General features: G+C 63.6%; 47 protein-coding genes. 22 read left to right on the top strand and 25 right to left on the bottom strand.

Annotated features, from left to right (window positions below; all coding sequences use genetic code 11):
- Positions 1-98: 98 nt before the first annotated feature.
- On the bottom strand, positions 99-245 hold the full coding sequence (locus GSQ90_RS08115) for a hypothetical protein (protein ID WP_158814326.1): 147 nt from the start codon (positions 243-245) through the stop codon (positions 99-101).
- A gap of 286 nt (positions 246-531) precedes the next feature.
- Between GSQ90_RS08115 and GSQ90_RS08110 the strand changes: the two genes are divergently transcribed.
- The 4 genes from GSQ90_RS08110 to GSQ90_RS08095 all read left to right on the top strand — a co-directional run bounded on the left by GSQ90_RS08110 (position 532) and on the right by GSQ90_RS08095 (position 3,865).
- Positions 532-1,425, top strand: a complete 894-nt coding sequence (locus GSQ90_RS08110; protein WP_158814325.1) for a DUF2189 domain-containing protein — start codon at positions 532-534, stop codon at positions 1,423-1,425.
- A 438-nt stretch (positions 1,426-1,863) separates the two neighbouring features.
- Positions 1,864-2,211, top strand: coding sequence for a PilZ domain-containing protein (locus GSQ90_RS08105; protein ID WP_158814324.1), 348 nt, complete (start codon positions 1,864-1,866; stop codon positions 2,209-2,211).
- Positions 2,212-2,530: 319 nt separating this feature from the next.
- Positions 2,531-2,713, top strand: a complete 183-nt coding sequence (locus GSQ90_RS08100) for a hypothetical protein (RefSeq protein ID WP_158814323.1) — start codon at positions 2,531-2,533, stop codon at positions 2,711-2,713.
- Between the two features lie 99 nt (positions 2,714-2,812).
- Positions 2,813-3,865: an adenylate/guanylate cyclase domain-containing protein gene (locus tag GSQ90_RS08095; protein WP_158814322.1), complete on the top strand. Its 1,053-nt coding sequence runs from the start codon at positions 2,813-2,815 to the stop codon at positions 3,863-3,865.
- Between the two features lie 55 nt (positions 3,866-3,920).
- Here GSQ90_RS08095 and GSQ90_RS08090 read toward each other — a convergent pair whose 3' ends face one another.
- On the bottom strand, positions 3,921-4,448 hold the full coding sequence (locus GSQ90_RS08090) for a GNAT family N-acetyltransferase (protein WP_158814321.1): 528 nt from the start codon (positions 4,446-4,448) through the stop codon (positions 3,921-3,923).
- A 5-nt stretch (positions 4,449-4,453) separates the two neighbouring features.
- Positions 4,454-5,020, bottom strand: coding sequence for an XRE family transcriptional regulator (locus GSQ90_RS08085; protein WP_158814320.1), 567 nt, complete (start codon positions 5,018-5,020; stop codon positions 4,454-4,456).
- A gap of 359 nt (positions 5,021-5,379) precedes the next feature.
- Here GSQ90_RS08085 and GSQ90_RS08080 point away from each other — a divergent pair, with 359 nt between their 5' ends.
- Both GSQ90_RS08080 and GSQ90_RS08075 read left to right on the top strand, forming a co-directional pair.
- On the top strand, positions 5,380-5,673 hold the full coding sequence (locus tag GSQ90_RS08080) for a hypothetical protein (protein WP_158814319.1): 294 nt from the start codon (positions 5,380-5,382) through the stop codon (positions 5,671-5,673).
- A gap of 265 nt (positions 5,674-5,938) precedes the next feature.
- Positions 5,939-6,961 carry a sensor histidine kinase gene (locus GSQ90_RS08075; protein ID WP_246731474.1) on the top strand — a complete coding sequence of 341 codons (1,023 nt, stop codon included), beginning with the start codon at positions 5,939-5,941 and terminating at the stop codon, positions 6,959-6,961.
- Between the two features lie 22 nt (positions 6,962-6,983).
- Here GSQ90_RS08075 and GSQ90_RS08070 read toward each other — a convergent pair whose 3' ends face one another.
- The 12 genes from GSQ90_RS08070 to GSQ90_RS08015 form a co-directional block, all read right to left on the bottom strand.
- Entirely contained in the window at positions 6,984-7,265 is a 282-nt protein-coding gene (locus GSQ90_RS08070) for a hypothetical protein (RefSeq protein ID WP_158814318.1), read from the bottom strand.
- A gap of 77 nt (positions 7,266-7,342) precedes the next feature.
- Entirely contained in the window at positions 7,343-7,654 is a 312-nt protein-coding gene (locus tag GSQ90_RS32100; protein WP_210254854.1) for a hypothetical protein, read from the bottom strand.
- 137 nt (positions 7,655-7,791) lie between these two features.
- Complete coding sequence (locus GSQ90_RS08060; protein ID WP_210254853.1) at positions 7,792-8,235, bottom strand: carboxymuconolactone decarboxylase family protein; 444 nt, start codon at positions 8,233-8,235, stop codon at positions 7,792-7,794.
- A 140-nt stretch (positions 8,236-8,375) separates the two neighbouring features.
- On the bottom strand, positions 8,376-8,684 hold the full coding sequence (locus GSQ90_RS08055) for a hypothetical protein (protein WP_158814316.1): 309 nt from the start codon (positions 8,682-8,684) through the stop codon (positions 8,376-8,378).
- 126 nt (positions 8,685-8,810) lie between these two features.
- Positions 8,811-9,956, bottom strand: a complete 1,146-nt coding sequence (locus GSQ90_RS08050) for an acyl-CoA dehydrogenase family protein (protein WP_158814315.1) — start codon at positions 9,954-9,956, stop codon at positions 8,811-8,813.
- 59 nt (positions 9,957-10,015) lie between these two features.
- Positions 10,016-11,122: a CaiB/BaiF CoA-transferase family protein gene (locus GSQ90_RS08045; protein WP_158814314.1), complete on the bottom strand. Its 1,107-nt coding sequence runs from the start codon at positions 11,120-11,122 to the stop codon at positions 10,016-10,018.
- 45 nt (positions 11,123-11,167) lie between these two features.
- A complete protein-coding gene (locus GSQ90_RS08040; RefSeq protein ID WP_158814313.1) occupies positions 11,168-12,697 on the bottom strand; it encodes a class I adenylate-forming enzyme family protein in 1,530 nt (509 codons plus the stop codon).
- A 79-nt stretch (positions 12,698-12,776) separates the two neighbouring features.
- Positions 12,777-13,568, bottom strand: coding sequence for an enoyl-CoA hydratase/isomerase family protein (locus GSQ90_RS08035; protein WP_158814312.1), 792 nt, complete (start codon positions 13,566-13,568; stop codon positions 12,777-12,779).
- 10 nt (positions 13,569-13,578) lie between these two features.
- Positions 13,579-14,406 (bottom strand): SDR family NAD(P)-dependent oxidoreductase, encoded by an 828-nt coding sequence (locus GSQ90_RS08030; RefSeq protein ID WP_158814311.1) that lies wholly within the window; start codon positions 14,404-14,406, stop codon positions 13,579-13,581.
- Between the two features lie 17 nt (positions 14,407-14,423).
- On the bottom strand, positions 14,424-14,840 hold the full coding sequence (locus tag GSQ90_RS08025; protein WP_158814310.1) for a MaoC family dehydratase: 417 nt from the start codon (positions 14,838-14,840) through the stop codon (positions 14,424-14,426).
- A gap of 216 nt (positions 14,841-15,056) precedes the next feature.
- A complete protein-coding gene (locus tag GSQ90_RS08020) occupies positions 15,057-15,503 on the bottom strand; it encodes a MaoC family dehydratase N-terminal domain-containing protein (protein ID WP_158814309.1) in 447 nt (148 codons plus the stop codon).
- An 8-nt stretch (positions 15,504-15,511) separates the two neighbouring features.
- Positions 15,512-16,696: a lipid-transfer protein gene (locus GSQ90_RS08015; protein WP_158814308.1), complete on the bottom strand. Its 1,185-nt coding sequence runs from the start codon at positions 16,694-16,696 to the stop codon at positions 15,512-15,514.
- A 91-nt stretch (positions 16,697-16,787) separates the two neighbouring features.
- On the opposite strand from GSQ90_RS08015, the gene GSQ90_RS08010 reads away from it, so the two are divergent.
- Together GSQ90_RS08010 and GSQ90_RS08005 are read left to right on the top strand one after the other, a co-directional pair.
- Positions 16,788-17,456 (top strand): TetR/AcrR family transcriptional regulator, encoded by a 669-nt coding sequence (locus GSQ90_RS08010; protein WP_246731473.1) that lies wholly within the window; start codon positions 16,788-16,790, stop codon positions 17,454-17,456.
- Between the two features lie 39 nt (positions 17,457-17,495).
- Positions 17,496-19,052, top strand: coding sequence for a long-chain fatty acid--CoA ligase (locus tag GSQ90_RS08005; protein ID WP_158814306.1), 1,557 nt, complete (start codon positions 17,496-17,498; stop codon positions 19,050-19,052).
- Between the two features lie 239 nt (positions 19,053-19,291).
- On the opposite strand, the gene GSQ90_RS08000 is transcribed toward GSQ90_RS08005, so the two are convergent.
- Both GSQ90_RS08000 and GSQ90_RS07995 read right to left on the bottom strand, forming a co-directional pair.
- The gene (locus tag GSQ90_RS08000; protein ID WP_158814305.1) at positions 19,292-20,569 is read right to left on the bottom strand and encodes an adenylate/guanylate cyclase domain-containing protein; all 1,278 of its coding nucleotides are present in this window, start codon (positions 20,567-20,569) and stop codon (positions 19,292-19,294) included.
- A 160-nt stretch (positions 20,570-20,729) separates the two neighbouring features.
- Positions 20,730-21,086 carry a hypothetical protein gene (locus GSQ90_RS07995; protein ID WP_158814304.1) on the bottom strand — a complete coding sequence of 119 codons (357 nt, stop codon included), beginning with the start codon at positions 21,084-21,086 and terminating at the stop codon, positions 20,730-20,732.
- Between the two features lie 806 nt (positions 21,087-21,892).
- Between GSQ90_RS07995 and GSQ90_RS07990 the strand changes: the two genes are divergently transcribed.
- Entirely contained in the window at positions 21,893-22,180 is a 288-nt protein-coding gene (locus GSQ90_RS07990) for a GIY-YIG nuclease family protein (RefSeq protein WP_158814303.1), read from the top strand.
- Positions 22,181-22,375: 195 nt separating this feature from the next.
- Here the strand turns inward: GSQ90_RS07990 and GSQ90_RS07985 are convergent, their stop codons facing one another.
- A complete protein-coding gene (locus GSQ90_RS07985) occupies positions 22,376-23,704 on the bottom strand; it encodes an adenylate/guanylate cyclase domain-containing protein (protein WP_158814302.1) in 1,329 nt (442 codons plus the stop codon).
- Positions 23,705-23,922: 218 nt separating this feature from the next.
- Here GSQ90_RS07985 and GSQ90_RS07980 point away from each other — a divergent pair, with 218 nt between their 5' ends.
- From GSQ90_RS07980 to GSQ90_RS07945, 8 genes are all read left to right on the top strand, one after another.
- On the top strand, positions 23,923-25,092 hold the full coding sequence (locus tag GSQ90_RS07980; protein ID WP_158814301.1) for an HWE histidine kinase domain-containing protein: 1,170 nt from the start codon (positions 23,923-23,925) through the stop codon (positions 25,090-25,092).
- 140 nt (positions 25,093-25,232) lie between these two features.
- A complete protein-coding gene (locus GSQ90_RS07975) occupies positions 25,233-25,844 on the top strand; it encodes a LysE family translocator (protein WP_158814300.1) in 612 nt (203 codons plus the stop codon).
- Between the two features lie 35 nt (positions 25,845-25,879).
- A complete protein-coding gene (locus GSQ90_RS07970) occupies positions 25,880-26,794 on the top strand; it encodes a sugar kinase (RefSeq protein ID WP_158814299.1) in 915 nt (304 codons plus the stop codon).
- A 99-nt stretch (positions 26,795-26,893) separates the two neighbouring features.
- Positions 26,894-27,727 (top strand): 3'(2'),5'-bisphosphate nucleotidase CysQ, encoded by an 834-nt coding sequence (locus tag GSQ90_RS07965; RefSeq protein WP_246731472.1) that lies wholly within the window; start codon positions 26,894-26,896, stop codon positions 27,725-27,727.
- Between the two features lie 88 nt (positions 27,728-27,815).
- Positions 27,816-28,100 (top strand): DUF4170 domain-containing protein, encoded by a 285-nt coding sequence (locus GSQ90_RS07960; protein WP_158814298.1) that lies wholly within the window; start codon positions 27,816-27,818, stop codon positions 28,098-28,100.
- 98 nt (positions 28,101-28,198) lie between these two features.
- Positions 28,199-29,488 carry a 3-deoxy-D-manno-octulosonic acid transferase gene (locus GSQ90_RS07955; RefSeq protein ID WP_158814297.1) on the top strand — a complete coding sequence of 430 codons (1,290 nt, stop codon included), beginning with the start codon at positions 28,199-28,201 and terminating at the stop codon, positions 29,486-29,488.
- A complete protein-coding gene (gene lpxK, locus GSQ90_RS07950) occupies positions 29,485-30,486 on the top strand; it encodes a tetraacyldisaccharide 4'-kinase (RefSeq protein WP_158814296.1) in 1,002 nt (333 codons plus the stop codon). The genes GSQ90_RS07955 and lpxK overlap by 4 nt, the downstream gene beginning before the upstream one ends.
- A gap of 92 nt (positions 30,487-30,578) precedes the next feature.
- Positions 30,579-30,920, top strand: a complete 342-nt coding sequence (locus tag GSQ90_RS07945) for a hypothetical protein (protein ID WP_158814295.1) — start codon at positions 30,579-30,581, stop codon at positions 30,918-30,920.
- Here GSQ90_RS07945 and GSQ90_RS07940 read toward each other — a convergent pair.
- The 4 genes from GSQ90_RS07940 to GSQ90_RS07925 form a co-directional block, all read right to left on the bottom strand.
- The gene (locus tag GSQ90_RS07940) at positions 30,917-31,645 is read right to left on the bottom strand and encodes an NUDIX hydrolase (protein ID WP_158814294.1); all 729 of its coding nucleotides are present in this window, start codon (positions 31,643-31,645) and stop codon (positions 30,917-30,919) included. The two genes, GSQ90_RS07945 and GSQ90_RS07940, sit on opposite strands and share 4 nt — an antisense overlap.
- Entirely contained in the window at positions 31,642-32,541 is a 900-nt protein-coding gene (locus GSQ90_RS07935; RefSeq protein WP_158814293.1) for a PhzF family phenazine biosynthesis protein, read from the bottom strand. Before GSQ90_RS07935 ends, GSQ90_RS07940 begins: the two co-directional genes overlap by 4 nt.
- Positions 32,542-32,550: 9 nt before the next feature.
- Positions 32,551-33,417: a pyridoxal kinase PdxY gene (gene pdxY, locus GSQ90_RS07930; RefSeq protein ID WP_158814292.1), complete on the bottom strand. Its 867-nt coding sequence runs from the start codon at positions 33,415-33,417 to the stop codon at positions 32,551-32,553.
- Between the two features lie 74 nt (positions 33,418-33,491).
- Positions 33,492-34,163 (bottom strand): GntR family transcriptional regulator, encoded by a 672-nt coding sequence (locus tag GSQ90_RS07925; RefSeq protein WP_246731471.1) that lies wholly within the window; start codon positions 34,161-34,163, stop codon positions 33,492-33,494.
- A 146-nt stretch (positions 34,164-34,309) separates the two neighbouring features.
- Between GSQ90_RS07925 and GSQ90_RS07920 the strand changes: the two genes are divergently transcribed.
- Both GSQ90_RS07920 and ade read left to right on the top strand, forming a co-directional pair.
- A complete protein-coding gene (locus GSQ90_RS07920) occupies positions 34,310-35,662 on the top strand; it encodes a nucleobase:cation symporter-2 family protein (protein WP_158814290.1) in 1,353 nt (450 codons plus the stop codon).
- A 254-nt stretch (positions 35,663-35,916) separates the two neighbouring features.
- Positions 35,917-37,626, top strand: coding sequence for an adenine deaminase (gene ade / locus GSQ90_RS07915; protein WP_158814289.1), 1,710 nt, complete (start codon positions 35,917-35,919; stop codon positions 37,624-37,626).
- Here ade and GSQ90_RS07910 read toward each other — a convergent pair.
- Entirely contained in the window at positions 37,623-38,012 is a 390-nt protein-coding gene (locus GSQ90_RS07910; RefSeq protein ID WP_158814288.1) for a DUF423 domain-containing protein, read from the bottom strand. The two genes, ade and GSQ90_RS07910, sit on opposite strands and share 4 nt — an antisense overlap.
- A 227-nt stretch (positions 38,013-38,239) precedes the next feature.
- Here GSQ90_RS07910 and GSQ90_RS07905 point away from each other — a divergent pair, with 227 nt between their 5' ends.
- A complete protein-coding gene (locus tag GSQ90_RS07905; RefSeq protein ID WP_158814287.1) occupies positions 38,240-38,605 on the top strand; it encodes a hypothetical protein in 366 nt (121 codons plus the stop codon).
- Between the two features lie 43 nt (positions 38,606-38,648).
- Complete coding sequence (locus GSQ90_RS07900; protein ID WP_158814286.1) at positions 38,649-39,305, top strand: DedA family protein; 657 nt, start codon at positions 38,649-38,651, stop codon at positions 39,303-39,305.
- A gap of 108 nt (positions 39,306-39,413) precedes the next feature.
- Here the strand turns inward: GSQ90_RS07900 and GSQ90_RS07895 are convergent, their stop codons facing one another.
- Entirely contained in the window at positions 39,414-40,481 is a 1,068-nt protein-coding gene (locus GSQ90_RS07895) for a S1C family serine protease (RefSeq protein ID WP_158814327.1), read from the bottom strand.
- Between the two features lie 68 nt (positions 40,482-40,549).
- Complete coding sequence (gene araD / locus GSQ90_RS07890) at positions 40,550-42,280, bottom strand: L-arabinonate dehydratase (RefSeq protein WP_158814285.1); 1,731 nt, start codon at positions 42,278-42,280, stop codon at positions 40,550-40,552.
- 490 nt (positions 42,281-42,770) lie between these two features.
- Between araD and GSQ90_RS07885 the strand changes: the two genes are divergently transcribed.
- A complete protein-coding gene (locus GSQ90_RS07885; protein ID WP_158814284.1) occupies positions 42,771-43,154 on the top strand; it encodes a hypothetical protein in 384 nt (127 codons plus the stop codon).
- The last annotated feature ends 161 nt before the right edge of the window (positions 43,155-43,315 follow it).

The raw sequence follows: 43,315 nt of genomic DNA, 5'->3' as shown, positions 1-43,315 counted from the left end.
CCCGCAACAAAAGGCGCTTGAATCACACATCGACCCTAATGGGAATCACTCGTGTGAATGCCGTAGCGCGAAGCGGGAGAAGGGATACGCGCGCCCGATCAGGAAAGGCTGTTGACGGTGAGGATGAGCGCCACCGTCACCATGTCCTTGCCCGTTTGAAGGGCGCCCGCGGGAATGGCGGCGCCGCACACGGCCAATGACGCAAAGAGAACGAAGAGCACAGCGCGAAAAGATGTCTTGAACACGCTAACCTCCCAGGTCAGGCGCCGCCCCCCTCGGGCCAGCGCAGATCGCATCGGGAGCTTACGGTCTGCACTGGGGTCGGCCGCTAGCGTTCGCAGGCACGCCCACGCGATGGCCTCTCGTCATCAGTCGCCGCAATGCGGCCCCAAATGACAATCCCCCGCAACAGGCGTAGACTCTCCTTCAGAGAAAGCAGAGCGAGATCGAGATTTCGCGTTTCTGAACTGCTCTTCCGGACCAGACGCTTGATCTCGCGATTTGCTTCTGTTCGCTTCGGGAGGAATGGTCATGACGAATCTGCACGTCTATGCCGGCCACGACGCGGTCGCGGCCGCGCCTGTTATTCGCAAGATTGGACCAGGGGATCTCTGGCAAGCCCTCGTGCAGGGCGCCGATGATTTTCGCGCGATGCCCTCGCATCTCGCCTTTCTCTGCCTGATCTATCCGCTCTGCGGCCTCGTCCTCGCCTACGCCACTTCGCAGCAGAATGCGCTGCAATTGCTGTTTCCGCTGGCCTCGGGCTTTGCGCTGATCGGCCCTTTCGCGGCGATCGGCCTCTATGAAATGAGCCGGCGGCGAGAGCTGGGGCAGGATACATCCTGGAAATACGCCTTCAACGTGCTCCGTTCGCCCTCGATCCCGGCGATCGCCGCGCTCGGCTTGCTGCTGGTGGCGATCTTCGTCGCCTGGCTGATGGCGGCCCAGGGGCTCTATACCGCGCTATTCGGCCCTGTGGCGCCTGCCTCCTATCTCGATTTCCTCAAAGAGGTCGTCTCGACCGAGCGCGGCTGGATGCTGATCGGCTTTGGCGGCTTCATCGGCTTCTGCTTCGCAATTGTCGCGCTCGCCATCAGCGTCGTGTCGTTCCCGCTGCTGCTCGACCGAGACGTCGGAGCGGTCGCGGCTGTCGCCGCCTCCCTCGCGGCGGTGCGGGAAAATCCCGTGACGATGGCGCTGTGGGGCCTCATTGTGGCGGCCGCTCTGTTCGTGGGCGCGCTGCCTTTGTTCGTCGGCCTCGCGATTGTCATGCCGATCCTCGGCCATGCGACCTGGCATCTCTACCGCAAGACGATCGTGCGCGACCCCGCGCAGGAACACCCGACCGAACTGCCGCCGGACGATACGGAGAAGGCGGCGAAGGCGCGGGTCGAGCCGCATTCGTTCTTGTTTCCGGAGCGGTGAACTTATCTGCACGCGTTCGCGCTCTTCCGGGCCGCTTTTGCATGACAAGAAGCGGGTCGCGAATATTGGCGGACGGAATGGCGGCGCCGCTGAACGAATAATTCCAGCGATGTCCTGGCGGATTTTCCCGGTTGCCGTAGGGGCAACCCAATATATCGGCGGCGCGCCGCCTGGAAGAAAGTATGGAAATTCTTTGCAAATAGTGTCGTTACTCGAAATTCACCAACGCTAACAATATCCAAGAAGCTAAGCTCTGGTCGTGCTATATATCGTTTGGTTACTTGCGTCAGCGCCGTTACGTCAGATTCCATTCGAGTTATTAATCGATCGGGAGCGATGTATTGGCATGAATCTCTAAACGACGACTTGGATCGTGACGCCAGAAATCCCAATAGAAACGAACCTCACGGGGCGGCATCCCAGACGAGGGAGTCATCGATGGGACGATTGATCGAAGTCAAAGGCGACGATTCCACGAACATCCGGCGCAGCAATTTGTCGCCCTATCGTCGGCCAGAAGTGCGCCGCGCCGAGCCTCGGCAGCGCCTGCATTTGCGCAGCGGCGAAGTCGCCGATCAACTGCATCGCTTTATCTGCGATTGTGTGATCCGCGATCGTTCGATAAGAGGCGCGCGGCTGGTATTGCCGAGGAATGTTTCGGTGCCTGATCAGATCTGGTTCTATGACGCCGAATTCAAAGCGTCCGCACGAGCCGAGGTGAAATGGCGCGCCGATCAGGAGATCGGAATCTACATTTTCGAACAGCCGGCAATTCGCCGAAGTTGATTTCATAGGGTGCGCGAGGACGCATCGCTGTACACTGAGTCCTCTGTTCCGGCTTGAACGATTGTGATGCGGTGAAATATGCGATGGCGAGCGTGCGGCATACGACCATTGACGACAAGAAAGTAGACGTTTGCCTGGTCAAAACCCAGGGCGGCAAAGTGCTCGAGGAGGTTTCTCGGGTGTGATGACAGCGAGGTCGCGCTGCAACAGATTTCCTGCTATCGATCCAAAGCGGCTAAGGCACAGGAACCATTGAATGACTTTCTCTCATCCTCTCGCTCGAGCAGCGAAGGCTTGGGCTGGACCTCAATATGAGAAAATGCAGCGGACGCTCATTATTGTCACAACCCTCGCGCTGGACCCTAAAAGCAAGCAATACAAGAAAAAGATGGTCGACCGTCTTGCCTCCGCGGCGGCGGAATATGTGGCTGCTAATCCCGAAGAGGCAAGCGGGTTCGTTCTGATCAACAGGCTGAGGGATTGGAGCGCCCATACGCCCTAGAAGCGCGCTGGGCGCCATCCGCGATCTGCGATAATCTACCGCCCCCTTTCCAAACCGTCGATACCGGCGGAACCGCCGCCGAAAGCTCGCGCCGCCGCCATGGCCATCGACGACCGGACACGCATCCTCGTCCCGCTGATTCTCAGGCTCGCCCTGGTCGGCGCCGTCGTGGGCGCGGCATATGGTTATTTGACCACGACGGCGGCTGGAGCTGCCGGCTCTTATGGCGTCGAGCGCGGGGCGCTGATCGGCGGTTTCGTCAGCGCCGTTCTCACCTCGTTCAATGTTTTCGCCCTGCAAGCGCCGATCGGCGAGCCTCTCCGCCGGGCGCCGTTTCTCTTGCATCTCGGCCTGAAATCGCTGGTCTATCTTGCGGTCTTCTTGTTCAGCCTCGCGGCCGGTCAGTGGCTCGTGCCCATCCCGTCCGCGCCTGGCGTGCGTATCGGGCTTGGCGACATATTGTTCTTCGTCGCCGTCAGCTTTGTGATCAACTTCCTGCTCGATGTGAACAGCCTGCTCGGACAGAACGTCTTGCTGAGCTTCGTCACCGGCCGTTACTTCAGGCCGCGCGTCGAGCAGCGCGTCTTTCTCATCATCGACATGAAGAATTCGACCGCCGCCGCCGAACGTCTCGGCGAGGTCGATTTTCATCGCCTGCTCAATCGCTTCGTCAGCGATCTCACCGGCCCTCTCGTGACGCAGAAGGGCCAGATCCACAAATATGTCGGCGACGAACTCATCGTGACCTGGCCGCTAGCCGCCGGCGTCAAGGACGCGCGCTGTCTGCGCGCCTGCTTCGGCGCGATCCAGAAACTGGCCGACCTTGGTCCGTCTTACGAGCGCGAATTCGGCCTGCGGGTGGATTTCCGCGCCGGCCTGCATTGCGGGCCGGTGGTCGTGGGCGAGATGGGCACGATCAAGAAGGAGATCGCTTTACTCGGCGACACTCTGAATACGGCGGCGCGCATCGTCGACGCCTGTCGCGACGCCGCCGAGCCGGTCCTCGCCTCGGCGGCGCTGCTGAGCCAACTGACGATCCCGCCAGGCATCGCCGCGCGCGCCCTGGGACCGATCCAACTGCGCGGCAAAAAGAGCCCGGCCGAACTCTTCGCGCTGCAGGCGACGGCGCCGATCGGATCGTGGGCGGCGTGACGCCGCCTGAACCTCTCAAGTCCGCTCCTCGGATCGTCGGGCCGATCGTGGGCTATCAGCCTTCCCTGCCGATCCGCTTCCAATAGACCATGGTTCCCGTCAGCCCGCCATGCGGTTTCAGCGCATAGTCAGGGATGGTTCCCGCCAGGACGAAGCCCAGTTTCTCGTAAAGTCCCGACGCGCCGTCCTCGGCCGCGGTGTCGAGCGTCAGCAGCGTGCGCCCCCGCTCCGCCGCCAGGCCTTCGGCGGCCCACATCAAGGCTGTCGCGACGCCTCGGCCGCGATGGTTCAGCCGCGTCATCATTTTGGCGATCTCGGCCCGATGCGGCTGGTTCGGCGGACAATCGAGCAGCAGACTCACTGTGCCGACCAGCGCGTCGCCGTCCCAGGCGCCCAGAACGATCCGCTCGCCCCGGCCCGCCGCCGCCAGCGCATTTTCCCAGAACGCGTCCGCTGCGCGCGGCGCCAGCGGATGCATGAAACTGACCGATCCGCCATGGGCGACGACTTCGACGAGGATTTCACTCAGCATCGCGCGTGTCTCGGGCGCGGCGGTCAGGGCCTTGATAGCGATCGCGGACACGGCGTTTAGCTCCGGGCGAGGACGACGAGATAGGTGCAGGGCGCGGCGCTTTCGTTGGCGAACGTCACTTCGGAGGGCGCGCCAAATCCGAGGCAATCGCCGGCGCTGAGATGCCGCCGCTCGCCGCCTTCCAGGATGACGAGAACGCCCGTCCGCACCCAGACGGCCTGGCGGATATGCGCGTAGGAGGAGGCCGGCAGCTCTACTTTTTGTCCGACGGGCAGTTCGACCTCGACGATCTCCAGCGGATGGTCGGGCCGGCTGAACACCTGCTTGCGCAAATAGCCGGTGACGGGGTCGCGCCAGACCGGCTGTTCCGCGGCCCGCGACAGCCGCTCGCCCTCGCCTTCGGCCCTCAGCAACAGGCCTGCGAAGGTGAGGTCGAAGGCGCCCGCCAGCCGCACCAGGATCACGGCGGTCGGGCTCGTTTCCTCGCGTTCGATCTTGCTGATCGTCGCCTTGGCGACGCCGGAACGTTCGGCGAGATCGGCCAGCGACCAGCCGCGCGCCTCCCGCTCAAGCCGAAGGCGGCGCGCGATCCGGGCGCCTGCGTCGTCTATTAAAATAGCCATACGTCTTGTTTAGTAGACGATCCTTCTATTGGCAAGGGGACGCTCCTGATAGCGAGGGCGCGCGAGCGGCATGCCTGGCAATCGTCATCCGTCGCCCATCAGCGCCGGCCTGACGAACTCGCCTTTGCGTTGAACACTAAAATAATGATTAGTTGATTTGTTATTAGCGGAGTGATTTTCTTGCATAACGAGAGATACACTTTAATGCTAGAGGCAATGGAAAGACTAGAGTCGCATAAATATTCTATTGTGCTTACAACTAGACTTATAAACCATGATCCGGCTGCGCGGAACGCCATGACTTCCAATGTCGAGGCGCCTCATGCGCCTGGCGGATCGGCAACAAGGAGGAATGAATCGTGCGTACCATGCTTATGCTTGCAACAGCGGCCGCTGCACTTGCGTTTGGCGCGGTCAGCGATACAGCCAACGCTGTCAATTCCAATGTTCCGTCGTGGTCGCCCTATGCGATTATGGGAGATAGCGCCGCGCCTCGGGCAACAGCGCCGCGGCCGATGATCGAGCGTCGCGCGGCGGACGAGAATGTCAGCCCCATGGGCGCCGCCAACGGCTATGTCGACTACAAGAGCGTCGGCCTGAGCGGCAATCCCGAGGATTGCAATAAGGGATGCGCGGTCTCCAATGGCGGCTGACGAAGGCCACGCGCTCGTCGGCTCGATCGTCGGGCCGGGCGCATCAACCGAACCCTCAAGCAGGCGGCCGCCAGGCGCACTCGCCGCGGCCGCTTCGACAGTTTGAGGCGTATCTGGCGGACTTCATCGCCGCTTCGATGGCGCCATCGTGATTTGCGCGGGCCAAGATAAGGGAATAGGGTTGTGGCTACTCGAAGGGATTACGGGAATTACAAGTGATCCGTTCAGCGATCTGAAATCAGCATCTTTGCTGGCGCAAGCGATTGTGGACACGGTCCGCGAACCGCTCCTTGTGCTTGATGGCGATCTTAGCGTCCTTGCCGCCAGCCGGTCCTTTTATCTCAACTTTCATGTTGGCGCCGGGGACGTGCTCGGGCGGTCAATTTTCGATCTTGTCGACGCCCAGTTCAACATTCCGACCTTGCGACCGCGGCTGAAAGCGGTCGTGACGACGCATGCGGTCATGGATCGGTTTGAAATCGAAGCGATCTTTCCGACCATCGGGAACCGCACGCTGATCCTCGACGCACGCGAGGTCTTTGACGAAGGGGAAGGGCGCAAGACCATTTTGCTGGCGTTTGAAGACGTCACCGACCGCCGCGCGATCGAGGATGAAAAAGCGGCGCTGCTCAAACAGACGGAAGACCTGCTGCTGCAAAAGGACGTTCTGCTGCAGGAAATCCAGCATCGGGTCGCCAATAGTCTGCAGATCATCGCCAGCATTCTGATGATGAAGGCGCGTCTGGTGACATCAGCCGAAATCCGCGAACATCTGGAGGACGCCCACCGGCGGGTGATGTCAGTCGCGACGGTGCAGGAGCATATTTCGGCGGCCGGGCGCGCCCATATGATCGAAATTCGTCCCTATCTGGTGAGCCTGTGCGAGAGCCTCGCCGCGTCGATGATCGGCGACCGGGCCGCGATCGCGCTCAAAGTGCATTCCGACGACAGCACGGTTCTTTCAGCTTATGCCGTGAGCCTCGGCCTGATTGTGACCGAGCTCGTCATCAACGTTTTAAAACACGCGTTTCCCAAAGATCATCCCAATGCCGAAGTGCTGATCAGCTACGAGGCTTCTGGCGACGATTGGCGGCTTGTCGTTTCGGATAATGGCGTGGGCAAACCGGCCGAGAGCGTTCCCCCCAGAAAGAACGGTCTGGGCACCAGCCTCGTGAGCGCGCTTGCCCAACAGCTTGAAGCCAGAGTCGAGGCCATTAGCAGTCCGAACGGACTGAAGGTTTCGATCACGCGGGCGAGCCTCAATTCTCTATTGCCTCAAGCCGCTTGACGCCAAGAGGCCAGTGCTTGCGTCAGTTCGGGCCGAAGCGGCCCGGCAACAGCTCTGATCCCGCGGTGTTCTGCGTGAAATCGGGGCCCTCCTGGCTGTAATGCGTCGAGTCGCTGAAATAATGGTTCTCTGAGCCGACCGGCGCGCTGGCGCCAGGATCAAGATACGAGCGCCCGGTATGCACGACGACGTCGCCGCCGCGATGGGCCTGATAACGATCTTGCGCCTGAGCGCTCGCGGCGAGCGTCGCCGCGATCACGAATGCCGACGCGCAAATAATGAAGCTTCTTGAAGGACGGGCCATGGTGAGCCTCCTATGATCGCGCCGAAGCCACTTTGGCTCCGGCGCCGCAAATCATCGCGCCTCATCCGAGGTCTTGCTCAGTAGCAATAGCCCGTGATGACCGCGAGGGGCGACAACGGACAGCCATATCCGTAGCCGTAGCCATAATAGCCGCCGCCATAGCCGCCATAACCGCCGGCATAGCCATGGTGAAAGCGGCCGCCGCGGAAGCCGCCGCCATGAAAGGCGCCACTGCGAAAGCCGCCGCCATGGAAGCCGCCGCCATGGAATCCCCCGCCGTGGCCGCCGCCGCTACGGAACGCCGCGTCGGCGGAGGTTGCGGGCCCTGCGAGCGCAAGGCCGATGGCAAGCGCCGCAACAGCGGCTGTCTTGGTCAATGATGTGAACATTTTCTCTCTCCTTTCGCGAGATAGTCATGACGATATAATCACGAGGAGAGCGCGATGGTTCCTGTACACTTAGATGAGGGCGCTAAAATTTATTTTATACTGGATCACGACCAAGTGAATTCCAGGCCGTGAACTATTCAACGGTAGCCTCGCGCGAGCAGGAACTTCGCGCCGGCCTCGAAGGCTTCGGGTCCCGGCACGAAGAACCCGAAGGCATCGGCCAGCCGGTTCATCGTATTGAACGCAAAGCAGACCGCGAGCGCATCTTCGATTTGCTGGCGCGAGGCGCCGGCAGCGAGCGCCGCGCGCATGTCATCTGCGCTCACGGCGTTTTCGCGCGTCAGTTTGCCCAATAGGCCCAACGTGGCTCGCAGCGGCTCCTCGATGGCCGCTGTATCAGGATCGGAGAGCGCCGCCGAGACCTTCGCTTGATCGCGATACGCCCTCGCCGAGACCGCACTGTGCGTCTTGACGCAAAACTCGCACGCGTTGATCTTCGACACGAACGCCGCCATCAGCTCGCGGTCGCCAACAGACCACGCGGAGGGTCCGCGCATCGCTTCGTGGGTGACCGCTTTCATATGCGCGCCAAAGAAATCCGGACGATACATGATCAACTTGACGACCTCAGGCGTCGGCTGACGCGACACTGCGCGAATGATCGCAAACAGAACCTTGGCGCCGAAACCGTGGCCGCTATCGAGGATCGCAAGGCGCATGGTCATCCTTTCCCGATCGCGGCGTCGAGAGCCGCGAGCGCCGTGTCGTATTGCCGCGTAGCCTGGCCAAGCGCGGCGCAGACCACGATTTCGAATATCTGGTCCTCGCTGAGGCCCGACGCCCGCGTCGCGGCAATATCCGCGTCGGTGACTGTGTGGGCGTGACTGGCGACCTTTTCGATCAGCGTGCTTAGCGACTCGGCGATCGCCGCATTGTCGAACGCGGCGCGGCGCTGGGCGTGCGAGGCCACGCCCTCTCCTTCGAGGATCCGGGCGACGAGCGCTTTGCGTGCCTGCCGGATGTCGGACATGCGATCCCCGACTCAGTCGCCGCGGCGCGAGCAGCGAACATCTGGAACAGGCGACCTCAGTCGCCGTCGGTGTCGAAAATATGGCGCATCTCATCGCGACGGGCTCCGTAGCGCCATTCGCGCGCGTCAGAGCGAGCGGGCGATGAGCAGTTTCATGATTTCGTTGGTCCCGCCGTAGATTTTCTGAATGCGCGCGTCGACGAACATGCCGGAGATCGGATATTCCTGCATATAGCCATAGCCGCCATGCAGTTGCAGGCACTCGTCGACGGTCTCGACCTGTTTTTGCGCACACCAATATTTGGCCATCGAGGCTGTCACCGCATCGAGGTCGCCGGCGATCAGCCGTCCGACGCACCAGTCGACGAACACCCGCGCGATCGTCGCCTCGGTCTTGCGTTCGGCAAGCTTGAAGGCGGTATTCTGGAAGTCGATGATCGGCTTGCCGAAAGCCTTGCGCTCCTTCGTATAGTCGACAGTCAAACGGATCGCGCGCTCCATCGCGGCGACGGCGCAGACGGCGATGATCAGCCGTTCCTGCGGCAATTGCTGCATCAATTGCGTGAAGCCCTGGCCCTCTTCGCCGCCGAGCAGGTTTTCCGGCGGCGCTATCGCGTCTTCGAAGAACAGTTCGGACGTGTCGGAGGCGTGCAGACCGATCTTGTCGAGGTTGCGCCCTCGCCGGAAACCGTCATTGCCTGATGTCTCGACGACGATCAGCGACAGGCCCTTGGCGCCGGGCTCGCCCGTCCGGGCGACGACGATGATCAGGTCGGCGGTCTGGCCGTTGGTGATGAAGGTCTTCTGGCCGTTGACGACATAGGCATTGCCTTGCCGACGCGCATGGGTGCGCACGCCTTGCAGATCGGAACCGGCGCCAGGCTCGGTCATCGCGATGGCGCCGATCAATTCGCCGCGCGCCATGCCGGGCAGCCAGCGGCGCTTCTGCTCTTCGGAACCGTAATTCAGGATGTAATGGGCGACGATGCCGCTGCTGACGGTGACGCCGCCGAGCGCGTCGGGCGCAACATCCGCCATATCCTCGAACACGGCGGCGTCGTAAGCGAAAGTCGCGCCGAGGCCGCCATAGGCTTCGGGCACGCTCGGCAGAAGAGCGCCCATCTCGCCGAGCGCGCGCCAGGCGGAGCGATCGACCATTTTCTGCTTGCGCCATTTTTCGGCGTTCGGCGCCAATTCCTTGGCGAGAAATTTCCGGAACGGGTCGCGAAAGGCGTCGAGTTCTTCGGTCATCCAGGACGAGCGGTAGGTCATGTCGATATGGCCTTACGAGAGAAAGAACGGGTTCAAAGAGGCGTCAACGGCGGTGGACCTTATGCGGACGACTCGCTTTTCCATCGATCGAGAATCGTCGCCGCGTCCGCGTCGCCAGCTTCGGTCGCAGAACCGGCCGCGGCGGGCGTGCGGCTGAAGCGCGGCGAAGGCTGCGGCTGAGGCGCGCCTGCGCCATCGGCGAATGTGCTGCGCAGGCGATTGTGCGGATGGGCGCCGACCTCCAGCGGACTGAGCACCGGCGCAAAGCAGACATCGGTTCCCTCCAACGCCGCGCTCCACGCGTCGCGCGACTTCGCGCGAAAGGCGGCGGCGATCGCTTGGCGCAGGGCCGGCCATCGGCTCCGATCCCATTGCGCTTCGAAACCCTGCCCATCAAGATTGAGACGCGTCAGCAATTGCGCGTAGAATTGCGGCTCGATCGAACCGATCGACACCCATTTTCCGTCGCTGGTTTCATAGACGCTGTAGAAAGGCGCGCCGCCGTCGAGCATGTTCGCTTCGCGCTCGACGCGCCAGGAGCCTTCGCCGATCATGCCGAAGATCATCGCTCCGAGCGTCGCGGCGCCGTCGACCATCGCGGCGTCCACCACCTGGCCGCGGCCTGAGCGCCTGGCTTCGAACAGCGCCGCGAGAATGCCCACGACCAGCAGCATGCCGCCGCCGCCAAAATCGGCGACAAGATTGAGCGGCGGCGCCGGCGGACGATCGGCCGAACCCAGCGGCCAAAGCATGCCCGACAAAGCGAGATAATTGATATCGTGTCCCGCCGCCTGGGCGAGAGGGCCCTCCTGTCCCCAACCGGTGATGCGGCCGAAGATCAGCCGCGGATTGCGCGCCAGGCAGACTTCGGGTCCGAGCCCGATCCGCTCCATCACGCGGGGGCGAAAGCCCTCGAAGATCACGTCGGCCCTCTCCACCAGGCCGAGCAAAGTCTCGACATTGCGCGGGTCCTTGAGATCGAGGGTTAAAGCCTGTCGGCCGCGGTCGAGCGTCGCATTGGCGCCGAGCCTCGACGCGCCGGGACGATCGATGCGCACGACATCGGCGCCGAGATCGGCGAGCATCATGCCGCAGAACGGCCCGGGCCCGATGGCCGCCATTTCGATCACGCGCAGCCCATGCAGAGGTCCGGATTTGGCGGCCATCTTGAATGCTTTCCTATGAGGCGAAATCGCCGCCGGCCGATTCGATCAAGCTCGACGCGTGAATCGCGCGACCAGCAGGAATTTTTGCACTTTGCCGGTCGGCGTGCGCGGCAGCGGGGTCTCTTCGACAATGAATTTCTTTGGCGTCTTGAATCCGGCGAGATGGCGCCGGCAAAATTCTTCGAGGCGCTCAGGCGTGATATCGGCATCTTTCTGCGCGACAACGAGGCCGGTGACGCGCTCGCCCCATAGATCGTCGGGGAGGCCGAACACCGCGCATTCGGCGACGCCGGGACATTGCAGGATGATTTCCTCGACCTCCGCGGCATGGACGTTCTGTCCACCGGTGACGATCATATCTTTCTTGCGGCCGCGGATGGTCAGATAGCCTTCCTCGTCCAGGCTGCCGAGATCGCCGGTATGAACCCAGCCGTCGCGAAATGTCTCAGCCGATTTCTCGGGATTGTCGAAATATTCGGCGACGGCATTGGGCGAGCGACCCAGAATCTCGCCAAGCTGGTTCGGCTCCAGCGTCCGGCCGTCGTCGCCAGCGATCCTGACTTCGGCGAACGCCAGTTGCTTGCCGACCGACTCCGGCCGTCGCCTGCGATCCTCGGGCGTGCTGACGACCAGCGCGCCGGTCTCCTGCATGCCGTAATATTCGTAGAGTTGGGGGCAAAGTTTTGCGATTGTCTCGTCGCGGATGCTGGCGGGCAGGCTGGACCCGGCGAAGACGATCGCGCGAACCGAGTTGAGATCGCGCGGCGCGGCCGCCTGCGCCGGCAACAGCATCGCCGCCATGGTCGGAACGAGGTTGAAGATCGTCACGCGTTCGGCGGCAATGAGGCGCAGCACTTCGTTCGGCTCGAAATTGGCCAGCACATGCGGAACGCCATAGAGCAGCGAGCCGGCGATCCAGGCGAAGCCGACGCGCCCGAAGGCGGGGAACACCGTCATCGCCACATCGCGGCTCGTCATGTCGAAAGCCTGGAACAATGGGCTGAGGGTGCTGTTGTTATACTGGGTCAGCACATAGGATTTCGGCAGGCCGGTGGTGCCGGAAGTGAGGTTGAAATAATAGGGATCGGCTTCGTCGATCTCGATATCGGGCGCCGCAGGCGTCGCCGCCGCGAGCAGGGTCTCATAGTCGAGCGCAAAGCCGATCTTCTCGCCGCCAAATTGAATGATGTGTCTCAGCCCACGCGCCTGTTCGGCGACCGCGGCGAACTTGCTCTCGACGATCAGGCCGCTGGCGCCCATTGCACGCATCAGTTCGAACATTTCTCTCGCCGCGAGCCGATAGTTCAGCGGCAGGCCGACGATGCCAGTGCGCGCCAGCGCGAAATAGATTTCGACGATCTCGGCGCGGTTGGATGAGAGAAAGGCGACGACGTCGCCTTTCTTATAGCCCGCGCTGAGCAGCGCCCGCGCGAGGCGATTGGCGCGATCGTCGATCGCGCGGAAGCTGAAGCGCCGGCCTGTGCTTGCGCAATAGATCGCGGGAGCATCGCGGAAACGGATCGCGGCGGTGGCCAGAATATTGCCAACCAGCATTTTTCCCAGGGATCGTTTCATCGGCGGACATCTCCCTTGCGGCGCGCTATTGCGCGCTTATTGCTCGTTGCGCTTTTTCTGGCTGAGGCTATTGGCTGGCTTACGCGCCGCTGGCCCTCTTGGAATCCTTGCTTCTATCCATAAAACGCCGCACCGCGTCGCGGAACGGCTCCATCCGCATGCAGCCGATCAGCTCATTCATCTCGGCGTCGAGTTGTTCCGCCATCGATTTGCCAGGGAATGCGGCGATGAGCCGTTTGGTCGCCGCGACCGCGCCGGATCCGAGCGAGGCGAGCCGCCTGGCCAACGCCTGTGTTGTGGCGGGAAGCTCGCTTTCTGGAACCACTTTGTTGACGAGGCCCCAGGTCTCGGCCTGAGCCGCGCCGAAACTGTCTTCCATCAGGAATATCTGCAGCGCGCGCCGGGCGCCGACGGCGCGCACGAGGCCGATCGTGCCGCCGCCGTCAGGCGAGAGGCCGAGACGCGCATAGGCCGGCGTGAAGCGCGCATTGTCGGCCGCGATGCAAAGATCGCCCATGAAGGCGAGCGAGAAGCCGCCGCCCGCCGCCGCGCCATGGACGCTGGTGACGACGATGGCGGGAAGTGCGTTGAGGATGGTCAGGAATTCATGGTGGGCGTTCAATATGCCTTTCACCATCGGCGCGGGGTCGTCGAGATGGGCGGCCATATGGTTGATGTCGCCGCCCGCGCAGAAGGCCGAACCGGCGCCGCGGATCACGACGACGCGGATATCGCCGCGCGCCGCAAGTTCGCGCCCGAGGGCCGCGAGCGTGACCGCCGCCGCCTCGTCAAGCGCGTTGAAGCGCTCGGGACGATTGAGAATGATCGTCGCAATCGGCCCGTCATAGGCGAGATAGGCGGCTTCGGTCATGGCGCGCCTCTCACATCAGGATGCCGCCGCCGCAGACGACCACCTGGCCGCTGATATAGTTCGATTCCGGGCTGCAGAAGAGATAGACGGCGTCGGCCGCTTCTTCGGGTGTGCCGCCGCGGCCGAGCGGAATCATTCTGGCCATCGCGTCGAGCAACTGGGGCTGCACGCCGACCTTGATGTCGCGGCCGGCGACGTCGATGGTCTTCTGCTGGGCTTCGATCGGCTGGGTCAGGCGGGTGTTGATCAGGCCGAAGGCGACGCAATTGACATTGACCTTGTAGCGCCCCCATTCCTTGCACATCGTGCGCGTCAACCCGATCAAAGACGCTTTGGCGGAGGAATAGCTCGCCTGTCCGGCATTGCCGTAGAGGCCGGCGATCGACGAGATGTTGACGACCTTGCGGAATATTTCCTGGCCCGCCTCGGCTTCCTTCTTGGCGAGAATCCGGATCGGCTCGGAGGCCGCGCGCAGGATGCGGAAGGGCGCGACGAGATGCACGTCGAGCATCGCCTGGAACTGCTCGTCGGTCATCTTCTGGATCGTCGAATCCCAGGTGTAGCCGGCATTGTTGACGATGATGTCGAGGCCGCCGAATGTTTCCATCGCCGCGCCGACGAAACGGTCGGCAAAGCCAGACTCGACGACGCTGCCGTTGACCGCGACCGCCTCGCCGCCGGCCGCCCTGATTTCAGCGACCACGGCATCGCCGGGCTCGGCGTCGAGATCGTTGACGACCACTTTCGCGCCTTCGCGCGCGAGTTTGAGCGCGATCGAGCGGCCGATGCCGCGGCCGGAGCCCGAGACGAGCGCGACCTTTCCGGTGAGTTTGGTCATGAGAGGTTTCCTTGCAATCAGAGAGCGATAATGGCTTCGCCGGCGAGCTTGGTCTCGCCATGTTCGTCCTTGACGGTCAGCGCGAGCCTGGCGCGCTTTTCAGAGAGATGATCGAACAATTCGGCGACCGCGCCCTCGCAAGTGAGACGGGCGCCAAGCTGGGTGATGGCGGAAAAGCGCGTCGAGAACGAACGGACGGCGCCGGGCGCGACCGCGTCGGTCAGCGCCTGGCCGAGATAGGCCATGACCAGCATGCCATGGGCGAACACGTCGGGAAATCCGGCTTGTCTCGCGAAGTCGATGTCGACATGCATCGGATTATGGTCGCCCGAAGCGCCGCAATAGAGCGCGAGCGTGTGCCGGGTGATCGGCGCGAAGGTCTTGTGAACAAGCCGCTCGCCGATCGCGGGCGAATGATCTGGTGAGGTGGTCATGGGCGTCTCCTAACGGCGTGCGTCAACGAAGTTGACGGGAGCCTCGTTCATTCCCTCCCCCCTTGTGGGGGAGGGTAAGGGAGGAGGGTCGCGATGCACTATGAAATCAAGGCGCTCTACTTCTTGGATAGTTCGGTGCGACCCCCCATCCCGGCCTTCCCCCACAAGGGGGGAAGGGGAAGGCGGGCGCCAATCTTTCGATCTGACGGACGCACGTCACGAGTTCCGCACGACGATGGTGCGTGCGGCGTCGGCGACATGCAGGCCGGTCTGGTTGGTGACTTTCGTTTCGACGGCGACGAAGGTCAGCGCGCCGTTTTTCTTTTCGGTCACGCCGCTGACGCGCGATTGAAACGTCAGCGTGTCGCCGACGATCGCGGGCGCGTGATAGGCGAAGCGCTGCTCGCCATGCAGCACGCGGGCGAGATCGATGTTCAGCGCCTCGAGAATTTCGAAGGGCCGTTCCGCGTCCATCATTTCCAGGCAGAAGAGATAGGTCGGCGGGATCGGCTGCCCGGCATAGCCGGCCGCTTCCGCCGTCTTGGCGTCGCGATAGAGCGGATTGCGCTCGCCGATCGTGTTGAAGAAATAGCGCAGGCGGCCCAGCTCGACATGCGCAATGACCGGCGCAAAACTACGTCCGACGGCGGATTGATCGACCATGGCGGACCTCATGCGCGTTCGTAGAGGGTGACGACGCAGGCGCCGCCAAGACCAAGATTATGCTGCAAAGCGCGCCGCGCGCCTTCGACCTGGGTCGCCTCGGCCGAGCCGCGCAACTGGCGCGTCAGTTCGTAGCATTGGGCGAGCCCCGTCGCGCCGAGCGGGTGGCCCTTCGACAGAAGGCCGCCCGACGGATTGGTCACCACCTTGCCGCCATAGCTGTTGTCGCCGCTTTCGATGAAACGTTCGGCGCCGCCGTCGGGGCAGAGGCCGAGCGCCTCATAGGTGATCAGTTCGTTCTGGGCGAAACAATCATGCAGTTCGACGACGTCGAGATCGCCCGGCCCGATTCCGGCCTGCTCGTAGACACTGGCCGCGGCGGCGCGCGACATGTCGAAACCGACCACCCGCATCATATCGGCGGTATCGAAGGTGGAAGCCGTGTCGGTGGTCATCGCCTGGGCGGCGATGCGGACATCAGTCTTCAATCCCTTGCGCTTGGCGAATTCTTCGGAAACCAGCACGGCGGCGGCGGCGCCGCAGGTCGGCGGACAGGCCATCGATCGCGTCATGACGCCCGGCCAGATGACCTGATCGTTCATCACATCGTCGGCCGAGAGCTCCTTGCGGAAGATGGCGAGCGGATTGTTCTTGGCATGGCGGCTCGCCTTGGCGCGCACTTTGGCGAAGGTTTCGAGCTTCGTGCCGTATTTCTTCATATGGCTGAGGCCGGCGCCGCCGAAATAGCGCAAAGCCAGCGGGATTTCAGGCATTCCGACAAGTTCGTCAGCCGCCTTGTCGAAATCCTCGAACGGGCTCGGCCGATCGGCAAATATGGCGCCCAGAGCGCCCGGCTTCATCTGCTCGAAGCCAAGCGCCAGCACGCAATCGGCGGCGCCCGAGGCGATCGCCTGGCGCGCCAGGAACAAGGCGGTCGAACCGGTCGAGCAATTGTTGTTGACGTTGATGACCGGGATGCCGGTCATCCCGAGCGGATAGATCGCCTTCTGGCCGGAGGTCGAGTCGCCATAGACATAGCCGGCATAGGCCTGCTGGATGGATTCATAACCAACGCCTGCGTCCGCCAGCGCCCTGCGGCCGGCCTCTGCGCCCATCTCATAATAGGGCGCGCTGGCGCCGGGCTTGGCGAAAGGGATCATGCCCACGCCCGCGACGACAACTCGAGAAGTCATGTCTTCCTCCCAAAAATTACCTTCTGGACATTTTATGACCAATGGGTAATATATGAACGCGAACGCGCCGTCAACAAAAAAGGACGCAGCCATGCATGGGCTAACCAAAAAAGCTGAAGCGCCGCCCTGGGCGCCGTTCGAGGATCGCCGGCGTGCGCGCGACGAGAAGCGCGACGCGGTGCTGCGCATGGCGGTGCAGATGTTCCTCGACGAAGGCTATCACCGCACCACGCTGAACGAGGTCGCGGCGCGGCTGAACATCACCAAGCCCGCGCTCTACAATTATTTCCGCAGCAAGGAAGACATCCTCATCGAGTGCTATCGGCTGGGCCAGGACATGTTCGAGGCGAATATCGCCGCCATCGAGCGCGAGAGCGGCGATGGCCTCGACAAGCTGCGCCGGCTGATCCGCGCCTATGCGCAAGTGATGATGACGGATTTTGGCATGTGCCTCGTCCGCCTCGACGATCGCGAATTGTCGACCGAAGCGCGCGCCGGGGTCCGCAAGGCCAAGCGAACCTATGACGCGGCCTTCCGGACCGCGATCGCGCAGGGCGTCGCCGATGGTTCGATCGCGCCGCGCGATCCCAAGCTCGCCACGCTTGTCATCACCGGATCGCTGAACTGGATCGGCCAATGGTACAGACCGGACGGCGAACTCTCGGCTGCGGCTCTTGCCGATGAGTTCGCGCTCAGATTGACTGAGGGGCTCGCGGCCAGAAAATCCAGATCAAGAAACGCGGAACGCGGGGCGCGGTAGACGCTTGCCGCCAAAAACTATTCTCGGGGGAGGGCGACCATGAACATTACGCATGGATTCAAGCGCGCATTGCAGGTCAATGCGGATGGTCTCGCGACCGTCTTTGGCGATCGACGCAGAAAGTGGCGCGATCTCGGCGAACGCGCGCCGCGCCTCGCCGCCGGTCTTGCCTCGCTCGGCGCCGGCCCCGGCGAACGGGTCGCGATCCTGTCACTGAATTCCGACCGCTATCTCGAGACCTATCTCGCCGTCGCCTGGGCGGGTGCGGTGATCGTGCCGCTCAACATCCGCTGGTCGCGGCAAGAGAACGAGGATGCGCTGCGCGATTGCCGCGCGGCGATCCTGATCGTCGACAAAATGTTCTCAGGCGTCGGCGAGAGCCTGGCGGCGGCGCTGCCTGGGCTTCGCCTCGTCTATGCCGACGACGACGATGCGCCCGCCGGCGCCCAGCATTACGAGGCGCTGCTGGCGCGCAGCGCGCCGATGCCCGATGCGATGCGCCAGCGCGAGGACCTCGCCGGCATCTTCTATACCGGCGGCACGACCGGGCGCTCCAAAGGCGTGATGCTGAGCCACGACAATCTGATGGCCAATGCGCTGAACGCTCTCAGCGAGGGGCTTTTCCCGAGCGAGGCCATTTATCTGCACGCCGCGCCGATGTTCCACCTCGCCAATGGCGCGGCGATGTTCGCGCTGCTGCTCAGCGGCGGCGCCAATGTCATCATCAAAGCCTTCAGCCCGGAGGCGGCGATGGCCTCGATCGAGCGCGAGAAGGTGACGGAAGTGTTGCTCGTGCCGACCATGATCCAGATGACGGTCGATCATCCCGCGCTCCCATCGCATGACCTGTCGTCCCTGACGCGCATCGTCTATGGCGCCTCGCCGATCAGCGAGGCCGTGCTCGATCGGGCGATGGCGGCGCTGCCCGATACGCAATTCTGCCAGGCCTATGGCATGACGGAGCTGTCGCCGATCGCGACGATTCTGCACTGGAAGGAGCATATCGGCGAGGGCCGCGCCAAGGGGCGCCATCGCGCCGGCGGCCGCGCGACGCTGGGCTGCGAGGTGCGGATCGTCGATCCCAGCGATCAGCCGGTGGCGCCAGGAATCGTTGGCGAAATCGTCGCGCGCGGCGATAATGTCATGATGGGCTATTGGGAGCGCCCGGAAGAGACCGCGCGCGCTCTTGTCGGCGGCTGGATGCATACCGGCGACGGCGGCTATATGGACGCGGACGGCTTTGTCTATGTCGTCGACCGCGTCAAGGACATGATCATTTCGGGCGGCGAGAATGTCTATTCGATCGAGGTCGAGAATGTCGTGGCGCAGCATCCGGCCGTCGTGCAATGCGCGGTGGTCGGCGTGCCGAGCGACGAATGGGGTGAAGAGGTCCATGCCGTCGTCGTCAGGCGGCCCGACGCGCAGGTGAATGGCGAGGAGATCATCGCGTTCTGCAAGGCGCGGATAGCCAATTACAAATGCCCGCGCTCGGTCGATATCCGCGACGTCCCGCTGCCGATGTCCGGCGCCGGCAAAATCCTCAAGCGCGAATTGCGCAAGCCATTTTGGGAAGAGAAGGAGAGGCGGGTGAATTGAGCGCGGGCAATCTCGCCGCATGCGCCGACGCTCCGCTCCGCCGGCGGCCCAGTTTCACGATCGTTGGGGCCGGCCTGAATCTGCTCTGGATAATGATTTCATGCCGAGCCACAATTGCGGGCCCTTGGCGCCGCGAAGGTCGACGCAGAAAGCGTCCCGCGAATGACGCTTCCGACTCGCTTTCCTCCTCGGCGGCACAGGCGCGACGAGCTATTCAGATGAATTGACCGCCGCCGATCCTAGATCGCCGCCGTATAGAGCTCGTGCGGTTGATCGAGGCCTCGCAGATTGTGCAGACCAAGCGACGTCAGGCGTCGCCCATAGGCTCCCGCGAAATCGTCGCTCATCACGACGGGCAGGTCGAGCGACTTGGCGATTGCTTCTATTCGGGTGACGAGATTGACCGCGGGCCCGATGACGGTGAAATCGAGACGGTCGGCTGATCCGACATTGCCGTAGATGACCATGCCGTAATGCAGCGCCACGACAATTTCCAATTCCGGATGGCCGTCCTCGGACTGCCGAGTGCGAAGCGCGCTCAGCTTTGTCTGCGCCTCTTGCGCGGCGGCGAGCGCATTCGCGGCCGCCCGTTGGGCGTCGGCGGGATCAGCGACAGGAAATATCGCCAACAATCCATCGCCGATAAATTTCAAGATCTCGCCGCCATGGTCCGCGATCGCGCGCGCCTGCAAATCGAAAATGTCGTTGAGCATGGCGATCACGCGCTCGCCCGGCAGACGATCGGAGAGTTGCGTGAAGCCGCGCAGGTCTGACGACCACAGCACCGCGGAGATTGCCTCGCCGCTGCCCCGCCGCATTTGCCCAGCCAGCACTCTGGGACCGGTCAGCGGCCCAAGATAGGTCTTGAGGACGTTTTCTGCGATTTGTCGCTGACTGTTCATGTCGGCGATCACCGACAGCCGTTCGGACAAAGACGAGAGATCGCGAATTTCGCGCTCGGTGAAGCCGCTTGGCCTGTCGGCGACGTAGATCGCAACATGAACGCCAAAGCCGAACTGACTGGCGATCGGCAGCGCGAAAAACTCGGTGGCGCCGCGCGCCTTCAGATCGTGCAACACAGGAAAATCGAACGGGGCTTCGGGCCCGTCCATCCGGCGCCGCAGGGTCTCGCCGCCCTCGCGCACCCGCCGTATCGGATTCTCCTGATAGGGGATGAAATCTGCTATTTCATGCTTAATCATGATCTTCTGCGTCTGCGCCTCGTCGCGCCACCACACATAGGTGGCGCCGAGAAACTGCGGATGCAGCGTGTTGCTATGAAGGCTGGCGCGAAGCAGAGGCATGCCCGTCGCGACCAGCCGCCACGCCAGCTCATCGAATGTCTGCGTGAAGGAAGGATTCCGGCGCGCGCCGCCAATCAGCCATTCGGCAATCCCCTCGATCGTCTCGGAGCCAGGACGTTCGGTCGCCGGGCGCTGGAACGACTCCACGGTCACGAGGTTTTTAGGGTCGATCGTCGGCCGCGCCGCGGACTGGCCCAATAACTCGCTCGGCATGATCTGATCCTATAAGTCGCAGCGGCTCGCCGCCCGAAGGGCGTTATCACGTCAGCCGGCAGTGTCCAGCGCGTAAGCGCTTTATTCTCAATCGTCGCGGCGGCGCAAGATGCGCGCTCAGCGCGCGCGCCTACAAATCCGCCCGGCGTTTGGCCTTCTATCAAGGCGCCGAATGCGCGTTTGGCGCGCTGGCGTCATTCCCGGGCATGGGGCCTGGAAGCGGCTCCGGGGCGCCGCAATGCGGGCAGAAGGGTATTTTCTGCCTGGGGTGCATGACCCATTTGAAATGGCAGTTCGGACATTCCGCATGCATGTGCGGAATGGGGCGGTTTTCCCAGGCCCGGATGACGGCCCAGAATAACAACGTCGCAATATCCTCGCCCAGGTTTTCGAGGACGATGTACAATGTCCTTTCATGCCCGTGATCGTGCCAGTTTGTTGCGTAATCATCGATGATGAAAATGACGGACGGCGCCAAAAAAATATACCATCCATAGCGGCGCATGAAATTCATCATCGCGCTATGGTCCGCTTGAGACGAAGGATGAGAATTCTACCGACCTGCTCGCCACGCAAAGCCTCTAAGTCGTCAAGCGGCTCCTATAGCGGGAGCGTTCGATCTTGCCGGGAGACTGCTCCCCCGCGTTGACAGATGAAGATGACATGTTGGTCTTTACGGTTTGCTATCGCGTAGCGTTGTTTTCGCGGTCCGGCGGCCAATCGAAATCGCTAGGCGCCAATCAAAAAGGCAAAGGCGGCATGCGGCGCATATCGAACCCTCACGAGCCGAAACGTCGAAAGACCGCTTTCATCTCGGCGTCCGTCGCGAACTCGCCGCGGTCCGCCTGGTCGACGCCCTCCTGCACGGCTTCGCAGTGCTCAGGCGAGATCGTCTCCGGGGGCCGATTGTCGATGCGGTGGCTCGGCGCGCCGGCGCGCGGCGCGGGCAGGCATCCGGGTCACGAATCCGACCGTGTTGACAGGTCGTTGGGCCATGACGACAAGATAAGGGTTTTTCAGGCGGCGCGAAAGCGCCCGCCCTGGGTCATCAGATACGGGACTTAGTGACGGGGCAGTTTCCTTCATCGTCATTGGGAGCGGAGCCCGGACGAATGCTACGCATTCGCCTTGAGAACCAGTCCAGCTATCGCGACCTCTGCCCAATTGTTCGCAACGCTTGCGAATGCGCGGCCCTCATCAGCAAGCCGCACGACATCTGGATTGGTTCTCAAGGCGAATGCGTAGCATTCGTCCGGGCTCCGCTCGCAATGACAGATTCACCGCGGTCATCGCAATGGCTTCGGCGATAGAGAGCATCGCTCAATGAAACAGCCGGCGATCTTTATCATGGCGAGCAAGCGTAACGGCACGTTGTACGCTGGCGTGACGTCGAATCTCTCCCAGCGCGTGTTCCAACATAAGGAAGGGCTGACGCCCGGGTTCACAACGAAATACGGTTGCAAGATGCTGGTCTATTACGAGCTCTACGAAGATATGGCCACGGCGATTGCGCGCGAGAAACAAATCAAGGGCCGCTCGCGGCTGAAGAAGCTGATGCTGATCGACAGGTTCAATCCGGAATGGCGAGACCTCTATCTGGACCTCGCCTGAGTAGCGCAAAACGCCGACTGGTCGTCATTGCGAGCGGAGCGAAGCAACCCGGGCGTCGTGACCTTTGCCTATTTGTTCGTGTCAGACGATTCAGCAAGACGCTGATCACTCCGCTGCGGCCTGAAACAGCAACCGCCACGACGCCTGGGTTGCTTCGCTCCGCTCGCAATGACGAGCGGCCTGGGGTCGCGATATTCAAGCGAGATTGCCTCTCGTCGCCTCCCAACCCGCTTCTCCCACCGTCCTTGCCGCAACGAGCCGCCAGACGTCGAGCTGACCCTTGCCTTTCAGGTCGACGCGGAAGGGGCCTTCGAAATCATAGGCGCGGGCGAGGGCGTCGCGGACGAATTTCGTGACGCGGATCTGGCCTTCGACGCCCTGGCTCTCCATCCGGCTCGCCACATTCACCGTGTCGCCCCAGACGTCGAAGATGAATTTCGACTCGCCGATGACGCCGGCCGTCACCGGGCCGGCGTTCATGCCGATGCGCACCGTCAGCGCGGCGCCGTCGGGGGTGGTGACGCTTCGGGTCGCCGCGAGCATGTCGAGGGCGGCGGCGGCGAGCTTGTCGAGATGGGCGGGATCGGAAAAGGGAATGCCGCCGGCCAGCATGTAGCAATCGCCGATCGTCTTGATCTTCTCGAGGCCATAGCGCTGCGCAATCTGGTCGAAGCGTCCGAACAGCGCGCCGAGCATCGAGACGACCTGCGTCGAGCTCAGCCGCGACGACAGACGGGTGAAGTCGACGACGTCGGCGAAGAGCAGGCTCGCTTCGGGGAAATCGTCGGCGATCGGGTTTTCGCCGTTGAGCTTGCGCGCCGCGATCGACGGCGGCAGCACATTGTGGAGCAGGATGGTGATCTGCGTGCGCGCCTCGGCGAGGTCGAGCCGCTGCAGCCAGGAAATGCGCTGCGTGCGATCGAGCAGATAGGAGCCGATGGCGGAAAAGGCGACGACCAGCGCCATCCAGGCCCATTGATATTCGATGACGAGAGGCGGTTCGGGCAGAAGGACCGTGACCACCAGGAGGAAGATGCCGATCGTATAGAGCGCCAGCAAGGCGCCTTCGATGAAGGTGACGCCGCAGAGCGCAAAACATGTCACCGCGGCCATCGTATAGACCGCCGACGGCGGGTCATAGGCGTGCGACGTTGCGCTCAAACTCATCAGATACAGCGCCAGGAAGAGCGCGTTGCCGGCGATGACCACGAGGCCCATCGGTTCGATCCAGCGCCCGGGCCTGACCAGGATTGTCGCTAGAAAGATGAGCGCGAAGCCGATGATTCCCGCCAGACTCACCGTAAACAACGCGGCGGAGGGATCCTGGATCGTGAAGCGGTCCAACGTCAGGAACGCGAGATAGGCGAGCGATCCGGCCAGAGCGCTGATCCGGTTGGCGAGGATGCGATAGGGGAGGCGGGCTTCGTGGTAGCGGCGCTCCAATTGCCGATCGCCAAAGCGCAGCGTCACGGGATGCATCGATGGCGCGCGCGCCAGGTCTTGGTCTTTTTGGGCGATCTCCATCCGAAACGATCCAGCCTTCCAATAAAAGTCCGGCGACGGGCAAAAGCCGTAGGCGCCAGGCCAACCCTTGGCGCCATGGCGTTTTAACAGCGCCGGGAGAAACGCGCCTTGTCTTTATTTGTCTGCCGCTTTGGATATTAAATTTTAATTTAATCACGTGGCCGAGCGCGTCTCGCGACATTCGACGTCTTTGACATATCAATCGCTTTGAGACAGTCATGAAGAACGCGCAGCCGACAATCGGCATCCGGCTGCATCGACCCCTTTCATGTGTTTCGATGGACGAGGACTTGGGCGCTCCGTACACAGAATCCGAGCGGCTCGCGGCGCTCGCCCGCTATGGCGTTCTGGATACGGAGCCAGAGCCCGGCTTTGACGATATCGTGCTTCTTGCGACGCGGATCTGTGAAACGCCCGTCGCGCTCGTCAGTCTGGTCGCGGAGAGCCGCCAATGGTTCAAGGCGCGCATCGGGTTCCCGCCATGCGAAACGCCGCTCGGCCAATCCGTATGCGCCCATGCCTTGCGCCAAAAAGGCGTTTTGATGATCCCCGACCTGACGCTGGACGCGCGCACCTGGGCCAACACGCTCGTCACGGGCGAGCCGTTTATCCGGTTCTACGCCGGCGCCCTTCTTGAAACGCCCGACGGCGTCCCGCTGGGCACGCTTTGCGTCATCGACACCAAGCCGCGTCCGGAAGGGCTGACGCCGGCTCAGACCGACAGCCTGCAGGCGCTGGCGCGGCAGGTGATGGGCCAGATGGAGTTGCGTCGGATCAAGCAGCATCAGGAGATGCTCAAGAACGAGATGAGCCATCGACTCAAGAACATTCTGACGATGGTGCAGGCGGTCATTTCCCAGACATTCCGGAACGCTAGGAATATCGAAGATGCGCGCGAGACGCTGTCGAATAGAATTCTCGCGTTGGGAAGGGCTCAGGAAATATTGTTCGCCGGCTCGACCGAAAGCGCCGGTCTTGCGTCGATCATCCAAAGCGCCGCCCAGTTGCACGGCGACGAGGGGGAGCGGCGATTCCATATCCGCGGACCGGCGATCGAGGTCGCGCCGAAAGCAGCTCTCGCGCTGACGCTGATGATGCACGAGCTGGCGACGAACGCGGCGAAATATGGCGCGCTATCGACTTCGAACGGCAATGTCGCCGTCGGCTGGAAGGTGACGGCCGCCGGTCAGGAGCAGCAATTGTCGCTCCTCTGGCGCGAAAGCGGCGGCCCGGCCGTCGCACCGCCAAAACATCAGGGCTTTGGCACGCGGCTGATCGAACAGGCGCTCGCAAGCCAGGTGCGCGGCGTCGTCGCGCTGGACTATCTCAGCACGGGGCTTGAATGCCGCCTGGACGCGCCGCTTTCGGGGCTTAGCGACATCCTGTAGGCGAGGCGCTTCGTGCTGAAGACTCCCGCCCGGGAACTTCCCAGGGAGAAGCATTGAAATCCAAAATCGCGTCCGGCCGGCAGCGCCGGGCTAGCCTTCCCGGCCCAATTGCGTTTTAACAACGCCCGGAGGATCGCGCCTTGTCTTTTTCGTCGCTGCTTGTGTTCATTGGCGTCTATCTCGCCGCCGTCGCTACGCCAGGGCCCGGCGTCGCCGCGCTTGTCGCGCGCGTCCTCGGGCAGGGCCTTGCCGGCATCGCGCCGTTCATCGCCGGCTTTTTGGTCGGCGACCTCATCTGGTTTTCCGTCGCGGCGACCGGGCTCGCTGTGCTCGCGCATGAATTTGCGGGAGTCTTCACGGCGATCCGGCTGGCCGGCGTCGCCTATCTCCTCTATCTCGCCTGGACGATGTGGCGGGCGCCCGCGCGTCCCGCCGATGTTGGGCCCGTGCAAAGCGCCAGCGGCGCGCGGTCGTTCCTGGGCGCGCTGTCGCTGACGCTGGGCAATCCCAAGGTGATCGTGTTCTTTCTGTCGATCATGCCGCTCGTCGTCGACCTCGATGCGATCAATGCGAAGACGGCGATCACGCTGGCGGCGACGATGATGGGCGTGCTGAGTTCGGTGCTGCTGACTTACGCCCTCGCCGCCAACCGGGCGCGCAAATTGTTTCGCTCCTCGCGCGCGATGAAGATGATCAACCGCGGCGCGGCGGGCGTGATGGCGGGCGCGGCGCTGGCGATCGCGGCGCGCTGAAATACGCGCTTCTATTCATGCGCAAATAGGACAATATGGCTGACCTGATCGCTATTGGCGAACCTCTGTTCGAACTCAACCAACCGGGCGACGACGCCCCTTTCCAGCCTGGCTATGGCGGCGACACGTCCAACGCCGTCATCGCCGCCGCCCGGTCGGGCGCCTCGACCGGCTATTTCACCGCGGTCGGAGCCGATCGTTTCGGCCGATCGCTGGTCGAATTGTGGAAGGCCGAGGGGGTCGACGCGAGCCGGGTGATCGTCAATAACGGCGCCCATACCGGCATCTATTTCGTCACGCATGGCCCGGACGGCCACGAATTTTCCTATCTGCGCGCCGGTTCGGCCGCCAGCCGCATGACGGAGGCCGATATCCCCGCCGATTACATCGGCGCGGCGCGCCTGCTGCATGTCTCGGGCATCAGCCAGGCGATCTCCTCCTCGGCGGCGGACGCTGTCTTCGCCGCCATCGAAATCGCCAGGGGGCGTGGGGTTTTCGTCTCCTACGACACCAATCTGCGCCTCAAGCTCTGGCCGCTGACGCGGGCGCGTGCGGTGATCCATGAAGCGATGAAAAGCGTCGACATCGCATTGCCCGGCCTCGACGACGCGCAGAAACTGACCGGCCTCGATCAGCCCGATGCGATCGTCGATTTCTATCTCCGGCTCGGCGCGAAGATCGTGGCGCTGACGCTGGGCAAGGAAGGCGCGCTGGTGGCGACGCCGCAGCGGCGCGAAAAGATCGCCTCTATCAAAGTCGACGCTGTCGATGCGACGGGCGCCGGCGACGCCTTCGACGGCGCTTTTCTCGCCGAATATTTGCGCGCCGGCGACCCGTTTCAGGCCGCCCGTTTCGCCAATGTCGCGGCGGCCCTTTCGACGCGCGGCTATGGCGCCGTGCCGCCGCTGCCGACGCGCGCACAAACGCTGACGGCGCTCGCCAAAACGTGAGAAGCGATACAAAGCTGTGGTCGAGGTTGCGCAGCCGGTCCGGCGCCGCTAAGGCATAATCGAGCGTTTCTCGATAGTTTCCCTTTCAGGATTATGGCTTTGGGCGAAGAGATGGGCCCGCGCCTCGACACAGCGGCCGTGCGCGATCGCTTGATCGAGGCAGCCCGCGAGGCGGGTGCGATCGCGTTGCAGTTCTTCCGTCCGGGAGAGCGCACCAGTGCGCGCATCGAATACAAGGCCGGCGGTTCGCCCGTCACCGAAGCTGATCACGCCGTGGACGCGTTCTTGCGCACGCGCCTCAGCGCGGCTTTCGCCGGCGCCGGCTGGCTGTCGGAGGAGACCGAGGACGATCCGGCGCGCCTGGCCTGCGCGAGCGTGCTCATCGTCGATCCGATCGATGGGACGCGCGGGTTCCTGGCGGGCGATCCGCGCTGGGCCGTTTCGATCGCGCTTGTCGTCGCCGGCCGTCCCGTCGCCGGCGTGGTTCACGCGCCGGCGCTCGCTGAGACTTATGCGGCGGCGCGGGGGCATGGGTCGACCCTGAACGGCGCGACGATCGCGATCTCCCCTCGTCAAACGCTTGCGGAAGCGCGCATCGCCGGCCCAAAGCCGATGGTGGAGGCGATCGGGCGCGCAGCGGGAGTTTCATTCGATCCGCAGTCAAAAATCCCTTCGCTCGCCTATCGGATGGCGCTGGTCGCCAGCGGCGCGCTCGATCTCGCCCTCGCCTCGGAAAAATCCCATGATTGGGACATCGCCGCCGTCGATCTTATTCTGACGGAGGCCGGCGGCCGGCTCGTCGAAGCCGCGGGCGAGCCCTTGCACTATAATAAGGCGGAGACGCGCCATGGCGTCCTCTTCGGCGCCTCGGCGGGGATGATCGGCTCGTTCGTCGCCGCGGGCCGCCTTGCGATCGGCAGTCCCTTGGCATGAGGAATGCAGGCCGCGACAGCGCTCCGCCGCAATCGGCGACGGGCGCGAGAAGGATGACGAATCTTTCGCATCGTGATAGGAAATCGCCATGACGCAAGCTGCGGACCCTACGCAAACCAACCCATCGACAACCGAGGAATCCAAGCAACTCCTGCATCTGGTTTTCGGCGGCGAATTGAAAAGCCTCGACTCGAATGAGTTTCGCGACCCGTCGAAGATCGACGTGGTCGGCATTTTTCCCGATTACGCGAGCGCCGCGCGCGCCTGGCGCGGCAAGGCGCAAGCTTCCGTCGATAGCGCGCAGACGCGTTATTTCATCGTACACCTCCATCGCTTCCTCGATCCTGCGGGGCTCGCGCGAAAAACGTCCTGATTTCAAAATGCTGAAGCGCCGCAGCCGGGTGGGATTGGTGGGGGAGGCGCCGGGATTTCCGCTGGCGGCTACTGACCCGGCGTCGGCTTGAGGGGCGCATGAAATTGCCGCTTTCGCTCGTCGCCTATCGTCTCGCGACCGGCGCCTTCGCCCCTTTGAGCGGGCCTTTGCTGTCCTGGCGGCTGTCGCGCGGCAAGGAGGATGGCGCGAGAATAGGCGAGCGGCGCGGCGAGCCAGGTCTTGATCGGCCGGCCGGCGTGCTGGTCTGGCTGCATGGCGCGAGCGTCGGCGAGGCGCTGTCTCTGCTGCCGCTGATCGAGAGGCTGACGCAGCGCGGACGCCATGTGCTGATTACGACGGGAACGGTCACTTCGGCCGCGATACTCGCGGACCGTCTGCCCGCCGGCGCTTTTCATCAATTCGTGCCGCTCGACGCCCCTCAATTCATGCGCCGTTTCATCGCGCATTGGCGGCCCGATATCGCGCTGATCGCCGAATCCGAGCTCTGGCCGAATTTCATCGTCGAGGCGGAAAAGGCGGGCACGCCCATCGTTCTCGTCAATGCGCGCCTTAGCGAGCGTTCGTTCCGCCGCTGGAGCGGGCTGAGCGCCTTTATCGGCGCGCTGCTGGCGCGCGTCGATCTGTGCCTTGCGCAGAGCGAAGGCGACGGCGAGCGCTTCGCCGCGCTCGGCGCGCCTAATGTGCGGCTTGTCGGCAATTTGAAATATGACGCGCCGGCGCCGCCCGCCGATCGACAAGAACTCGCATCCCTGTCGGGCCGAATATCGGGCCGCCAGGTCTGGATCGCCGCCTCGACCCATGCGGGCGAGGAAATTCTGATCGGCGAGGCGCATCGCATTCTGGCGCGCACTTTCCCCGATCTGCTCACCCTGATCGCGCCGCGCCATCCTCAGCGCGGCGCCAGGATCGCCGCGCAGTTGCAAGAGCTCGACCTCAATTGCGCGCTTCGCTCGGCGGGCGCGCAACCCAGCGCCGAAACAGCGGTCTATATTTGCGACACGATTGGAGAACTCGGCCTGTTCTATCGATTGGCCGGCGTGGTTTTCGTCGGCAAATCGCTCGTTCCTGGCGGCGGCCAGAATCCGATCGAGCCCGCCAGGCTCGCCAGCGCCATCCTGCATGGACCGCAGGTCGCCAATTTCGCCGATGTCTACGCCTTGCTCGATTCGGCCGGCGGCGCCGCATTGGTGCGTGATGCTGAGGAGTTGGCGCAGACGCTCGCGGCGCTTTTTATCGATGGCGGACGCTTGCGTGCGATGGCGCGCGCCGCCGCCCAGATCGTGGAGGGCCAAACCGGCGCGGTCGATCGCACTGTCGAGGCGGTCGAGCCCTATTTGGCGCGGGCGGCGCTGGAGCCGGCGTCTTGAGGGCGCCAGGCTTTTGGGCGCGACGCGAGCCGGGCGTCCTCGCTCTCGGCCTGGCGCCTTTGGGCGCGCTCTACGGCGCCTTCACCGCGAGGCGCATGGCGCGGCCGGGCTTGCGGGTCGGCGTCCCGGTCATTTGCGTCGGGAATTTTGTCGCTGGCGGCGCGGGCAAGACGCCCGCCGCCATCGCCATCGCGCATCTGCTGCGCGATAGGGGCGAGAAGGTCGCGTTCTTGTCGCGCGGCTATCGCGGCGCGGCGCGATCCGGCGCTGTCGCGGTCGACCCGAACATTCACCGCGCCGAGGACGTGGGCGACGAGCCTTTGTTGCTCGCCCGCGTCGCGCCATGTTTCGTCGCACGCGATCGACGCCTTGCCGCGCAAGCCGCGATCGACGCCGGCGCCAGCGTCCTGGTCCTCGATGACGGCCTGCAGAGCCCGGCGCTCGCCAAGGATTGCAGCTTCGCTCTCATCGATGGCGGGGCCGGCTTTGGCAATGGCCTCTGCCTGCCTGCCGGTCCTTTGCGCGCGGCGCCGGCCATGCAACTGCCCTATGTTTCGGCCGTGGTCTTCGTTGATGGCGTCTCGGACGCCAGCGTAGCGGCGCATGAGGCCGTCTCGGAGAAGATGATCCTGAACGCGCGTCTTGAGCCTGATCCTCTCGTCGCGGCGAATTTGCGCAACCAGAATGTTCTGGCTTTCGCCGGCATCGGGCGGCCGGATAAGTTTTTCGCCACCCTCAGGGCGCTGGGCGCGCGCGTGGTCGTCGCGCGCGGCTTTGCCGATCACCAGCTTTATTCGTCGGCGCAACTGGACGGGCTTCTTGCGGAGGCCGCCAATCTCCGGTTGACCCCGGTGACGACGCAGAAGGATGTTGTGCGCCTGGCGCCGGCCTATGCGGAGAAAGTCGTAGTTTTGCCCGTGGCCTTGCGCTTCGATGAGGCCGGTCAGGTCGCGGCTCTGCTGACCGAGGCGCTGGCCAAGCGACGGGCGACGCCTTGAAGGACGATCGTTCCGGAAAAGGCTTGACCGGGCGCTCGCTATGGCGAGGCTCACGATCCCCAGCGGGATCGATTCGAAAGAGGAGATTTGATATGAAACCGGCGCTTCTGGCGGCTTTTGCCGCGCTGACTTTGGCAGGCTGCAATTCCCCCGGCCCCATGCCGGCCGCCGCGCCGCCGGCGCCCAATTCGATCGTCGTGGCGCCGTCCAATTTCCAGATGCCGCAAGGGAGCGGCTGCGCGGGCGAGGTCGCTCGCTACCGGGCCGTTCAGGACGACGATCTGGCGATGGGTCAGATCGCCAAATCGGTCTACAATCAAATCCATGCCGAGATCGCGGCGGCCGAGCAGACCTGTTCGGCGGGCCATGATGAGGAAGCGCGCGCGATGATCCTCGCCTCGCGCAAGCGCCACGGCTATCCGACGGCGCTTTAAGCGCCGGCCAGCGCGTAGCGCAGGAAATCGGCGATAAAGCGCGGGCAGTTGATTGTTTCGATGTCCGGCGCGCGGCGTACGATATGCATCCGCCGCAGCTCCGCATTCAGGTCATCAGCGAGGAAGGAATCGACGCGAGTCTTGATGCTTTGCGCGGTCGCGGCGACGCGCATGATCTTCATGCAGGCGATGCGCGGCGGCGCATAGACGATCGTCCATTCCGGCCCCATCGCGACTTCATCGGGCGAAATGCCGGTCTCCTCCTGCAATTCGCGCCGAACGCTCGCGGCGAGATCGACGCGGTCGCCGAAAATGTCGCTTGGGTCGGGCGTGCCGGCGGCGAAATAAACCGACCCCGCATTGGCCGTATGAGCGGCCATTTCACCAAGCAGAAAAGCGCCGTCGGACGATTGCAGCGCGGCCATCGAGAAACAATTGCACACGGCTGCGTCCGGAAATCCAAAATCGCGCCAGGCGAGAAAGGCTTTGAAATCCGTCTCGAAATAGGCGCCGCGCAAAATCGTCGCGCCATCGTTCCGCTTCGCAAATTCGTGGCGCCCCAACAGCAAGACGCGGCCGTCGAACATAAGCGGCAGGGCCGCCTTGCGCTGGGCCCAATGCGCGGCGATTTGATCGGCCTGGCTTTGGGCGAACGCCCAAGGGGCAGGCTCATAGGCCAGATCAAGTTCCGTAACTTCGAAAATGCGCGCGTCCGCCTCGCTCATAGGTCGATCGCGCCCTGTGAGACGACGATCGCCGATCCGCCGATGGTGGCCGATAGAAGCGCGCCATGTTCGACGTCGATTCCAAGCGAAATGAAGCTCGGCCGGCCCATTTCGAGGCCCTGTTCGATGACGAACATATGCTCGCCGTCGCCAGGGCGCTCGAACTGCATGATGACGCCGGCGAAGGCGGCCGCGGCGCTGCCGGTCGCGGGATCTTCGACAATGCCCAAACCCGACCAGAACATGCGCGCATGCCAGGTCGAGCCGTTGCTCACGACCTCATTGGTGTAGAGATAAACGGCCGGGCCGCCGCTCTCGCCCCAGAGTTTGAGATTGGGCCGCACTTTGGCCATTGCCGTGAGGCTGGCGATGGGGATGAACAGATTGGGCTTGCCCGCGCCATACATTGTGGGTCGATGGGACCCAAAGCCGATATCGGCGGCGCTGAGGCCGAGGCCGGCGGCCAGCGCTTCGTCGGACGGCGCCTCGCCGGTCTTTTCGGGAAGGCGGGGCAGCGTGAAATAGGCGGCCATCGCCTGACCTTTGCGATGGCGCGCGATGCAGACGACATCGCCGACCTGCTCCTCGACGACGATGCGCAAATCCTCGCGCGCGAGCAGTTCGGGCGCGCGCAAATGGGCGAGCAGAACGGCGGCCCCCACCGTCGGATGGCCGGCGAACGGCAATTCCTGGACGGGCGTGAAAATCCGCAGGCGCGCGGTATTGATCGGGTTGCGCGGCTCCTTGACGAAAACCGTCTCCGCCAGATTGAATTCGCCCGCAATCGCCTGCATTCTGGCGTCGTCGAGCCCCTCGCTGTCGAGAACGACAGCGAGGGGATTTCCCGCGAGCGCCACATCCGTGAAAACATCGAGCGTGTAGAATTGGCGGCGCATTACGCGTTCCTAGATTCTTTCCGCGACAAACAGGCGCGAGGGACGAATGAATTCTTCCTGCGCGGCGATGATCTCAAGCTCTTGCGATCCCGCTTTCGCGGTCGCCGCGACGAGACCATAGACGGAAGAGGCCGCGAGCGCGATGGCTTCGGACGCGCTATGCGTTCGCAGCCAATGGGCGAGGAAAAGCGCGGCGATGACGTCGCCCGCGCCATTCACCTTGATCGGCGCCTTGGGCGTGCGCAATCGCCAAAGCGCGCCATTCTCGGAAACCACCATGTCGATCGCATCAGCGGGCGTGTCGTCGAGGGCGAGCGAGGTGACGAGGATCACGCGCGGTCCGCGCTCGTGCAGGGCGCCCAGCGCCGCGCGCGCGCCGCTCATGTCGGTCGAAGGCAGATTCGAAAGCAGATCGAGTTCGAAATGGTTCGGCGTCAGGATCGTGGCGGCGGGCAGGGCGCGCTCGCGCATGAATTCGACAACGCCCTCGCGCACAAAAATGCCGCGCCCGACATCGCCGAGTACAGGATCGCAGCAATAGACCGCTTCGGCGTTTTGATCGCGGACGGCGCCGACGCCGCGCAAGATCGCCGCGCCAATTTCCGGCGAGCCCATATAGCCGGACAGAACGCCATTGCAGCGGGCGAGGGCGCCACGCGCGGCGACGCCCGTCACGCAATCGTCGATCATCGCGGCGTCGAAAACCTGGCCGCGAAAATCGGGATAGCCGGTGTGATTGGAAAACTGCACCGTGTTGATCGGCCAGACCTCGCAGCCGATCCTCTGCAATGGAAACGCCGCCGCCGAATTGCCGACGTGGCCATAGACGACGTGGGACTGGATCGACAGGATGGAGACAGGAGGGGAATGGGGCATGGGGTCCGATGAGGCTTTAGCGGGCGGTGTGATGAGGATCAGGCGCGCCCAAACTTCGACTTTTGAAGGCGCGGTTAAGCGGTCGCCCGCGATGGCGCGCCGAGCTGGCCGAACGAGTCCTCCACCAGACTCATATGATGAAACATCGCGGCATGCGCCGCCGACGCGTCGCATGCGACGATGGCTTTGACGACGGCGGCATGTTCGGCATGCGAGCGCGAGCTGCGCCCCTCGGTTCGAAACTGTGCGCGTCGAAACGGCGCCAGTCGCCGCCGCAGCGCCGTGGCGAAATCGGACAGGATTTCGTTATGCGCGCCGAGATAGATCTGGGTGTGGAAGTTGATATTGGCCGCGGCGTAGGCGTCGCGATCATCGCGCAGCACGATCGCCTCCATCGTCTCCTGAAGACCCTGCAAACGGCGCCGTTCGATCGGCGTCATGCCCATCGCCGCCAGCCGAGCGCATGTCGCCTCGATCTCCGCCATGGCGCCGAACATCATTTCGAGTTGAGACGAGGTGACGTTTGCGACCGTGGCGCCGCGCCGGGGTTTGACATCGATCAGGCCCGTCGAGGCGAGCTGTCGCAGGGCCTCGCGCACCGGCGTCCTTGATACGCCGTAGCGCTCGGCCAGCATGCCTTCGTCGAGCCGAAGCCCAGGCTGGAATTCGCCGGACAGCACGGTCTCGGCAATGGCTTCGGCAAGCCGATCGGACTGCGTCGAACCTTCGAACTTAGCCTGCCTCAACGACGCATTCCGATCTGCTCCAAAGCCCGGTCTTTGTGCAGGGTTAGCATAGAATATCAGCATGCAAAACCATAATTTAAGCATACAAATATACGATTTTGCATACATAATGGCAATCGTGCATGCAGATATTGCGAGGGCTTTCGATGCCTCCGTCCGTACACCCTGTCGATGAGGTGTTGCCGCTGCCCAAGCTGGTCGCCCTGGGCCTCCAGCACGTTCTTGTCATGTATGCGAATGCGGTCGCCGTGCCGCTGATTCTGGGCGGCGCGCTCCATCTGCCGAAGGATCAGATCGCTCTGCTGATCAATGCCGACCTCTTCGCCTGCGGCATCGCGACGCTCATCCAGACCATCGGAATCGGCCCGGTCGGCATCCGGCTGCCGATCATCATGGGCGTGACGGCGGTCGCGATTTCTCCGATGCTCGCCATGGCCGCCATGCCCGGCGTCGGGCTCCCCGGAATCTATGGCGCGGTGCTCGTTGGCGGCGTGTTCGGGCTCTGCGCCGCGCCGTTCATCAAATATGTGCTGCGATTCTTCCCGGCGGTGGTGACGGGGACGATCATCACGATGATCGGCGTCGTGCTGATGCGCGTCGGCGTCGCCTGGGCCGGCGGGGGGGCGGCCGCGTCGGATTTTGGCGCTGCGGGCTATCTGTCGATCGCCGCGCTCGTGCTGGCGGTCATCCTGCTCGTCATCCGATTCGCCAAAGGCTTTGTGCAGAACATGGCCGTCCTGATCGGCATCGCCGCGGGATATGTCGCCACCATCGCACTGGGCTGGACGGATTTTTCCGGCATCCAGAGCGAGCCGCTGCTTCGGATCGTGCTGCCCCTGCAGTTCGGCTTGCCGGAATTCACCCTCGTCCCTTGCCTCACCATGTGCCTGGTCATGACCATCGTCTTTATCGAGGCGACGGGCATGTTCCTCGCGCTCGGGTCCATGACGGGCCGGCAGATCGGCGCCGACGACGTCAAGCGCGGTCTTCGCGCCGATGCGATCGGCACGATCATCGGCGCGCTATTCAACACTTTTCCCTATGTCTCCTACTCGCAGAATATTGGCCTCGTCAGCGTCACCGGCGTCTACAGCCGCTGGGTCTGCGTCGCCGGCGGAATCATCATGCTGGCGCTCGGCCTCCTGCCGAAACTCGCCTTCATCGTCGCCTCCGTGCCGCCATGCGTCTTGGGCGGCGCCGGCTTCATCATGTTTGGCATGGTGGCGGCGACGGGTATCAAGATCCTCTCAACGGTCGACTTCGCCAGCCAGCGCAACAGCGTTCTTGTCGTCGCGATCTCGATCGGCTTTGGCCTCATCCCGATCGTATCGCCGAATTTCTTCCGGATATTTCCCGACGCGCTCAAACCGATCTTCGGCGACGGCATCATCCTGACGTCGATATCAGCGGTGCTGCTGAACGCCTTCTTCAATCGCACGAGCCAAGCGCAGGCCGAGGCGGACACATTGCTGGCGGCGCAGGCCGCCGAGCACATCTGATTCTGATCGTTCAGACGGGCTTCGATGAGGGAACGCTGCGCTCTCACCACCGGGGCAAAGGTCGGCGTCGCGCCTCAGGCGAATCGAAGACGAGCGACATCTCCTCGCTAAAGCAGCCGCGGCATGAGCGACGGCCTCGGCCTTGAGGCGGACTCGAAATCCTGAGACACTGCGCCGGCAGCCTGCGCTGCGCGCCACGGAGAATTCGTCATGCCCCATATTTCCGCGCACCATCAACCGCGCCGCGCTGACGCATGAGCGACGCCATCGCTTATCTCGCACGCGCCATCGAGCAGGGGCGGGGCCTCTCTCAAGCCGACATTGTCCTCAAGGGCGGACGCATCTTCGATCTCGTCACGGGTTCGCTGGAGAAAAGCGATGTCGCGATCTGCAACGACCGGATCGTCGGGACTTATGGCGATTACCGCGGCGCGGTCGAAATCGATGTTTCGGGCAAGGTGATTGTCCCGGGCTTCATCGACACGCATCTGCATGTGGAATCCTCGCTCATCACGCCGCTGGAATTCGATCGTTGCGTGTTGGCCCATGGCGTCACCACCGCGATCTGCGATCCGCATGAGATCGCCAATGTGCTGGGCGTGACGGGCCTGCAATATTTCCTCGACGCCTCGATGGCGACGGCGATGGATTTGCGCGTGCAATTGTCGAGCTGCGTGCCGGCGACCCATCTGGAGACTTCGGGCGCGCGGCTCGAAGTCGACGATCTGTTTCCGCTCAGCCGCCATCCCAAAGTGCTGGGTCTCGCCGAATTCATGAATTTCCCCGGCGTGCTCGCGCGCGATCCAGCGTGCCTCGCCAAACTCGCCGCCTTCCACGACCGGCGCATCGACGGCCACAGTCCATTGCTGCGCGGCCTCGACCTTAACGGCTATCTCAGCGCGGGCATCCGCACCGACCATGAAGTCACCAATGTGCCCGAAGCCCTGGAGAAGCTTGCCAAAGGCATGCAGATCCTGGTGCGCGAAGGCTCGGTCTCGAAGGATTTGCACGCGCTGGCGCCCATCATCACCGAGCGCAACTCGCCCTTCATCGCGCTCTGCACCGACGATCGCAATCCGCTCGACATCGCCGAGGAAGGCCATCTCGATTTCATGATCCGCACCGCGATCCGCCTTGGCGCGCCGCCGATCGCCGCCTATCGCGCCGCGAGCATTTCGGGCGCGCGCATTTTCGGCTTGATGGATCGCGGCCTCGTCGCGCCGGGCTGGCGCGCCGATCTCGTCGTGATCGACGATCTCGAGACTTGCGCGGTTTCCAAGGTGTTCACCGCCGGCCGGCTGGTTGGCGAAGCCCTGTTTGCGACGCGCGGGACGCTCGCACCCGTCGGCCGCCGCAGCGTCAAGGCGCGCCGCGTTTCGGCGCGCGATTTCGTCGCCAAAGGGGCGGGTCCCTCGACGCAGGCGATCGGCGTCACGCCCGGCAAGATCATCACGCAGCGCGTGCCCGTGACCTTGCCCTATGTCAATGGCGAACGGCAGGTCGACCTCGACCAGGACATGGTCAAGGTCGCGGTCGTCGCGCGGCATGGAATCAACGATAATATCGCCACGGCTTTCGTGCATGGCTTTGGCATGAAGCGCGGCGCCATCGCCTCGTCGGTCGGCCATGATTGTCATAACATCACGGTGGTCGGCGCCAATGAAGAGGATATGGCGATTGCGGTCAATCGGCTGATCGAAATCGAAGGGGGCTTCGCCGTCGCCGAGGGCGGCCGCGTGCTCGCGGAACTTGCGCTGCCCGTGGCGGGCCTGATGAGCCTGCTCAGCTTCGAGGAGGTTCGCGAGGCGCTGGTGCCCTTGCGCGCGGCGGCCAAGAGTCTCGGCGTCGTTCTCGCCGAGCCGTTCCTGCAGGTCGCCTTCCTGCCGCTGCCGGTGATCCCGCATCTGAAGATCACCGATAAGGGGCTGGTCGACGTCGACCGGTTCGAATTGGTGCGCGATTAGCCGGTTCGGCGCGCCGCGCCCCAAACGAAAACCAAGGCAAGCGCCAGCCAGCCAAGGATCATCAGCGAACCGCCGATCGGCGCCGCCATGGGAAACAGGCGCGCGCCGGTAAAAGCCCTTGTCGCAAGATCGGCGCTGAAGACGATCGTCCCCAATCCAAGGCCTGCGCCGTCGATAAGGAGGGCGCGCGCGAAAGCGGCGTCGGCGGCATAGGCGCGGGCGCAGGCGGTCAGGCCGAGCAGCGCCGCCGCGTGCAGGACGAGAAAATAGGCGGCCGTCTGCCCCATTTCGCCGCCGCCCGTATGCGTGGCGGCCGCCGCCAAGGCCACGCCGCCAGCGCCCATCACGGCGGATAAGGCGCCGAGCGCCGGGATAAATCGTTGCATGGAAGACCTCTTCTGGCGGCGCCTAGGGAACCACGAGCGCCCGAAGGCGTTGTTTCGTCAAGCATTTAGCTCTTATGGCAAGACGGCGGAATTGTAATCGCTCATAACAATTTGCCCTTGAAGGAAGGAAACGGGCGGCGCATATATCTTTTGTGCGACGCAACATCTTCTTCCAGAGCCTGCGGCGGCTCATGCTCGTCATTTCTCGTTTCAAGAACGGATAGGATATGAGCCGGCTGAGCAAACGCACCGCGATTATGGCGGCCTCGGCGATGCAGACGGGCATCGACGCGGCGGTCACCATCGCCGCCCGCACCCCCGGCCTCTTGAATCAGAGCTTCAATCCGACCGCCGAAAGCGTGCGCGAAACCCAACGCATGTTCCAGGAGAAGGTCGACGCCGTCTATGAAGGCGCGGCCGCCGCGCAATTCGCCTGGGCCTCTTTCTTTTTGAAAGCCTCGTTCGGCGGCATTCGCAACGCCAGCGATCTGTCGCTTGGCCTCGCCGACGTCGCGGAAGCCGCGATCAGGCCGGCGCGGCGCAAAGTGCGCGCCAACGCCAAGCGGCTTACCGGCCTGCCGAAGATCGGTTAAAGCAGTCCCGTAAGCGAAAGCATCGCCGCGTCGGGAATCGCCCATGCCCTTTGTCCAGCATCTCCATGATTTCATCGCGACCTATGGCTATCTCGCGGTTTTCGTCGTCGTTTGCCTTGAGAGCGCTGGCGTGCCGATGCCGGGCGAAACGGCCTTGGTCACCGCCGCGATTTTCGCCGGTCAGGGCACGCTCGACATCAAATGGGTGATCGCCAGCGCTGCTTTGGCGGCGATCATCGGCGACAATGCCGGCTATTGGGTTGGGCGCGAATTCGGCTTCCCGATCGTTCTGAAATACGGCCGCTACATTCGTCTCGACGAGGCGCGGCTGAAGCTTGGGCAATATCTGTTTCAGCGCCACGGCGGCAAGATCGTGTTTTTCGGCCGCTTCGTCGCCGTCCTGCGCGCTTTCGCGGCATTGTTGGCGGGCATCAACCGGTTGGAATGGCCGCGGTTCTTTGCGTTCAACGCGGCAGGCGGCATTGTCTGGGCAAGCATTTTCGGCTTCGGCGGCTTTTTCCTCGGCCATGCCTTTGAGCATTACGCCAAGCCGGTGGGGATCGCGGCCTTGATCTGCGCCGTCATCGGCGCCGTGGCGGCGAGCCGCTTCATCAGCCATCACGAGCAGAGATTGATAGCCGAAGCGGAAGCCGCCTTGCCCGGCCCGCTGGTCGCGCCGCGCGATCACAGCGGCGCCTAATCCCTTCGCCCCGCGTAGCGGGGAGAAGGTGGCGCGAAGCGCCGGATGAGGGGCAGCGCGTCGCCGAAAATTAGCGTGGCGGACAAACGGCACGGACAGCGCCGCGCCTCACCCCAGCCCTCTCCCCGCTACGCGGGGCGAGGGGGCGGGCAGCGCGACGCCGCGCTCGGTCGGGCCGATCCATACCCGCTTTTGTTCCGAACGGCGCAAGATGTCGACCGAGATCGTGCGGTTGATCTTGTCGGCGTCGAGCAGGCGCAGCAGATCCTCCACGCCGTTCACCGGGCGCCCGTCGAGTGCGATGATCATGTCCCCGGTCAGCAAGCCAGCGTGGTCGGCGGGTCCCGATTGCTCGATGCTCAGGATGCGTGCGCCGGTTGTCTGCGTCAGGCCAAGGCGCAGCGCGATGCGCCGCGGAATCGGCGCCGTGCCGCCGCCAAGGCCGATATAGGCGCGGCGCACCCGGCCGTGCCGCGCGATTTCGCCGAGCACGAAATTGGCGGTGTTGGACGCCACCGCAAAACAGATGCCCTGCGCGCCCATGATGATCGCGGTGTTGATGCCGATCACTTCGCCCGCGGACGAGACCAGCGGCCCGCCCGAATTGCCGGGATTGAGCGCCGCGTCGGTTTGCACGACGTCCTCGATCATGCGCCCGCTCTTGGAGCGCAGCGAACGCCCCAGCGCCGAGACGACGCCCGCGGTGACGGTCGCGTCGAAGCCGAGCGGATTGCCGATCGCGATCGCGATCTGGCCGCGCCGCAGTTTCGAACTGTCGCCAAGCTTGGCGGCCGGCAGCGTGACGCTGTCGTCGATGCGCAGCAGCGCGAGATCGCAATCGGGGTCGTCGCCAAGCACGCGCGCGTGGAATTGGCGCCCTTCGAGCGTCAAGACTTCGGCGCCGCGCGCGCCCTGCACGACATGGCTGTTGGTCAGCACCAGCCCGTCGGGCGAAACGATCACGCCGGAGCCCGAACCGCCATTAGCGCCGTTGCGCTTGATGTCGATGCGCACGACGCTGGGGCCGACGCGATCGACGACATCGCTGACCGCGCGCGAATAGGCGTCGAGCGCCTCGGCGTCGCTGACGGCCGAGGGGGCGCCGGAGCCGGAGGATTGCGAGCCTGAATCGAGCGCGAAAACGACGTTGGATGGGGTGGGGGATGAATCGAACATAGGCGAGATATGGGAAGCGGCGCCGGGCGCGACAAGATGGCGCCCATGCGGCCGCCGGCCCCGCGCGTTCAATGGATATCCGGCTCCGCCAGCGTCTCGCCGCGCTCGAGGAAGTCGAAATCGCAGCCCTCGTCGGCCTGCCGGATCGAGCGGGCGAATAGAGCGCCATAGCCGCGCGACAGGCGTGGCGGCGGCGGTTTGAACGCCGCGCTTCGGCGGCCAAGTTCCGCCTCGCCGACTTCGAGATCGAGACTGCGGTTTTCGACATTGACGGCGATGATATCGCCGGTGCGCGCCAAAGCTAGCGGGCCGCCGATATAGGCTTCGGGCGTCACATGCAGAATGCAGGCGCCATAGCTCGTGCCGCTCATCCGCGCATCGGAAATGCGCAGCATGTCGCGCACGCCGGCGCGCACCAGTTTCTTGGGGATCGGCAACATGCCCCATTCGGGCATGCCGGGCGCGCCTTGCGGACCGGCGTTTTGCAGCACCAGCACATGGTCGGGCGTTACGTCGAGATCGTCGCGCTCGACGCTTTCCGCCATCTCGTCATAGCTTGAGAAGACCAGAGCCGGGCCGCGATGGGCGCGCAGCCGCGGATCGGCCGCGGCCGGCTTCATCACTGCGCCGCGCGGCGCGAGATTGCCATAGAGGATGGCGAGGCCGTCGCGGCCGGCGACGGGATTGTCGAGCGAGCGGATGACGTCGGGCAGCCAGACTTTGCTTTCCGCGATATTCTCGGCCAGCGTACGGCCATTGACCGTCTGCTGACCGAGGTCGAGCAACCCGGCCATTTGTGCGAGCAAGGCGCCTAGGCCGCCGGCGTAGAAGAAATCCTCCATCAGGAATTGCCCGGTCGGCCGCAGATTGGCGATCACCGGCGTGCGCCGCGCGATCTCGTCGAAGCGCTTGAGATCGAGCGCGACGCCGGCCCGCCGCGCCATCGCGATGAGATGGATGATCGCATTGGTCGAGCCGCCAAGCGCCATCAGAACGGCGACCGCATTGTCGAACGAGGCGGCAGTCAGGATCGCGGAGGGACGCACATCCTCGAACACCATTTCGACGGCGCGCCGCCCGGTCTCGGCCGCCATGCGCGCATGGGCGGAATCGGCGGCGGGGATCGAGGAAGCATTGGGCAACGTCATCCCGAGCGCCTCGGCCAGCGCGGTCATGGTCGAGGCCGTGCCCATCGTCATGCACACGCCATAGGAGCGCGCGATGCCCGCCTCCATCTCGCTCCAGTCGGCCTCGCTAATCTTGCCGGCGCGTTTCTCGTCCCAATATTTCCAGACGTCCGAACCGCTGCCGAGCGTCTGGCCGCGATAGGCGCCGCGCAGCATCGGCCCGGCGGGCATGAAGATGGCGGGAAGGTCGGCGCTGATCGCGCCCATCAGCAGGGCAGGGGTGGTCTTGTCGCAGCCGCCCATCAGCACGACGCCATCGACCGGATGCGAGCGGATCAGCTCTTCGGCCTCCATCGCCAGGAAGTTGCGATAGAGCATGGTGGAGGGTTTGACGAAGGTTTCCGACAGCGACATGGCGGGAAGCTCGATCGGAAACCCGCCCGCCTGCAGCACGCCGCGCCTGACCTCTTCGGCCCGCGTCCTGAAATGGGCGTGGCACGGATTGATGTCGCTCCAAGTGTTGATGATCGCAATGACCGGCTTGCCGGCGAAATCGGCGCGGTCATAGCCCATCTGCAACAGCCGCGAGCGATGGCCGAACGAGCGCAGATCCTGCGGCCCGAACCAGCGGTAGCTGCGGAAATCCTCGGGTCGTTTGCGCGGGCGGCTCATGGTGGGCTCCGTCTACGGGGCGCGGCGAGTTTAGTCCCGCGGAACGAGGAATATCAAAGGGATGCGAGACGGTTTAGTTTCGCGCTTGTTCGGGATTCCTTGCAGCGAAAACACCTGACCGTCATTGCGAGCGGCAGCGAAGCAATCCAGACGAGGGCTGCCAGAGCCAAAGTCTGGATTGCTTCGTCGCTTCGCTGCCTCGCAAGGACGGATGACCGATCGCGAGGGTGGGGCTGAACGACGCAACATGTAACGCCGACAATGATATCGGGGAAATCCGGGATTGTCGAGAAATTGTCGATGGAGTCAATATTTTACTGAATGATATCAATGCATTATGATCTGATTTGCCGAGCTGCGGCGGTCAACATGGGGTTGGTGAGAACCGACCGGACTGGCGACAATTCGAATTTGGTCAGGAGATGGGCTCGTCCACTGCCGCTGCAATCCCGTAAGCCGATCGTAACCTCATCGGGAAGGACCCAGCGCCATGCGCCGCCGGCTCACAATTTTCATCCTTCTGCTCGGCGCTTGGGCGTCGACGCCGGCGCTCGCCCTCAACACTGACGATTACGCCGCGATGATGGGGATGCTTTGGCGGCTGCGGGAGCCTGTTTGTCCGTCGATGTCGTTCGATCCCGCGATATTCGTGAAAGCGATGAAGCTGCCGGGCGGCAGCCCTGAAGCCGTGCGGCGCAGCCATCGCGCCGCCTTCGATCGCGGCTATGCCATTGGCACGGAGTGGATCGGCCAAGGCTCGACGAGCGACTTCTGCAAAGCGGTCCAGACTTTTTTCGACGGCAAGCACGATTTCTGGGGCGCTGTGAAAGAGACGCCGGACGCGCCGGTTCCGGGCTTGACGATCCGCGACTGACATTGGCGGAACTTCGTCTCGGGATTGCGCCGCCCCTCATCCGTCATGCTGCGCATGACACCTTCTCCCCGCTACGCCTACGGCATTCACACGAGTGATTCCCATTAGGGTCGATGTGTGATTCAAGCGCCTTTTGTTGCGGGGCGCGATGGGTCATGGCT

The organism is Methylocapsa sp. S129, assembly GCF_009765995.1.
GTDB lineage: Bacteria > Pseudomonadota > Alphaproteobacteria > Rhizobiales > Beijerinckiaceae > Roseiarcus.
This window is presented reverse-complemented; position numbering and strand designations above follow the sequence as displayed.

What these genes read in the sequence shown, in the direction of transcription:
- GSQ90_RS08110 (WP_158814325.1), top strand. Translation starts at nt 532, where the DNA reads ATGACGAATCTGCACGTCTATGCCGGCCACGACGCGGTCGCGGCCGCG.
- GSQ90_RS08105 (WP_158814324.1), top strand. Translation starts at nt 1,864, where the DNA reads ATGGGACGATTGATCGAAGTCAAAGGCGACGATTCCACGAACATCCGG.
- GSQ90_RS08100 (WP_158814323.1), top strand. Translation starts at nt 2,531, where the DNA reads ATGCAGCGGACGCTCATTATTGTCACAACCCTCGCGCTGGACCCTAAA.
- GSQ90_RS08095 (WP_158814322.1), top strand. Translation starts at nt 2,813, where the DNA reads ATGGCCATCGACGACCGGACACGCATCCTCGTCCCGCTGATTCTCAGG.
- GSQ90_RS08085 (WP_158814320.1), bottom strand. Translation starts at nt 5,020, where the DNA reads ATGGCTATTTTAATAGACGACGCAGGCGCCCGGATCGCGCGCCGCCTT.
- GSQ90_RS08070 (WP_158814318.1), bottom strand. Translation starts at nt 7,265, where the DNA reads ATGGCCCGTCCTTCAAGAAGCTTCATTATTTGCGCGTCGGCATTCGTG.
- GSQ90_RS32100 (WP_210254854.1), bottom strand. Translation starts at nt 7,654, where the DNA reads ATGTTCACATCATTGACCAAGACAGCCGCTGTTGCGGCGCTTGCCATC.
- GSQ90_RS08060 (WP_210254853.1), bottom strand. Translation starts at nt 8,235, where the DNA reads ATGAAAGCGGTCACCCACGAAGCGATGCGCGGACCCTCCGCGTGGTCT.
- GSQ90_RS08055 (WP_158814316.1), bottom strand. Translation starts at nt 8,684, where the DNA reads ATGTCCGACATCCGGCAGGCACGCAAAGCGCTCGTCGCCCGGATCCTC.
- GSQ90_RS08050 (WP_158814315.1), bottom strand. Translation starts at nt 9,956, where the DNA reads ATGACCTACCGCTCGTCCTGGATGACCGAAGAACTCGACGCCTTTCGC.
- GSQ90_RS08045 (WP_158814314.1), bottom strand. Translation starts at nt 11,122, where the DNA reads ATGGCCGCCAAATCCGGACCTCTGCATGGGCTGCGCGTGATCGAAATG.
- GSQ90_RS08040 (WP_158814313.1), bottom strand. Translation starts at nt 12,697, where the DNA reads ATGAAACGATCCCTGGGAAAAATGCTGGTTGGCAATATTCTGGCCACC.
- GSQ90_RS08035 (WP_158814312.1), bottom strand. Translation starts at nt 13,568, where the DNA reads ATGACCGAAGCCGCCTATCTCGCCTATGACGGGCCGATTGCGACGATC.
- GSQ90_RS08030 (WP_158814311.1), bottom strand. Translation starts at nt 14,406, where the DNA reads ATGACCAAACTCACCGGAAAGGTCGCGCTCGTCTCGGGCTCCGGCCGC.
- GSQ90_RS08025 (WP_158814310.1), bottom strand. Translation starts at nt 14,840, where the DNA reads ATGACCACCTCACCAGATCATTCGCCCGCGATCGGCGAGCGGCTTGTT.
- GSQ90_RS08020 (WP_158814309.1), bottom strand. Translation starts at nt 15,503, where the DNA reads ATGGTCGATCAATCCGCCGTCGGACGTAGTTTTGCGCCGGTCATTGCG.
- GSQ90_RS08015 (WP_158814308.1), bottom strand. Translation starts at nt 16,696, where the DNA reads ATGACTTCTCGAGTTGTCGTCGCGGGCGTGGGCATGATCCCTTTCGCC.
- GSQ90_RS08010 (WP_246731473.1), top strand. Translation starts at nt 16,788, where the DNA reads ATGCATGGGCTAACCAAAAAAGCTGAAGCGCCGCCCTGGGCGCCGTTC.
- GSQ90_RS08005 (WP_158814306.1), top strand. Translation starts at nt 17,496, where the DNA reads ATGAACATTACGCATGGATTCAAGCGCGCATTGCAGGTCAATGCGGAT.
- GSQ90_RS08000 (WP_158814305.1), bottom strand. Translation starts at nt 20,569, where the DNA reads ATGCCGAGCGAGTTATTGGGCCAGTCCGCGGCGCGGCCGACGATCGAC.
- GSQ90_RS07995 (WP_158814304.1), bottom strand. Translation starts at nt 21,086, where the DNA reads ATGATGAATTTCATGCGCCGCTATGGATGGTATATTTTTTTGGCGCCG.
- GSQ90_RS07990 (WP_158814303.1), top strand. Translation starts at nt 21,893, where the DNA reads ATGAAACAGCCGGCGATCTTTATCATGGCGAGCAAGCGTAACGGCACG.
- GSQ90_RS07985 (WP_158814302.1), bottom strand. Translation starts at nt 23,704, where the DNA reads ATGGAGATCGCCCAAAAAGACCAAGACCTGGCGCGCGCGCCATCGATG.
- GSQ90_RS07980 (WP_158814301.1), top strand. Translation starts at nt 23,923, where the DNA reads ATGAAGAACGCGCAGCCGACAATCGGCATCCGGCTGCATCGACCCCTT.
- GSQ90_RS07970 (WP_158814299.1), top strand. Translation starts at nt 25,880, where the DNA reads ATGGCTGACCTGATCGCTATTGGCGAACCTCTGTTCGAACTCAACCAA.
- GSQ90_RS07960 (WP_158814298.1), top strand. Translation starts at nt 27,816, where the DNA reads ATGACGCAAGCTGCGGACCCTACGCAAACCAACCCATCGACAACCGAG.
- GSQ90_RS07955 (WP_158814297.1), top strand. Translation starts at nt 28,199, where the DNA reads ATGAAATTGCCGCTTTCGCTCGTCGCCTATCGTCTCGCGACCGGCGCC.
- GSQ90_RS07945 (WP_158814295.1), top strand. Translation starts at nt 30,579, where the DNA reads ATGAAACCGGCGCTTCTGGCGGCTTTTGCCGCGCTGACTTTGGCAGGC.
- GSQ90_RS07940 (WP_158814294.1), bottom strand. Translation starts at nt 31,645, where the DNA reads ATGAGCGAGGCGGACGCGCGCATTTTCGAAGTTACGGAACTTGATCTG.
- GSQ90_RS07935 (WP_158814293.1), bottom strand. Translation starts at nt 32,541, where the DNA reads ATGCGCCGCCAATTCTACACGCTCGATGTTTTCACGGATGTGGCGCTC.
- pdxY (WP_158814292.1), bottom strand. Translation starts at nt 33,417, where the DNA reads ATGCCCCATTCCCCTCCTGTCTCCATCCTGTCGATCCAGTCCCACGTC.
- GSQ90_RS07920 (WP_158814290.1), top strand. Translation starts at nt 34,310, where the DNA reads ATGCCTCCGTCCGTACACCCTGTCGATGAGGTGTTGCCGCTGCCCAAG.
- ade (WP_158814289.1), top strand. Translation starts at nt 35,917, where the DNA reads ATGAGCGACGCCATCGCTTATCTCGCACGCGCCATCGAGCAGGGGCGG.
- GSQ90_RS07910 (WP_158814288.1), bottom strand. Translation starts at nt 38,012, where the DNA reads ATGCAACGATTTATCCCGGCGCTCGGCGCCTTATCCGCCGTGATGGGC.
- GSQ90_RS07905 (WP_158814287.1), top strand. Translation starts at nt 38,240, where the DNA reads ATGAGCCGGCTGAGCAAACGCACCGCGATTATGGCGGCCTCGGCGATG.
- GSQ90_RS07900 (WP_158814286.1), top strand. Translation starts at nt 38,649, where the DNA reads ATGCCCTTTGTCCAGCATCTCCATGATTTCATCGCGACCTATGGCTAT.
- GSQ90_RS07895 (WP_158814327.1), bottom strand. Translation starts at nt 40,481, where the DNA reads ATGTTCGATTCATCCCCCACCCCATCCAACGTCGTTTTCGCGCTCGAT.
- araD (WP_158814285.1), bottom strand. Translation starts at nt 42,280, where the DNA reads ATGAGCCGCCCGCGCAAACGACCCGAGGATTTCCGCAGCTACCGCTGG.
- GSQ90_RS07885 (WP_158814284.1), top strand. Translation starts at nt 42,771, where the DNA reads ATGCGCCGCCGGCTCACAATTTTCATCCTTCTGCTCGGCGCTTGGGCG.